General features: G+C 58.3%; 53 protein-coding genes, 1 pseudogene and 1 riboswitch (1 of these 55 only partly in view). Of the genes and pseudogenes, 22 read left to right on the top strand and 32 right to left on the bottom strand.

Going from position 1 to position 56,829, the window contains the following annotated elements; all coding sequences use genetic code 11:
• From JUE30_RS02225 to JUE30_RS02240, 4 genes are all read left to right on the top strand, one after another.
• The coding region (locus tag JUE30_RS02225; protein WP_203623429.1) for a hypothetical protein at nucleotides 1-180 on the top strand (180 nt) is incomplete at its 5' end.
• Between the two features lie 125 nt (nucleotides 181-305).
• Nucleotides 306-1,142 carry a BglG family transcription antiterminator LicT gene (licT, locus tag JUE30_RS02230; RefSeq protein WP_203623430.1) on the top strand — a complete coding sequence of 279 codons (837 nt, stop codon included), beginning with the start codon at nucleotides 306-308 and terminating at the stop codon, nucleotides 1,140-1,142.
• Between the two features lie 87 nt (nucleotides 1,143-1,229).
• Nucleotides 1,230-3,119 (top strand): beta-glucoside-specific PTS transporter subunit IIABC, encoded by a 1,890-nt coding sequence (locus tag JUE30_RS02235; RefSeq protein WP_203623431.1) that lies wholly within the window; start codon nucleotides 1,230-1,232, stop codon nucleotides 3,117-3,119.
• Complete coding sequence (locus tag JUE30_RS02240; protein WP_203623432.1) at nucleotides 3,103-4,575, top strand: glycoside hydrolase family 1 protein; 1,473 nt, start codon at nucleotides 3,103-3,105, stop codon at nucleotides 4,573-4,575. The genes JUE30_RS02235 and JUE30_RS02240 overlap by 17 nt, the downstream gene beginning before the upstream one ends.
• A gap of 78 nt (nucleotides 4,576-4,653) precedes the next feature.
• On the opposite strand, the gene JUE30_RS02245 is transcribed toward JUE30_RS02240, so the two are convergent.
• A complete protein-coding gene (locus JUE30_RS02245; protein WP_239061344.1) occupies nucleotides 4,654-5,172 on the bottom strand; it encodes a nitroreductase family protein in 519 nt (172 codons plus the stop codon).
• Between the two features lie 72 nt (nucleotides 5,173-5,244).
• Nucleotides 5,245-5,787, bottom strand: coding sequence for a GNAT family N-acetyltransferase (locus JUE30_RS02250; RefSeq protein WP_203623434.1), 543 nt, complete (start codon nucleotides 5,785-5,787; stop codon nucleotides 5,245-5,247).
• Between the two features lie 134 nt (nucleotides 5,788-5,921).
• Between JUE30_RS02250 and JUE30_RS02255 the strand changes: the two genes are divergently transcribed.
• From JUE30_RS02255 to JUE30_RS02265, 3 genes are read left to right on the top strand one after another with little or no spacing between them, the layout of a single operon-like run.
• A complete protein-coding gene (locus tag JUE30_RS02255; RefSeq protein WP_203623435.1) occupies nucleotides 5,922-6,251 on the top strand; it encodes a PadR family transcriptional regulator in 330 nt (109 codons plus the stop codon).
• 3 nt (nucleotides 6,252-6,254) lie between these two features.
• Nucleotides 6,255-7,001, top strand: a complete 747-nt coding sequence (locus JUE30_RS02260) for a permease prefix domain 1-containing protein (RefSeq protein ID WP_203623436.1) — start codon at nucleotides 6,255-6,257, stop codon at nucleotides 6,999-7,001.
• A 50-nt stretch (nucleotides 7,002-7,051) separates the two neighbouring features.
• A complete protein-coding gene (locus JUE30_RS02265) occupies nucleotides 7,052-7,795 on the top strand; it encodes a hypothetical protein (RefSeq protein WP_203623437.1) in 744 nt (247 codons plus the stop codon).
• A 51-nt stretch (nucleotides 7,796-7,846) separates the two neighbouring features.
• Here JUE30_RS02265 and JUE30_RS02270 read toward each other — a convergent pair whose 3' ends face one another.
• On the bottom strand, nucleotides 7,847-8,731 hold the full coding sequence (locus JUE30_RS02270; RefSeq protein ID WP_203623438.1) for a nitronate monooxygenase family protein: 885 nt from the start codon (nucleotides 8,729-8,731) through the stop codon (nucleotides 7,847-7,849).
• A gap of 138 nt (nucleotides 8,732-8,869) precedes the next feature.
• Nucleotides 8,870-9,577 (bottom strand): TIGR00266 family protein, encoded by a 708-nt coding sequence (locus JUE30_RS02275; RefSeq protein WP_125758011.1) that lies wholly within the window; start codon nucleotides 9,575-9,577, stop codon nucleotides 8,870-8,872.
• Between the two features lie 106 nt (nucleotides 9,578-9,683).
• Between JUE30_RS02275 and JUE30_RS02280 the strand changes: the two genes are divergently transcribed.
• From JUE30_RS02280 to JUE30_RS02305, 6 genes are all read left to right on the top strand, one after another.
• Complete coding sequence (locus JUE30_RS02280; RefSeq protein ID WP_203623439.1) at nucleotides 9,684-10,526, top strand: aldo/keto reductase; 843 nt, start codon at nucleotides 9,684-9,686, stop codon at nucleotides 10,524-10,526.
• Between the two features lie 21 nt (nucleotides 10,527-10,547).
• Entirely contained in the window at nucleotides 10,548-11,171 is a 624-nt protein-coding gene (locus tag JUE30_RS02285; protein WP_203623440.1) for an SDR family oxidoreductase, read from the top strand.
• A gap of 265 nt (nucleotides 11,172-11,436) precedes the next feature.
• Nucleotides 11,437-12,936 (top strand): ribosomal protection-like ABC-F family protein, encoded by a 1,500-nt coding sequence (abc-f, locus tag JUE30_RS02290; RefSeq protein ID WP_125758005.1) that lies wholly within the window; start codon nucleotides 11,437-11,439, stop codon nucleotides 12,934-12,936.
• A 140-nt stretch (nucleotides 12,937-13,076) separates the two neighbouring features.
• A complete protein-coding gene (locus JUE30_RS02295; RefSeq protein ID WP_203623441.1) occupies nucleotides 13,077-13,553 on the top strand; it encodes a DUF2975 domain-containing protein in 477 nt (158 codons plus the stop codon).
• Between the two features lie 11 nt (nucleotides 13,554-13,564).
• Complete coding sequence (locus JUE30_RS02300) at nucleotides 13,565-13,771, top strand: helix-turn-helix transcriptional regulator (protein ID WP_203623442.1); 207 nt, start codon at nucleotides 13,565-13,567, stop codon at nucleotides 13,769-13,771.
• Between the two features lie 38 nt (nucleotides 13,772-13,809).
• The gene (locus tag JUE30_RS02305; protein ID WP_203623443.1) at nucleotides 13,810-14,295 is read left to right on the top strand and encodes an NUDIX domain-containing protein; all 486 of its coding nucleotides are present in this window, start codon (nucleotides 13,810-13,812) and stop codon (nucleotides 14,293-14,295) included.
• A 78-nt stretch (nucleotides 14,296-14,373) separates the two neighbouring features.
• Here JUE30_RS02305 and eis read toward each other — a convergent pair whose 3' ends face one another.
• The 4 genes from eis to JUE30_RS02325 form a co-directional block, all read right to left on the bottom strand.
• Nucleotides 14,374-15,549: an enhanced intracellular survival protein Eis gene (gene eis, locus JUE30_RS02310; RefSeq protein WP_203623444.1), complete on the bottom strand. Its 1,176-nt coding sequence runs from the start codon at nucleotides 15,547-15,549 to the stop codon at nucleotides 14,374-14,376.
• Between the two features lie 86 nt (nucleotides 15,550-15,635).
• Complete coding sequence (locus JUE30_RS02315) at nucleotides 15,636-16,892, bottom strand: PTS sugar transporter subunit IIC (protein WP_125757995.1); 1,257 nt, start codon at nucleotides 16,890-16,892, stop codon at nucleotides 15,636-15,638.
• 335 nt (nucleotides 16,893-17,227) lie between these two features.
• Nucleotides 17,228-19,840, bottom strand: a complete 2,613-nt coding sequence (locus JUE30_RS02320) for an FtsX-like permease family protein (protein ID WP_203623445.1) — start codon at nucleotides 19,838-19,840, stop codon at nucleotides 17,228-17,230.
• Nucleotides 19,841-19,851: 11 nt separating this feature from the next.
• Nucleotides 19,852-20,553, bottom strand: coding sequence for an ABC transporter ATP-binding protein (locus JUE30_RS02325; RefSeq protein WP_203623446.1), 702 nt, complete (start codon nucleotides 20,551-20,553; stop codon nucleotides 19,852-19,854).
• Nucleotides 20,554-20,693: 140 nt separating this feature from the next.
• Here JUE30_RS02325 and JUE30_RS02330 point away from each other — a divergent pair, with 140 nt between their 5' ends.
• Nucleotides 20,694-21,251: a TetR/AcrR family transcriptional regulator gene (locus tag JUE30_RS02330; protein WP_203623447.1), complete on the top strand. Its 558-nt coding sequence runs from the start codon at nucleotides 20,694-20,696 to the stop codon at nucleotides 21,249-21,251.
• 167 nt (nucleotides 21,252-21,418) lie between these two features.
• Here the strand turns inward: JUE30_RS02330 and JUE30_RS02335 are convergent, their stop codons facing one another.
• A complete protein-coding gene (locus tag JUE30_RS02335) occupies nucleotides 21,419-21,619 on the bottom strand; it encodes a cold-shock protein (RefSeq protein WP_054662248.1) in 201 nt (66 codons plus the stop codon).
• 218 nt (nucleotides 21,620-21,837) lie between these two features.
• Between JUE30_RS02335 and JUE30_RS02340 the strand changes: the two genes are divergently transcribed.
• The gene (locus JUE30_RS02340) at nucleotides 21,838-22,368 is read left to right on the top strand and encodes a hypothetical protein (RefSeq protein ID WP_125756595.1); all 531 of its coding nucleotides are present in this window, start codon (nucleotides 21,838-21,840) and stop codon (nucleotides 22,366-22,368) included.
• 100 nt (nucleotides 22,369-22,468) lie between these two features.
• On the opposite strand, the gene gdhA is transcribed toward JUE30_RS02340, so the two are convergent.
• Nucleotides 22,469-23,815 carry an NADP-specific glutamate dehydrogenase gene (gene gdhA, locus JUE30_RS02345; RefSeq protein WP_203623448.1) on the bottom strand — a complete coding sequence of 449 codons (1,347 nt, stop codon included), beginning with the start codon at nucleotides 23,813-23,815 and terminating at the stop codon, nucleotides 22,469-22,471.
• Nucleotides 23,816-23,960: 145 nt separating this feature from the next.
• The gene (sstT, locus tag JUE30_RS02350) at nucleotides 23,961-25,256 is read right to left on the bottom strand and encodes a serine/threonine transporter SstT (protein ID WP_203623449.1); all 1,296 of its coding nucleotides are present in this window, start codon (nucleotides 25,254-25,256) and stop codon (nucleotides 23,961-23,963) included.
• Nucleotides 25,257-25,459: 203 nt separating this feature from the next.
• On the opposite strand from sstT, the gene JUE30_RS02355 reads away from it, so the two are divergent.
• A complete protein-coding gene (locus tag JUE30_RS02355; RefSeq protein ID WP_203623450.1) occupies nucleotides 25,460-26,323 on the top strand; it encodes an ROK family protein in 864 nt (287 codons plus the stop codon).
• A 44-nt stretch (nucleotides 26,324-26,367) separates the two neighbouring features.
• Here the strand turns inward: JUE30_RS02355 and JUE30_RS02360 are convergent, their stop codons facing one another.
• The 12 genes from JUE30_RS02360 to dapD all read right to left on the bottom strand — a co-directional run bounded on the left by JUE30_RS02360 (nucleotide 26,368) and on the right by dapD (nucleotide 41,261).
• Complete coding sequence (locus JUE30_RS02360) at nucleotides 26,368-26,913, bottom strand: helix-turn-helix domain-containing protein (protein WP_304599155.1); 546 nt, start codon at nucleotides 26,911-26,913, stop codon at nucleotides 26,368-26,370.
• Nucleotides 26,914-27,151: 238 nt separating this feature from the next.
• Nucleotides 27,152-29,146, bottom strand: a complete 1,995-nt coding sequence (locus JUE30_RS02365; protein ID WP_203623452.1) for a PTS glucose transporter subunit IIABC — start codon at nucleotides 29,144-29,146, stop codon at nucleotides 27,152-27,154.
• Nucleotides 29,143-30,804 carry an alpha,alpha-phosphotrehalase gene (gene treC / locus JUE30_RS02370; protein WP_203623453.1) on the bottom strand — a complete coding sequence of 554 codons (1,662 nt, stop codon included), beginning with the start codon at nucleotides 30,802-30,804 and terminating at the stop codon, nucleotides 29,143-29,145. Before treC ends, JUE30_RS02365 begins: the two co-directional genes overlap by 4 nt.
• 35 nt (nucleotides 30,805-30,839) lie before the next feature.
• Entirely contained in the window at nucleotides 30,840-31,550 is a 711-nt protein-coding gene (treR, locus tag JUE30_RS02375) for a trehalose operon repressor (protein ID WP_203623454.1), read from the bottom strand.
• A 284-nt stretch (nucleotides 31,551-31,834) separates the two neighbouring features.
• On the bottom strand, nucleotides 31,835-33,616 hold the full coding sequence (locus JUE30_RS02380; protein WP_203623455.1) for an ABC transporter ATP-binding protein: 1,782 nt from the start codon (nucleotides 33,614-33,616) through the stop codon (nucleotides 31,835-31,837).
• Entirely contained in the window at nucleotides 33,616-35,340 is a 1,725-nt protein-coding gene (locus tag JUE30_RS02385; RefSeq protein ID WP_203623456.1) for an ABC transporter ATP-binding protein, read from the bottom strand. The genes JUE30_RS02380 and JUE30_RS02385 overlap by 1 nt, the downstream gene beginning before the upstream one ends.
• Before the next feature lie 106 nt (nucleotides 35,341-35,446).
• Nucleotides 35,447-36,535 (bottom strand): aspartate-semialdehyde dehydrogenase, encoded by a 1,089-nt coding sequence (locus tag JUE30_RS02390; protein WP_203623457.1) that lies wholly within the window; start codon nucleotides 36,533-36,535, stop codon nucleotides 35,447-35,449.
• Between the two features lie 4 nt (nucleotides 36,536-36,539).
• The gene (locus JUE30_RS02395) at nucleotides 36,540-37,721 is read right to left on the bottom strand and encodes an aminotransferase class I/II-fold pyridoxal phosphate-dependent enzyme (RefSeq protein ID WP_203623458.1); all 1,182 of its coding nucleotides are present in this window, start codon (nucleotides 37,719-37,721) and stop codon (nucleotides 36,540-36,542) included.
• Nucleotides 37,722-37,748: 27 nt separating this feature from the next.
• Entirely contained in the window at nucleotides 37,749-38,495 is a 747-nt protein-coding gene (dapB, locus tag JUE30_RS02400; RefSeq protein ID WP_203623459.1) for a 4-hydroxy-tetrahydrodipicolinate reductase, read from the bottom strand.
• Nucleotides 38,492-39,376 carry a 4-hydroxy-tetrahydrodipicolinate synthase gene (dapA, locus tag JUE30_RS02405; protein ID WP_203623460.1) on the bottom strand — a complete coding sequence of 295 codons (885 nt, stop codon included), beginning with the start codon at nucleotides 39,374-39,376 and terminating at the stop codon, nucleotides 38,492-38,494. Before dapA ends, dapB begins: the two co-directional genes overlap by 4 nt.
• 1 nt (nucleotide 39,377) lies before the next feature.
• The gene (locus JUE30_RS02410; protein ID WP_203623461.1) at nucleotides 39,378-40,535 is read right to left on the bottom strand and encodes an N-acetyldiaminopimelate deacetylase; all 1,158 of its coding nucleotides are present in this window, start codon (nucleotides 40,533-40,535) and stop codon (nucleotides 39,378-39,380) included.
• Nucleotides 40,536-40,547: 12 nt separating this feature from the next.
• A complete protein-coding gene (dapD, locus tag JUE30_RS02415) occupies nucleotides 40,548-41,261 on the bottom strand; it encodes a 2,3,4,5-tetrahydropyridine-2,6-dicarboxylate N-acetyltransferase (protein WP_203623462.1) in 714 nt (237 codons plus the stop codon).
• Between the two features lie 72 nt (nucleotides 41,262-41,333).
• Nucleotides 41,334-41,508, bottom strand: a riboswitch (Lysine riboswitch).
• A 111-nt stretch (nucleotides 41,509-41,619) separates the two neighbouring features.
• Between dapD and JUE30_RS02420 the strand changes: the two genes are divergently transcribed.
• Nucleotides 41,620-42,996 (top strand): aspartate kinase, encoded by a 1,377-nt coding sequence (locus JUE30_RS02420; protein WP_203623463.1) that lies wholly within the window; start codon nucleotides 41,620-41,622, stop codon nucleotides 42,994-42,996.
• Between the two features lie 58 nt (nucleotides 42,997-43,054).
• Here the strand turns inward: JUE30_RS02420 and JUE30_RS02425 are convergent, their stop codons facing one another.
• Entirely contained in the window at nucleotides 43,055-43,969 is a 915-nt protein-coding gene (locus JUE30_RS02425) for a PTS sugar transporter subunit IIB (protein WP_203623464.1), read from the bottom strand.
• Nucleotides 43,970-44,065: 96 nt separating this feature from the next.
• Nucleotides 44,066-44,893 carry a MetQ/NlpA family ABC transporter substrate-binding protein gene (locus JUE30_RS02430; protein WP_125756623.1) on the bottom strand — a complete coding sequence of 276 codons (828 nt, stop codon included), beginning with the start codon at nucleotides 44,891-44,893 and terminating at the stop codon, nucleotides 44,066-44,068.
• 503 nt (nucleotides 44,894-45,396) lie between these two features.
• Between JUE30_RS02430 and JUE30_RS02435 the strand changes: the two genes are divergently transcribed.
• Nucleotides 45,397-46,533: an ArgE/DapE family deacylase gene (locus JUE30_RS02435; protein WP_203623465.1), complete on the top strand. Its 1,137-nt coding sequence runs from the start codon at nucleotides 45,397-45,399 to the stop codon at nucleotides 46,531-46,533.
• A gap of 63 nt (nucleotides 46,534-46,596) precedes the next feature.
• Here JUE30_RS02435 and JUE30_RS02440 read toward each other — a convergent pair whose 3' ends face one another.
• Together JUE30_RS02440 and rpiA are read right to left on the bottom strand one after the other, a co-directional pair.
• Nucleotides 46,597-47,166, bottom strand: coding sequence for a dTDP-4-dehydrorhamnose 3,5-epimerase family protein (locus JUE30_RS02440; RefSeq protein WP_203623466.1), 570 nt, complete (start codon nucleotides 47,164-47,166; stop codon nucleotides 46,597-46,599).
• Nucleotides 47,167-47,205: 39 nt separating this feature from the next.
• Complete coding sequence (rpiA, locus tag JUE30_RS02445; RefSeq protein ID WP_203623467.1) at nucleotides 47,206-47,895, bottom strand: ribose-5-phosphate isomerase RpiA; 690 nt, start codon at nucleotides 47,893-47,895, stop codon at nucleotides 47,206-47,208.
• A 141-nt stretch (nucleotides 47,896-48,036) separates the two neighbouring features.
• On the opposite strand from rpiA, the pseudogene anmK reads away from it, so the two are divergent.
• A pseudogene (gene anmK, locus JUE30_RS02450) lies at nucleotides 48,037-49,167 on the top strand (anhydro-N-acetylmuramic acid kinase AnmK); the annotation flags it as partial.
• Between the two features lie 101 nt (nucleotides 49,168-49,268).
• On the opposite strand, the gene JUE30_RS02455 reads toward anmK, so the two are convergent.
• The 5 genes from JUE30_RS02455 to JUE30_RS02475 form a co-directional block, all read right to left on the bottom strand.
• A complete protein-coding gene (locus JUE30_RS02455; RefSeq protein WP_203623469.1) occupies nucleotides 49,269-49,535 on the bottom strand; it encodes a diacylglycerol kinase in 267 nt (88 codons plus the stop codon).
• Nucleotides 49,536-49,554: 19 nt separating this feature from the next.
• Nucleotides 49,555-50,886: a PTS sugar transporter subunit IIC gene (locus JUE30_RS02460; RefSeq protein ID WP_203623470.1), complete on the bottom strand. Its 1,332-nt coding sequence runs from the start codon at nucleotides 50,884-50,886 to the stop codon at nucleotides 49,555-49,557.
• 161 nt (nucleotides 50,887-51,047) lie between these two features.
• Complete coding sequence (locus JUE30_RS02465; RefSeq protein WP_203623471.1) at nucleotides 51,048-51,905, bottom strand: MurR/RpiR family transcriptional regulator; 858 nt, start codon at nucleotides 51,903-51,905, stop codon at nucleotides 51,048-51,050.
• A gap of 87 nt (nucleotides 51,906-51,992) precedes the next feature.
• The gene (gene murQ, locus JUE30_RS02470; protein WP_203623472.1) at nucleotides 51,993-52,889 is read right to left on the bottom strand and encodes an N-acetylmuramic acid 6-phosphate etherase; all 897 of its coding nucleotides are present in this window, start codon (nucleotides 52,887-52,889) and stop codon (nucleotides 51,993-51,995) included.
• The gene (locus tag JUE30_RS02475; protein ID WP_203623473.1) at nucleotides 52,873-53,628 is read right to left on the bottom strand and encodes an alpha/beta hydrolase family protein; all 756 of its coding nucleotides are present in this window, start codon (nucleotides 53,626-53,628) and stop codon (nucleotides 52,873-52,875) included. Before JUE30_RS02475 ends, murQ begins: the two co-directional genes overlap by 17 nt.
• 143 nt (nucleotides 53,629-53,771) lie before the next feature.
• Here JUE30_RS02475 and JUE30_RS02480 point away from each other — a divergent pair, with 143 nt between their 5' ends.
• The 3 genes from JUE30_RS02480 to brnQ all read left to right on the top strand — a co-directional run.
• A complete protein-coding gene (locus JUE30_RS02480; protein WP_203623474.1) occupies nucleotides 53,772-54,671 on the top strand; it encodes an N-acetylglucosamine kinase in 900 nt (299 codons plus the stop codon).
• A 53-nt stretch (nucleotides 54,672-54,724) separates the two neighbouring features.
• Complete coding sequence (locus JUE30_RS02485; RefSeq protein WP_203623475.1) at nucleotides 54,725-55,813, top strand: DUF871 domain-containing protein; 1,089 nt, start codon at nucleotides 54,725-54,727, stop codon at nucleotides 55,811-55,813.
• 374 nt (nucleotides 55,814-56,187) lie between these two features.
• A protein-coding gene (brnQ, locus tag JUE30_RS02490; protein ID WP_203623476.1) for a branched-chain amino acid transport system II carrier protein crosses the window boundary here: on the top strand, nucleotides 56,188-56,829 show its 5' end (the start). Its footprint extends 738 nt past the window's final position; 642 of the gene's 1,380 nt are visible here — the first part of the coding sequence; it begins with the start codon at nucleotides 56,188-56,190; its stop codon lies off the right edge, out of view.

A 56,829-nucleotide genomic window follows, 5' to 3' on the forward strand; every position in this document is an offset into this window, starting at 1 on the left:
GTACGGACACAAGGCACCAATAAAGCTACGATGAACAACAAAGCCGCCTTCACCGATATTATATCGGCGATGGCGGCTGTTTCATATCATGATTACGAGGGCAAAGCAGAGCGGCGCCCTCAGATAGTTTTTTGTGCCCCGAGCCGTCAATCATCAGACATCAGTTATCATTATAATTAAATTTCTCAACCATTTTTCTTGCCTGCGCCGCGGTCAGTCTGATACGCTTAAGTTATTCCATGGAACCGCTTTACCGGCCGGCCTTGGCGCGCAAGGCCGACCAACTCTCGAAGGAGGCGTCTGCCGTGAAGATTCACAAAGTGCTCAACAACAACGTGGCCATCGTCAAAAATGGCCAAGGCCGTGAACAAATTGTGACCGGGCGCGGACTGGCTTTCGGCAAACGCCCCGGCGATGAGATCGACGCTTCAGCAATCTCCCAAACCTTCACCCTCCAGACCAGAGCCACGGCTGAATTGACCCAATTGCTCGCGGAGATCCCTTACCCCTGTCTGCACGCCGCCGGGGGAATCCTGACGCTGGCCAAGCAAGCGGGGCTGACCCTCGACCCCGGCGTGCTGGTCACACTCGCCGATCACCTGGCCCTGGCCGTGCGCCGGACCCAAGCGGGCGAGTCCGTCACCAACGTGCTGCTTTGGGACACGCAGCGTTTTTACCCACGCGAGTTTGCGGTGGCCAACGCCGCCCTTGCGCTGATCGAGGCGCAGGTCGGCGTGGCGCTGCCCCAGGACGAGGCCGGATTCATCGCCTTTCACCTGGTGAACGCGGAAACCAGCAGTGCCGGCACGGACGCGGTCAAAATCACGCAGCTGATGCAGGAAATGCTCAGCATCGTGCGTTACTATTTTCACTTTGAACCCGACAGTTCCACCTCGGACTACAGCCGCTTCATCACCCACCTGAAGTTCTTCGCCCAGCGGCTGCTGCGGGATGAACCCATGGCGACCGTGGACGAGGAGTTGCTCCAGCTGATCCTGTCGCGCTACCAGGCGCCTTCGGCCTGCGCCAAGCGCATCAGCGACTTTTTGCTCACCCGCCACGGCTACGCGGTCACGCCGGCGGAGCAAGCCTACCTCACGCTGCACATCGAGCGCCTGGTCTACCGCGCCCAGGCGCAATAAAGACCCACCACATTTTGTCAGAGCGTTGGATGGTGACATTAAGTTGGCCAAACCTTCGGAAAGAAAAATCTTTCAGGAGGAACCCACATGACTAAATATGAACAACTCGCAACTGATATCATTGCCAAAGTCGGCGGCCGTGAGAACATTCTCGGCCTCACCCACTGCGTCACCCGGTTAAGATTCAAGCTCAAGGACGAAAGCATCGCCGACACCGCCGGCCTGAAAAGCATGGATGGCGTGGTCACGGTGATGCAGTCCGCCGGTCAGTATCAAGTCGTGATCGGCAACCACGTGCCCGACGTGTTCGCGGAAGTGATGCGCGTCGGTAAGCTGGAAAACAACGCGACCGATGGCCCCGCCAAAAAAATGAAATTTGGCGACCGCGTCATCGACCTGATTTCCGGCATCATGATGCCCGCCCTGTCGGTGATGTGCGCCGGCGGGATCATCAAGGGGCTGGCCGTGATCCTGATGGTCACTGGCGTCCTGACGGACAAATCAGGCGCCTACATCATGCTCGATGCCATCGGGGACGCCTGCTTCTACTTCTTCCCGATCGTCATCGGCTTCAATGCCGCCAAGAAGTTTAACATGACCCCGTTTCTTGGCCTCATCATCGGGGCCGCACTGGTTCACCCCAACATCAATGGCGTCGACTTGAACTTCTGGGGCATGAACTTCAATGCCTCTTACAGCTCGACCATTCTGCCAGTCATTTTGATGGTGGCCCTGGCGGCGCCGCTAGAACGCTGGCTCAAAAAAATCATTCCCGATGTGGTCAAGACCTTCCTGGTGCCGATGATGACGCTGGTCATCATCGTGCCGATTGGCTTCATGCTGATCGGTCCGGCGGCCAACGCGGTTTCCCTAGTCCTGACCCAGGGCATCGAAGCCTTGATGGGCTTCAGCCCGATCTTGGCTGGTCTGGTACTTGGCGCCACCTGGCAGCTGCTGGTGATGTTCGGCGTGCACATGATGATCGTCGTGATGGCGATGATTCCACTAGCCGCCGGCAACCCGACGGCGATTTTGACCTCCATTGCCTGGGTGTCCTTTGCCCAAACCGCCGTAGTGGTCGCAATTTGGCTCAAATCTAAGGATAAAAAGCTCAAGGCCATCGCCCTGCCGGCCTGGATCTCCGGAATCTTCGGGGTGACGGAACCGGCGATTTACGGCGTGACCCTGCCGCGCATGAAGATGTTTGTGATCTCCTGCATCGGCGGTGGCCTTGCCGGCGCCATGACTGGCGCACTGGGCATGCAGACCTACCGCATGGGCGGTATGGGCCTGTTTGCGATCCCTGGCATGCTCAGCACCGACAATGCCGGCCGCGACCTGATGTACGCCGGCATCTGCCTGGCCATCGCGATCATTCCAAGCTTCATCGCCGCTTACGTGATGTACCAAGATGATCCTATCGTCAATGGCATCGAAGACGCGGCGATTCCAAGCACGCCGCGGCTGGAACGCGACACGGTCCTCGTCAGTCCGATGACCGGTCAGCTCGTGCCGCTGCGCGATGTTGAAGACGGCGCCTTTGCCGCCGGGGCGCTCGGCCAAGGCATCGCCATCGACCCGTCAGACGGGCGCGTGGTGGCGCCCGCCGACGCGACGGTCATGACCGTGTTCCCGACCAAGCACGCCATCGGGCTCATCACCGATACCGGCGCCGAGATCCTGATCCACCTGGGCATGGACACTGTCCAGCTGAACGGCGATCATTTTGACATCAACGTCAAAGCCGAGCAGCACGTCAAAGCCGGCGATCTGCTGGCGACGGTCGACCTCGCCGCGATCCGGCAGGCCGGCTACTCCATGGTGACGCCAATTGTGGTCACCAACACCGCCGACTATCTGGACGTGATTGCCGAACTGACCGGCAACGCCCTGATCGAAGCCGGCGCGCCGCTGCTCACGCTGATCGCAGACACTCAAGAAGCCACGGAGGTCAATGCCCATGCCGTTTCCGAATAATTTTCTCTGGGGGGCCGCCCTGGCTGCCAATCAATGTGAAGGCGCCTGGAACGAAGGCGGCAAAGGCGAAAGCATCGCCGACCACCTGACGGCCGGCAGCCGCACCAAGCCGCGCCGCTTCGTCAAGGACCTCAACCTTGATGAGTATTTTCCTTCCCACACCGGCGTCGACTTTTACCACCGCTTCGAAGAAGACATTGCGCTGTTTGGCCAGATTGGTCTCAAAAGCCTGCGCCTGTCCATCGCGTGGAGCCGCATCTTCCCCAACGGCGACGACGCACAGCCAAACGAGGAAGGCCTGCGCTTTTACGAGCGGGTGTTTACCACCTGCCGGGAAAATAATATCACGCCGATTGTCACCCTCAGCCACTTTGAAATGCCTTACCACCTGATCACTGCCTACAACGGCTTTGCCAACCCCAAGGTGGTTGACATGTTCGTCCGTTACGCCGAGACCTGCTTCAAGCGCTACAAGGGGCTGGTCCAGTACTGGCTGACGTTTAACGAGATCAACTTCGGCACACTAGGCGCAGGCCGACTGTTCTGCCTCGGTCTGCGCGACGCCGCGCAGGAGAACTACTTCTTCACTTCCGGCGACGAAACCGAGCAGTACCAGGCGCTGCACAACGTCTTTCTGGCCTCGGCCAAGGCCGTGATCAGCGGCCACCAAATCGATCCGGCAAACCAAATCGGCTGCATGATCGCCAACGGGCTAGCCTATCCGCTGACGCCTAAGCCCGAAGATGTGCTGGCGACCCAGCAGCGCGCCGACTGGTTCAACAACTTCTGCGGCGACGTCCAAGTCCGCGGGAGCTACCCGAGCTTTGCCAAACGGCGGTTTGAAAAGCGCGGCATCAAGCTGGAAATCACCGCGGCAGATGAAGCAACGCTGCTGGCTGGCAAGGTCGACTTCTACTCTTTCTCCTACTACTCCAGCTCCTGCATCGCCGCAAGCAGCGGCAACGAAGGTCAGGGCAACCTGATCGCCGGCCAGAAGAATCCTTACCTGGAGACTTCCGATTGGGGCTGGCAGACTGATCCGAGCGGCCTGCGCCTGACGCTGAACCGCTTGTACCAGCGCTATCAAGTGCCGCTGATGGTCGTTGAAAACGGTCTCGGGGCGATCGATACGCTGGAAAACGGCGCGGTGAACGACCCGTATCGCATCGACTACCTGCGCGCGCACGTCAAAGCGATGCACCAGGCCATCGATGAAGACGGCGTCGATTTGATTGGCTACACCATGTGGACCGCGCTGGACGTGATCTCCGCCGGCACCGGTGAAATGGCCAAGCGCTACGGCCTGATCTACGTCGACCGTGATGATCTGGGGCAAGGCTCTCTGACCCGCATTCCGAAAGCCTCATCGGTCTGGTACCACGACGTCATCGCCAGCAATGGCGACTCCGCACTGAAAGAAAGTGCCGAGCAGACAACTGCCCCTGTGCCTGAATAACCGGGGGATAAGTAAATAAAATCAAAGCAGGCCTGCCAGGCATCAGTGAGATGTTGGCGGGTCTGCTTTTTGGTGTCATTAATCTAGGATTTCTGTGGCAATGCGTTTGTCTGGGATGTCTCGCTTTGTGTAGGCGTCAGTGCTATCGCCAACGACGAGGCCGCCCACCGGCGTGAAGCCTTCAGGAATCTTCAGCGCTTGCTTCAGCGCGTCATCCCCGGCCAGCGCCGCGATCGCACCCCAGATGTGGCAGGCGCCAAGGCCAAGTTCGACCGCCGCCAGGTTGAGGTTTTCGATCACTGTCGCGGCATTGGAATAGCCCGAATTATCGCTGGCGTCGCCCTTGAGCTTGGTCGATAAAATAATCAACATCGGCGCACCGTACAGCATCTTCTCCCGACCAAACTGCTTGGCCGCGGCCGCATCGATTTGCGCGATCAGGTCAGGATTTTCCACCACGGTCATCGCGACGGAATCGTACTGCCCCATTGCGACCGGAGACGCGTACGCCGCCTTCAGCAGCTGCTCCCTTTGGTCATCCGTCACCGGCACCCCAGTATACGTCCGCACCGACTTGCGCCGCAGCAATGCTTTCATCGTATTCAATCCTATCAGCTCCTTTTCGAGATTATTGTAGCACTGATTGGGAAAGCGTCTTCAAGGAGACCTTCAGTCGACCCACTCACTTTTGAGCTTTGACCAAACATTTTCATCGTGAAAGCCGTCAAGTAACTGTTCGTCCTGGCGCAGCGTGCCATCAAGGTGGAAGCCGGCACCCTTGGCCACGCCGTTACTTGGACCATTCTCAACAGCCGCGCGGATCACGATCTTGTTTAGCCCGTAGTCGTTGAACCCTAGCGCACACATCCCCATAACGGCACGGTGCATCACCCCATGGCCCCGGAAGGGCTGACCCAGCCAGTAGCCGATATCGGCACTGCGATTGGGGTAAAAACCGTTGAAGCTGATCATCCCGGCTGGCTGCCCCGCAACGACCAGCACCAAGTTGGCCGATTTTCCAGCCCCAAAATGCTGATTGAACAGCGTCAGCGCGGCCTGTTCATCGGCTGCCGTTTGAGTGTCTTTGACCCATGGCAAGTAGCGTTCAAAAGTCGACCGATCGGCCGCGAGCAAGGCGTACAGCGGCTCAGCATCCAGCGCCGGGCGCGGGATCGCCAGCTGAAGCTCGTCATTCACAACATAACTAAACATCCATTATTCCTCCGTATTAATCATTATTATCAGGCTCTCACCTTGGATTCACAATATCAGCCTCAGGGCCGAGACTGCCCCAAGGCAGCTGTGGTAAGATTACTGCATCAGATAAAGTAGTCGGAGGCGAGCGAATGATTTCAAGCGACAGCATGCGCGGCTACAACGACGCCTTAATCCTGGCGGTGCTGGCAGCCGGCGACTCGTACGGCTACCAGCTGGAAAAGGCGATTCGCGATCGCACCGGCGGCGCTTACGCCATTCGTGAAACCACGCTGTATTCGACCCTGACGCGCCTGGTCAAAGCCGGCAGCATTGAAGCTTACGCCGGCGAGATCTCTTACGGCCGCCCGCGCACCTACTACCGGCTGACGGCGGCAGGAAACAGTGTGCTGGCTGCCAAACGAAAGGAATGGGCGCAGACCCAAGCAGTCGTGTCAAAATTTTTATCCGCGGAGGAATAGCTAATGGAAACCTTGAACACCTATCTGGCCGGACTGTTTGCCGGCGTGCCAGACACAGCGGCGACGCGCAAGGCCAAGGCCGACCTGCTCGATCTCATGACCGATCACTATCATGAGGAGCTGGCGCTGGGCAAAAGTGAGGCCGAAGCGATCGGGGCGGCCATCACGGCAGTGGGGTCGATCGACGAGGTACTCGCCGCGCTTGACATTGATCCGGCTGAGCCGCAAAAATCACCCCAAAGCGACGCGAACGACGCCATTGACGAGGAAAGTGCCGAGCGCTACTGGCGCGCCAATATTCGCTACGCCCTTTCACTCGGCGCTGGCGTCGCCTTTTGCATCTTGAGTATTGCCCTGGCTGCCGCGTTTGGCCTCCAGGACTCAACCATTGCCGCGGTCATGTTCTTCCTCGCGCTTGGGATCGGGGTTGCGGCCATTATCACCAGCGCAATAGGGATCAAACCTGAACGCCAGCGCATCGCCCACCGGCCCCTAGCTAAAGCAACAAAGAAACTGGCAAATGAAAAGCTCGAAAACTATCATCAGGCGTACACCATTGGCATCCTGGTTGGCATTCTATGTTGTCTGTTCTCAGTGATTCCGCCCATTGTGATGAACGCAATCGCGAATGAAGAGTTAGGCGCGCCGTTAATGATCGGCATGATCGCCCTTGGGGTGTTTTATCTCGTCTATGTTCAGACCATCAGCAACGGCTACAAGCGCCTAGCCAATCAGCCCATCGCCGACTAACTGATTTGTGATAAGATGACACCGACATCGTGATACCGTTGGAGGCGCTCATGGACACACTCAAATCTTACCTGGCCGACCTGTACCAGGATCTGCCGGCCAACCAGAAAGCTCAGGCCGAACTGCTCGACGCCATGACCACGTTCTACACCGGCCAGCTTAAGCAAGGAAAAAACGAGGACGCGGCGCTGGGCGCCACGATCAAGGCCACTGCCGGCATGAAGACCCGACTTGCTGAAGTCCATGCTGAAGTCATCGCAAAGCCCTTCGCGCGAGCCGAAGCGGTCACCCGCCAGCACAAGTCAGAACCTGCCGTCACGATGAAGCAAGCCGAAAGTTTTTGGCAGGCCGCGGGGACGCATGCCCTGTACCTGGCTGGCGGCGTCTTTCTCCTCATCGTCGGCAGCGGCTTCACGCTTCTTGCCGATACCGATAGTGACCTTTCGATGGTGGCCTTTTACATCCCCGTCTTGCTTGGGATTGCGGCCCTCATTGTCGGCAGCAAAGCCTTCAAAGCCGTGCGCCGACCCTTGCGCCATCTCCCAGTGGTTTCACCGGTCCACGAGCAGGCCGTCGCCCGCCGCACCGCTTACCACCGCCGGTACGTGATTGGCCAATGGGTGGGGTATGTGAGCTTGGCCGCCTCGCTTTTCACCATTTCAATCGAAGAGGGCGGAAATGAAGGCTCATTCTTGATGGCCACGCTGATTGGCCTGGGCGTTTTCTGCCTGGTTTATGTGCACAGCATCGACCATCAGTACCGGCGGTTGGCCAAGCGCCGCGTGGTTGATTAAGCCAAAAAATAGCGGCACCCACTTTAGGCATGTGGGTGCCGCTTTTTGGTGCTACGGAAAAAGTCGGTCGACAATCGTTTGCGCCGGGGCGGTGCCGTTGACCATGCCGGCAATTTGCCCCGCCATCAGGGTGCCGTGAGCCACATCGCCGGCGATGGCCTTGGCCAGGCTGCCGTCTAGCAGCGCGTGCAGCTCGATGTTTGAAGCACCCAGCGACTCGGCCATGAAGTACTGATCCGTCAGCGGATTTTTCAGGCAGCGCACGGCATCCCCCAACGCGCGCCCGGTCACGACCGTGGCGGTGTCGGCGGCCGCCACCACTGCCGCCTTGTACGCCGCGCTGATCGGCGTTTCGTGCGCTACCAGAAACGCCGTGCCGACCTGCACGCCGACCGCGCCCAGCGCCTGGGCCGCCTTGACCCCCGCCGCGTCAATGATACCGCCAGCGGCAAAGACTGGCAGGTCGACGGCTGCCGTGACCTGGCGCACCAAACTCATGGTTGTTTGCGTGCCGATGTGGCCGCCGGACTCCATGCCTTCGGCGACCAACGCATCGACCCCCAGCGCGGCCATTTTTTTCGCCACCTTGACCGATGGGATGACTGCGACGACCTTGGTGCCGACCGCGCGCAGCTCCTTGACGAAACGCTTGGGCGTGCCGGCACTGGTGGTGACGACCGGCACTGGGTGATCGATCAGGTACGGCACCAGCTCGGCGATGTTGTCCTGCTGGAGCATCAAGTTGACGGCAAACGGCTCGTCGGTATAGGTGTGCACACCGTCGATGGCCTTGGCCAGGCTGCTCACGTTCTTGTCGCTGGTCGTAAGCACGCCCAGTCCGCCGGCGTTGGCGACCGCCCCGACCAAACAGGCCTGGGAGATCCCCGCCAGTGCCCCTTGAATCAGTGGGAGCCGCGTTCCTAAAATCGTCGTCATCAAACTGCCTCCTGCAAGCTGCAACTAGCCGGCCCTAGTGGTAGCGACCGGCCGTTGCTTCTACTTTAATCGATTTTAAATGAAAGCGCCACCATTTTTAGTAAAAAGAAAACCGGACGCACAGCCCGGTTTGATTCGTTAATTCGATGACTTGTCCGGCAGGTACGGCTTGACCAAATTGGCCAGGGCCTCAACGTTGCGGGTCTGCAGGTACACCCGACCACGCCCGGTAAAGTGGTTGACCAGCCCTTCACCAGTCGTGAAGCCAAAGGTGCCGCTGGCAATTTCGATGCTGTAATCGAGGCTGGACTCCCAGGCGACGACGTGATTGTTGTCGATCACGTAATCGCGGTCGCCATCCAGGTCCACTGGCAGCAGATCCCCGTATGCCGACACCAGCATGGTACCGGCGCCGGTAGTTTCCATGATGAAGAACCCGCCGGTGCCGCCCAGCAGCGCGCGACCGGCCTTTTGCCGGATCATCGAGTACCCGGCCGTCGCGTCCATCGCCAGAAACGCGCCGGTGTTCAGGCGCCACTGGTGTTCACCGTCCAGGGTCAGCGCCTGGATCACCCCTGGGTTGCCAGGCGCGATTGCCAGTTCTGCGCCGCTCGCCTGCGCGGTCGCCGTCGTGATGAAAAACGACTCGCCGGACGTCATGCTGCGACCCAGCGCGGACAGCATCCCGCCCAACCCTGTTTTGCCGTTGCTGTTCATGTGCCCTTCAAGTGTCACCCCGTCGTTGTGGTAAATCATCGAGCCCGCCTCGATTTGGGCACTGTCGCCGCGGTCCAGGTGCAGCAGCGCAATGGGAAAAGGGACATTCCCCTTCAGTTCATAATTCATTTTTTCTCACCTCCGTTGCTTTGTATTTTACGCCAATGGGCAAGCGCTTTCGACCCTGACGCAGTCGCGTGTTATGATAATCATGCAATCAGTCAGGAGGCGCTGCATGAAGACGACCAAAATCAATGGAATCACGATCCCGGCCTTGGGCATCGGCACCTGGGCGCTTGGGGAAGGCGACGCCGCGCAAAGCCAAAGCGAAATCGCGGCGATTCGTGCGGGTCTGGACGCCGGACTCACGCTGATCGATACGGCCGAAATGTACGGTGAAGGCGCGGCGGAGTCCTTGGTGGGGCAAGCCATCGTCCCTTACGACCGCAGCAAGCTGTACTTGGTGTCCAAGTTTTATCCCTGGCACGCGACCGCCGCGCAAATGCGCCAGGCGCTTGAGGCCAGTCTGCAGCGTCTGGGCACCGATTACCTGGACCTGTACCTGCTGCACTGGCCGGGCCAAACGCCGCTGGCCGAAACGCTCGCGGGCTTGGCTGACCTGAAAAAAGCTGGGCTGATCCGCGCATATGGCCTGTCCAATTTTGACCATCCGGCACTGAAGGAAGCTCGCACCCTGCCAGGCGGTCAGGCCATCGCCGCCAACGAGGTCTTGTACAACGTTCAAGCGCGCGGTATCGAGTTTGACCTTGTCCCATATCAAGAACAACTCGGCATGCCGCTACTGGGTTACTCGCCGTTTGGGTCCGGCAATGGGCAGCAGATTTCGATCCCCGACTCGCTCGAGCAGCTGGCACGCAGCATGCACATATCCGTGCACCAAGTGCTACTGGCCTGGGCCGGGCGCGGCAGCGTGATCCCGCTGGTAAAAACTGGGAGCGCTGCGCACATGCAGGCTAACTTGGCCGCGCTGAACGTGACCTTCTCTGAAGATCAGCTGGCAATCATCGACGCCGCTTTCCCGGCGCCGACACGCAAAGTCCCCTTACAATCCATTTAACTTTTCGAAGGAGTGATCAATATGACCAAAGTATTTGTTGCGGGTGCCAACGGCCAAGTGGGCCGCCTGGTAATTGAAACGCTGCTGACGAATGACTGCGAGGCCGTGGGCGGCTACCGCGACCCGGTTTCGCAGGCGCGCGGCGACACGACGCAGTTTCACGCCGTGCATTTTGACCTGACCGACCCGGTCAGCACGCTGGCGCAGGCGATGGCAGGCTGTGACGCGATCATTTTCGCGGCGGGCTCAGGCGGCAAGAACCTGCTGGAAGTCGACTTGGACGGCGCGGTCAAAACGATGGCCGCCGCCCAGCAGGCCGGGATTACCCGCTTCATTCACCTCAGCGCGCTGAACGTGCAGGATCGCAGTTTCTGGCCGAAGTCCGGCATCAACGATTACTACATCGCCAAGTATTACGCCGACGAGTGGCTCAAGACCCGCACCAGCTTGGACTGGGTGATCGTCGAGCCGACCGCGCTGACCAACGACGACGGCACCGGCAAAATCACCCTGAAACCGCAGGGCCAGTCGCAGATCCCGCGGCAGGATGTCGCCACCGTCCTGGTCGAGGCCGTCACGTCCGACCTGCACCGGCAGGAACTGGAAATTGCCAGCGGCGACGTGCCGATCGCCCAGGCTTTTTAAAAAATAGTTGCGTCCGGCTAATCGCCCGCGGTATAGTATAGCCAACAAATTAACGAAGAAGGTGTCGCCATTGAAGTAAGCCATTGATGAAACGTCGAAGCCCTGAAGCATGGGCGCAGTCTCGACTTTTCGCAATGGCTGACTCCTGGCGGCACCAAGCGGTAAAACTCGCTTGGCCAGCCCATTTGGACTGGCTTTTTGCTTGCCCAAAAGGCCATTTACTGCGCGAACTTCAGGCCCGTCCTTTAGAAAGGATGAGCGCCTCATGGCAACCATTACCCTGTCCCATCTCTCGTTTGGCTACGACGGCCAAACCGAATTATTTCACGATGTCTCCTTTGACCTGGATCTGTCCTGGCACCTCGGCCTGGTCGGGCGCAACGGCCGGGGCAAGACTACCCTGCTGGAGCTGCTGCAAGGCCAGCACGACTACGCCGGCAAAATCAGCGTCCCCACCCCGCTGCGGTATTTTCCTCAGGCCATTAAAGACGAGACGCAACTGACCCTCTACGCGATGCAGGAAGCAAGCGACGCCGAGCAGTGGCAGCTTGAGCGCGAGCTTAACCTGATGCACGCCGACCCCGCCATTCTCTGGCGGCCATTCAACCTGCTGTCCGGCGGCGAGCAAACCAAGGTGCGCCTAGCTCTGCTGTTTGCCGAGGACAGCGGCTTTGCCCTGATCGACGAACCCACCAATCATCTCGATGCCGCAAGTCGCGAGCGCATCGCGGACTACCTAAAAGCGAAACCCGGCTTCATCGTGATCAGCCATGACCGCACCTTTTTGGATGCGATCACCGACCACACCCTGGCCATCGACAAGCAGGCCATCACCTTGTACGCCGGCAACTACAGCGTGTATGCGCAAGAGCGCGAGCGGCAGAACGACTTTGAGCGCGCGGAAAACGCGAAGCTCAAGCGCGACATTGGCCGGCTCAAGCAGTCCTCACGCGATAAGCACGACTGGTCGCTCAGCCGCGAAGGCGACATTCACGGCGATCCGCACGTAAAAGGCAGCGGCGGTACCGGCCACGCCGGCTTCGTCACCGCCCGCGCCGCCCGCCTGATGAAAAAGTCCAAGGTGCTCGAACACCGCATGGACAAGGAGATCGAAGGCAAGTCCCAGCTGCTCAAAAACGTCGAGGAGGTGCCGGAGCTGACCATCAACACCATCCCCGACCATCATGAGGTTTATGTGCACGTCGACCACTTCACCTTAAGCTATGACGGTCAGCCGCTGTTTGCTCCGCTCACGTTCGATGTGCGCCGCGGTGAACGCGTGGCCCTGGCCGGCCCCAATGGAATCGGCAAATCTTCGCTGCTCCACGCGTTGCAAGGCAAATTTGCCGGCACGGCGACGGGGACGCTCAGCTACCCGCCCAGTTTGACCTTTAGCCTGAGCCGCCAACTGTACGCGGACAATACCGGCACCATCGCCGACTTTGCGGCAGCTCATCACCTGAACTACCAGGACCTGCTGAACAATCTGAAAAAATTGGGCCTGGAACGCTTGGCGTTCACGACCCCGATCGAACGCCTCAGCGCCGGTCAGCAAAAGAAAGTCGAGCTGGCCAAGTCGCTGGTCACCCCCGCCAACTTGCTGGTGTGGGACGAGCCGCTCAACTATCTGGACCTGTACAATCAGGACCAGCTGGCTGGGAGCATCCTCAAGTCCCAACCCACCATGCTGTTTGTCGAACACGACCGGGCGTTCATTGACCGCATCGCCACTAAAGTGATCACCCTGGCGCCGAGTCTCGCCTAGTCGCCTGCTCGGCGTGTTGGCCGGTAAAAAGTTAAGAATTTATCGATAATCAACAAATGTTTATCGATAATCAATAAGCCCATGTTATGCTGAAGCCATCAAATTGACGGGCAAGCCGTCGCTTTTTTGGAGGCATCAATATGAAAATTCGCATCTGTCTTCTCAAGCTCCTGCTGATCGCGAGTGTGATCGCGATTGGGGCATTCGGGATCGGGCTGATCCCGCGCTTTCCAATCGTGATGGTGCGCGACTACCAGTGGCCGGTCGCGGCCTGGGCCTTCACGCTGGGCGCGGCGGTCGCGGTGGTCAGTTACTGGCTCGCCTCCTTCATCGCCTGGCGCCTTTTGGACTGCATCACCGAAAGCGCCGCGTTCACGCAGCGCGCCGTGACGTTGATCATCCGTCTGAAGTGGGCCGTTGGCGCAATGGCGCTGGGCCTCTTGGTCTGCCTGCCGCAGTGGTACCGCATGGCCGACCACGACGACGCCCCGGGTGTGATGGTCATTGGGCTCGGCTTTTTCGCCATTCCGGCGATCGTCTGGCTGTTTCTGGCGATCTTGCAGCAGCTGTGGACCACGGCGCTGGCGTACAAAACCGAAAACGACATGACGGTGTGAGGAGGCCAGCGATGATCGAAATCAATTTGGACCTGATGCTCAAAAAACGCGATCTGACCCTAACTGAGCTGGCCGAGCAGGTCGGCATCACCCTGACCAACCTGTCGATTCTGAAAACCGGCAAGGCCAAGGCTGTACGCTTTTCGACCTTAGCCAAACTCTGTGAAGTATTAGACTGCCAGCCCGGTGACCTGCTGGCTTACCAACCGAAGGCTTAACTGTGATATGATTGGCTGAAAATTCTGGGAGGCATCTCATGCAAGAAGACCGGGACATTCGCTACTTGCTCAACCCACACGAGCGCTTCGACATCAGGGCAGTCCTGATTTTGACACACGCCGGCCAAGTTCTTGTGACCCCGAGAAAAAGCGGTGACAAAGAGATAACCATCGTTCCAGGCGGCGCTGTCAAATTCGGTGAAACCGGAGAGGACGCGGCCAAACGTGAAGCCAAGGAGGAACTGGGACTGAGCCTAAACAAGTTGACCAGTACTGGCATCGTTGAAGCCTTTTTCACCCTTAATGGCATTTGTTGCCACCAGCTATTGCTGGTATACCAGGCAGAAGTCAGCACAGACACCGCGGCCATTCTGACCAATTTAAACGTTGAACAGTTTGACCTGCCAACGAACACGCATTTCGCATGGCAAGCAAAGGCCGCGGTGTCGGCAAGTATCCGCCCTGCTGCGCTTGGACAATGCCTGACACCGGGCCACTTCAAGCACCTAGTAGACCGGCGGTGACATTCAAGCAAGATCAGTCAAATACCCACAAAAAATGTGCCGCAGATTTTTTCTCTGCGACACTTTTTTGCGTTTCATTCAGAAATAATCGTTGAACTCAGGCGTGGCGTGCTGAAGCGCCTGATCGAGCCGCGCGGCGGCAGCCAGGTCACCACTGCCCTGCCCGCTCATCAGGAGTGCATGCAGTGAAGTGGCGCCCATGAGCGCCTTGGTCAGCTGCTGAATGGTAAAGGTCAGCTCTGGTGCAGCGTCGGCGCTTTTTTCCACAGTGGTTTGGCCTGCCGTGCGACTCAGCTGCCAGACCCCGGCGTTGACCGGCAGCACCGGATCTTCGACCGCAATCGCCACCGGCGCAAAATCCAGGGTGAACGGATAACGGTTCAGAAAGTCTTGCAGGTCCACGATGCGGGCCATCATGTAAGGAGTGACGACCGCCGACACCGCGTATGGCTCCTGAATCCAGTCACCAGCGTACTGGCTGTGCGGGGATTCGTAGCGGAGTTTTTGAAACGTGTTACCATGCTTAAGCAAAAACGCCATCAGCTGCTCGAAGGCTGCCGGGGTGTTCGCCAGCAGTTTATGCACGGTCATCTCCGCGCCGCTGCGTTCGTATACTGCATAACCTTGCGCCTGACCTTTTTCGTCGAAGTACACGCCGGCATCCCAGCGATTTTTCAATGTCAGGTAATCCCACCACCAGTCCTCGCGCACCATGCCGCCGGGCAGGTTCTGGGCCTTTTTGGCGTAAAGCGGCTTGATGGTCGCAAGCGCCGCGGCAAACGACATGCGCTCAACGTGGCCCCCTTGATGTTGCGGGTGGTACGCCGGCACGTGGTCGTGCGCAATCGTGTACGTGATGTGGTTAAAGACTTGCTCGTAGCCGAAGCGCCGGTAGTACCGGTAGGAAAACGGCGCCAGATACGACAGGGTCACGTGGCGGTCGTGCATCTCCTGCAGCGCCGCCTTCAGCAGCGTCCCTGCGCCGCCGTGGCCGGAATTCTCCGGGGCGGACATCACGTCGCCGATGCCGTTCATTTTGTAAGCCACCCCGTGAAAATTAACGGTAAACGGCAGGCTGTAAAGCCCCGACGTCAGCTGCTGGTCGTGCTTCAACCCGTAAATCCAACCGTGGGCGTACCGCGCGTTGAAAAAGCGCCGCCGGGCCTCGCTGTCCTGGCCGTTGAACGCGTACAGGTAAAGCTGGTAAAACCGCTCGCGGTCCGCTGGGTCAGTCAATCGATATTCAGATACCATGATGGTCCCTCTTTCAGTTTATGTTTAACTCCATTGTAACCAAGAACGCCCGGTTCGCGAGTATACGCGAGCCGGACGTGTCTGAGTTAAGCCTCAGCTTTCGCCTCATCAACAGGCTTGTTTTCGGCTGCGACCATCTGCTTTTCAGCAGTCTTGAAGAATGGGTAGTAGCAGGCGGTGGCAATGACCAGCTCGACGGCTGACCACACCGCGTCCCGCCAGTCCCAGTTGGTGGCCATCAGCGGGCCGATGATCGGCGGCATCGTCCATGGCACCATCGCGGATGGCGCGGAGATCCAGCCGATGCTCATGAGAACGAATGACCCGGTGGCGAGGATCAGCGGCACCCCGATAAACGGGATCATCGTGATTGGGTTCATGACCAGTGGGAAGCCGAAGATGACTGGTTCGTTGATTTCAAACAGCGCACTTGGAAACGCGACGCGCCCCAGTTCCTTGTAGGTCTTGGACTTGGAAAACAGCATCAGGATGACCAGCGTGATGGTGGCGCCGGTGCCGCCGACGTTGACGAACAGGCTGGAAAAGCCCATCGCGGTGTTGAACGGCAGCGGCTGGTGGTGCGCCAGCGCGGTGGCGTTAGCGGTCAGAAACTGCAGGAAAATCGGGTCGGAAATGCCTTGCAGCGTCATGTCGCCGTGAATCCCGCAGACCCACAACAGCGATACCAGCAGCGTGTAAACCAGAATCCCAGGCAGGGTGTTCATCGCGAACAGCAGCGGGTGGAAGATGGCCTGAACGACCTTGTTAATATCGATTCCGAGCGGCATGCGCACCGTCCAGAACAACACCAAGATCACAAACCCAGGCAGCAGTGCGACGAATGAATTAGAAACCGCAGCCGGCACGCCGGCTGGCAGCTTGATGACAATGTTGCGACTTTCGAAAAAGTGAAAAATCAAAACAGAGACAAACGCGGTAATAATGGCAGTAAACAAACCGGATGACGAAAAGTTGGCGGTATCAAGCGTGTACTTGTCGTTGAACGACAGGACGATGAACGCCATGGTGCCAAGCCCGGCCGCGGAAATCGCGTCAACGTCCAGCGCCTTGGCCAGCTGGAAGCTGATGCCGATCACGGCGAGCAGCGAAATGATCCCGAACGACGCGTTCGTGGCGACGCCCATCATGTTGACGTACGGCTTGATGAAATGGGTCCAGGCTGGAATCGGAATGTTGGCCAGGATCATGAAGACAGAACCGGAAATAATCGCCGGCAGGGTCAGCACCAGGCCGTTACGAATTGAGACCAAGTACTTGTTATTCCCCACCTTCGCCATTGGCGGCATGATGGTGTTTTGCAGCCAGTCCATGAACTTCTGCATAGAAATCTCCTCCTTTGTGCGTTCTTCGGAGTGATCCGGCGGCGGCAATGCCGCAGCCGGAAGATTTCGTGAAGCGCTTTCTTAATACGACATTCATGATAGCGGTCTAGTCCAAATTCGTCAATACTTGTTCCTATCAATTCGTCTCGTACCAATCCATCTGATTGTACCCCTTCCATTATGCTATGGGGCATCTGTTCGGTTAACCAATCGCCTGAAATTTTTTATTTCCGTTCTCCCCCAGCGATTATGCCACCCTGGCCTCGGCAATGTCACGGATTCGTCCCCGCAAACAGGGACAAAAAAGGCGAGACCGCAGCCTCGCCGTTTCAGGCTTATTCACTTGACTTAAGGGCGCCGACCATATCGATGCGCTGCAGCCGCTTGTGTGTCACCAGCATCACGATGCCGGTAAAGGCCGCCATCAGCAGCGTCGACCAGACATAGCTCAGCGGGTCGATCACCACGGGGAAGATGACCTGCGTTGTTTCCGCCTGATGCAGGATGTAGGCCAGCAGGCCATACCCGACGCCGTAGCCGAACAGAATGCCGACAATGGTCATGACGATGTTTTCCCGCACGATGTACATCGTGACTTCGCGGTCGTAGAAGCCCAGGACCTTGATGGTCGACAGCTCGCGAATCCGCTCGGACACGTTGATGTTCGTCAGATTATACAGCACGACGAACGACAGCACCCCTGATAGCAGGATGAAAATCAGGACCACGGGATTCAGGGTCGCGCCCATATTGCCGATCGACTTAGTCTCGTCGGCCTTGAAGCTGGTGCCCAGCGCCGCGCCGCGTTTAAGCAGCTGGTGTGCCAGGTCATTGCGCTGCCGGCCGGACATGGCCTTCAGCTTCAGCAGCAGCGCGTTTTTCGCCGGAGCCTGGCCAAAAGTCTTGGCGTAAGCACCTGGGCTCATGTAGGCAAACACGCCGATGTAGTTGGTCGTGATGCCGCTGACCTTGACCTTCTTGGCCGCTTTGCCGGTGCGGGTGAAGGTGATGGTGTCGCCTTTTTTCACGTTCAGCTGGTTGGCAATTTTCTGCGCGATGACAATCCCGTGCGTCGGCAGCTTGTAAGTGTCGCCATGTTGGCTCAGCGAGACGAACTGGCCGAACTTAGCCGGACGCGCCGGCGTGTACAAGTTAATGTCAGCAATCTGCTGGCCGTTGGCTTTCGCCTTGCCGGTGTCGGCCGTCACGACCTGGCGTGCCCGATACTTGCCGGAATCTTTGACGATGCGCAGCGCCTCGGCCTGTTTGCTGGGACTGGCCAGCGCCACGGTGGCCTCGTAGTGAAAGACCTCGTCGTACTGGTGAACGGCGGTGGTCCCGATCGAATCCCGCAAGCCAAACCCGGTCAACAGCAGCCCGGTCCCGCCGGCGATGCCGACAATCGTCATGATCATGCGGCTCTTATAGCGAAACAGGTTCCGGTAAGAGACCTTCTGATTGAACGAGAGGTGGCGCCACAGCGGCTTAATGCGCTCCAGCAGGATCCGCTTGGCGGACTTCGGCGCGGCCGGGCGCATGAGCTCAGCCGGCCGCTCGCGCAGTTCGCGCCGGGTGACCAACCAGGCCGCCCCGACCGTCGCCAGCAGCGAAGCCACCAGGGCGATGGCAAAACTGCCCCACATCAGCGGAATCGTCGGCGTCAGCGGAATCACCATGTCGTAAAGGGACACGACGAACCGCGGCAGGGTCAAGTTGCCGGCGAAGCTGCCGATCACGGCACCCAGCAGGCCGGCCATCAGCGCGTACATCAGGTAGTTGCGGGCGATGGCCCACTTGCCGTAGCCCAGCGCCTTGAATGTGCCGATTTGGCCGCGGGCCTCCTCGACCATCCGGGTGATGGTGGTGAACGTAATCAGCGCGGCAATCAGGAAAAAGAACACCGGGAACACATTGGCAATCGCCGCGATACGGTCGGCGCTGTCGCCAAACGAGGCAAAGCCCGGCAAGTCAGCCCGCGTTTGCCAGGTGTAGCTCGTCTCAATCGCTCCCTTGGCCTTGCGCTTGGCGGCGTCGAGCTTCTGCTGGGCCGCTTCCAGCTGTTGGGTCTGCGCCGTCAGCTCTGGTGTGGTGGTCAGCGCACCCTGCGAGGCCGCCTTGACCTGTTCAGTGGCCGCCGTCAGCTGCTGCTTGGCGGCATCCAGTTTGGCCTGCTCAGCGTTGATGGGCTTCATTGCGGTGTCAAGCAGTTCAGCATTGCGGTCTTCAGCCCGCGGTTTGAAGACCCGCTTCAGCGCCGCAACTTTATCGGCCACATCATCCTTGTAGGCGTTGCTGTAGCTATTTTCACTCTGCAGCTTCGCAAATCGCACGGACAGCAGCGTGGCTACGTCTAGGTTCAGCTCCTTGGGCTGCACATAGGCAAAAAAGCGCACCGTGCCGTCGCCGACATTGGTCGATCCGCGCTCATTGTTGTCGACGTACCGCGGTGAATCTGCGAACCCGACAATTTTAAAGGTGCGACGTTTCAAATCGGCGTCCTTGCTGAAGGTAAAGGTCTGCCCCAAGTGATAGTGGTACTCAGTTTTCGCGTGGGTGTCGAGCAGCACTTCGTCAGCGGCTCTGGGCAGGCGGCCGGCGGTCAGGGTCAGCTGATCCTGTTTGGCCGCTTTTTGATAGCCGTACAGCGCAATGGCCAGATCGTCCTTGCCCCCGGTGACGTACTTGAAGCGGGTCAGCTCGGCCTTGGCGCCGCTCACCTGCTCGGCCGTTTTCACGTCCTGCTTGGTGAACCCGGTGGTCGACAGGAGCTGCACATCGGCCAGCCGCTGGTCCTTGACGGTGCGATCCATGGAATCTTCCAGCCCCGGGCCAGCCGCACGCACGCCGACAAAGGTCAGCGTCCCGAGCAAAATAATCAGGACGATAGCGATGAAACGGCCCTTATTGGCGCCAATCTCACGCCACATGTTCTTCCGCATTGGCTTCATCACGCCGCCCCCTACCACTCGATGTCCGTGATAGGCAGCGGCTTGGCGTTATCGGTGACCGAGCGCACCTTGGCGTCGTTCAGCCGGATCACGCGGTCAGCCATTTGGGCCAGCGCCGAATTGTGCGTGATGATCAAAACGGTGGTGCCGTCCTTGCGCGAGGCGTCCTGCAAAAGCTGCAGGACCTGCTTGCCGGTTTCGTAATCCAGCGCCCCGGTCGGCTCATCGCACAGCAAGAGCTTAGGGTTCTTCGCCAGCGCGCGGGCGATGGCGACGCGCTGCTGTTCCCCGCCGGACAATTGGGAGGGAAAATTGTCGATTCGATCCGCCAGCCCCACGGCCTTCAAGGTCGCCTCGGCATCGCGCGCATCGTCAACAATGGAATTGGCCAGCTCCACGTTTTCTTTGGTGGTGAGGTTCGGGATCAGGTTGTAAAACTGGAAAACGAACCCGACGTTGTGCCGCCGAAATTCAGTCAGCTGCTTATCGTTGAAGCGGGCAATGTCCACGCCGTCGATGATGACCTGGCCGGACGTGGGCACGTCCATGCCGCCCAAAATGTTCAGCACGGTGGACTTGCCGGCGCCAGACGGGCCCAGGATCACCGTGAGCTGGCCCTTTTCGCAGTTGAATGAGACATCGTTGTTGGCGATGATCTCCGTTTCTCCCATTTGGTATTTTTTAAATTCGTTGCGGACTTCGATGTATGCCAAAATTGCCCTCCATTAACCCAACAGTGTGTTGATATAATGCTATTATGCTAGTATGCTCAAATCAGTTCAACCGACAACTCCGGTGATTGATGTCATTAAATCAACAGATACTCCCAAATTGTTTGAAAGAAGGCAACCCCATGGTCGGCACCAAGAACAACCGGCGCGCGCAAGCCACCGAGCGCCAGCTAAAAAATGCCATGCTGACGCTGCTGGCACAGATGCCGCTGGAAAAAATCAGTGTCACCGCGCTGTGCCGCGAGGCGGACATCAACCGCGGTACCTTTTATACCCATTACCAGGACCCGCAGGCCTTGTTCACCGCGATTGAGCTGGATCTGGTCGAACAGGTCAGCGCGTTGGTCGACCAGCCGCGCACCGACATGGCCGCCTGGCTGACCCCGATTCTTACCCTGGTCCGCGAAAACGCCGCGGCGACCGAGATCATCATCCGCAACCTCACGGCCAGCCCGCTGCTGCTCGCGGTGCTTAACCCGCTGCGCGAAGAATCTCTGGCCCGCTACCGCAGCTGGTACCACGAAACTGACCCTGCGATGTTGGACTATTACTTCACGTTCTACCTCAACGGAGCCGTGCAGGTAATCACCAGCTGGCTGAAAAGTGGCGCACAGGAAGCGCCGGCCGCCATTGCCAAGGTGATCGTGCGGGCGGCACTGACGGCGGAACCATGGGCGTAATCCGACTGGCAGATCCTAAACGACAAAATCCTAACGCTGCTCTCTAGCAACTCTGCTTTGCAGAGTTGCGTCGAGTGGCAGACTGTAAACGGCAAAGCCGTTAACAGTCTGCTCAAAAAAAACACCCACCCGACAAAAGTCGGATGGGTGTTTCCCAACGCTGTAGATTACAGCTTTGTAACGTTAGCAGCTTGTGGGCCGCGGTCGCTTTGTTCTACTTCGAAGCTAACAGCTTGGCCTTCGTCAAGCGTCTTGTAGCCGTCGCCTTGGATGGCGGAGAAGTGAACAAATACGTCCTTGCCGTCTTCACCAGTGATGAAGCCGTAACCCTTATCAGCGTTGAACCATTTAACAGTACCCTGTTGCATAATGTGTGAATCTCCTTCATTAATACTAAAGTGACAAAACAACTTGGTAATCGCTGAAAGAAATCCATTATGCTAGCACAACTGTTTCAGTTCATCAATTACTTGAACCTAGTATAACACGGACCACCAAGAAAAACTAATCAAATGTCCACGCAAACGAAAAGATTCGCGTTACAATCAAAAGCAGCGCTATTACATAGCAGAAAGCAGGTCTTTTTTTGAACGACATTAAACCTCTTACGATCAAGCCCAATCTCTTTCACCTGTTCTTCCAGCTGCTGGTCGGTTTCGCGCTGGTGTTCGCGGCCGGCGTCATTGTGACCCGCCAAGGCGCCGTCATCGGCGGCGGGGTCGGCCGCACGATCATGATCGCCGGCTGGGCGATTCTGGCCGTCGCCATTGCCTACTTCATCGTCCAGCTGCTTTCCGGCCTCAGTCACCCGAGCCTGATTTTTGACCACGCGGGCATCACCGACAACACGGCGGTGTTCGCCTGGCGCGGCAATTTCCTGCCCTGGGAAAAAGTGTCCGGCATGGCGGTGATTCACTCGACGTTGATCCTCAAAGTGAAAAATCCCCCGCGCCAGCGCCGCAACGCCTTGATGAAGCAGCTCAGCCGCGAGTTTGACGCCAATTACACAATTGACATCAACCTGATTGCCGAAGCGGACCTGGAAGCCATCAAGACCATCGCCAACCAACTCGATCAAAAAACTGGTGTCTGGCAGCACCTCGGTGAAAATGACTAAATGAACGCCTGACCGTCTGCAACTTCGCAGACGGTTTTCTTTTTCCGCCAGCAAAAAGGCGCTTGCTTCGCGGCAAGCGCCTAAAACTCATTCCATCAGCTTACCAGCCCTGGGCCATCATCGCGTCGGCGACCTTGGTGAAGCCGGCAATGTTCGCGCCGGCATCGTAATCCTCACCCAAGTCGTATTCCTTGGCCGCGGCCACGGACTTTTGGAAAATGTTGACCATAATGTCTTTCAGCTCGCCGTCGACGGTCGCAAAGCTGTCGGCCTGGCGCCGCGAATTCTGACTCATTTCCAGGTCGGACACCGCAACGCCGCCGGCATTGGCAGCCTTGGCCGGACCGAACAGCAAACCGGCCTTCTGGTACTCGGCGATGGCTTCAGGGGTGCTCGGCATGTTGGCGCCTTCGGCCACGGCGATTGCACCGGCCTTAGCAATGCGCGCCGCCTGCTCGCCGTTAATTTCATTTTGGGTCGCACACGGCAGCGCGATGTCGTACGTCAGGCCTTCCGCATCCCACAGCGACCCGGTATGGTACGTCGCGCCGGACACGGCGTTGGCATAGTCGCTCATGCGGCCGCGCTTGACCTCCTTGACCTTTTTCAGCGTCGGCAAATCGATGCCGGCTTCTTGGATCACATAGCCGGTGGAGTCGGACGCGGAAATTACCGTTGCGCCCAGCTCTTGGGCCTTTTGAATCGCATAAATGGCGACATTGCCAGCGCCAGAAACCACGACGCGCTTGCCCGCCAGCGTCTGGTCATTGTGCTTCAGCATCTCGTCGAGGTAATACAGCAGGCCAAACCCGGTTGCTTCAGTGCGGGCCAAGGACCCGCCGTAGCTGAGGCCCTTGCCGGTCAGCACGCCGCGGTCGGACTCGCGCAGCCGCTTGTACATGCCGTACAGGTAACCGATCTCGCGACCGCCAACGCCAATGTCACCGGCCGGCACATCGAGGTCAGGACCGATGTATTTTTGCAGCTCGATCATAAAGCTCTGGCAAAAGCGCATAATCTCGGCGTCGGACTTGCCCTTGGGGTCAAAATCCGAGCCGCCCTTGGCACCACCTATTGGCAGGCCAGTCAGCGAATTTTTGAAGATCTGCTCAAAGCCCAAAAACTTGACGATGGACAGGTTGACCGACGGGTGCAAGCGCAAACCGCCCTTGTACGGGCCGATGGCAGAGTTGAACTGCACGCGAAACCCGCGATTGACCTGCATGTGGCCCTGATCATCCTGCCAGGCGACTTGGAACTGAACCGCGCGCTCGGGCTCGGTCAGGCGTTCCAGAATGCTTGCCGCGATGTACTCGGGGTGCTTGTCGAACACCGGGGTCACCGCATCAAGAAAATTGAACACTGCCTCTTGAAACTCGGGCTGATTTGGGTCGCGCCGCTGAATCGTCTGCTTCACTGCCTCAATATATGCCGTTGCTTGACTCATCGTATCACCTATCTTTCGTTAGATTGCTCAAAGTTTACCATAATCAGGCTGGTAATGACGGCGCTTACCGAAAAAAATCAGGGCCGTTTCCTATTTGAGCCAAAAAAAGTCGCTGCACTCTGGGTGCAGCGGCCGGTTTGTGCAATTAGTTTTCTTGAGGGGCGGCGTCGCGCAGCGCGTCATCCGGTTCAGGCTGGTGTTCAGCTGCGCGCACGGCCGCCTTCATGTCGACCGGGTGGCCATTTTTACGGGCGTCGGCGTATTCGGCCGTTGCGGTGAACAGCAGGTCTGAAGCGGAGTTGACCGCTGTTTCCACGGAGTCCTGGATGACCCCAATGATGAAGCCGATGCCGACCACCTGCATCGCAATATCATTGTTGATGCCAAACAGCGAAGCCGCCATGGGAATGATCAACAGCGACCCGCCGGCAATGCCGGAGGCGCCGGTGGCGGCCAGCGCGGTCAGCAGGCACAGCAGAAACGCGAGTGGGAAGGACACGTGAATGCCCAACGTGGTGCAGGCGGCCAGGGTCATCACCGAAACCGTGATGGCTGCGCCGCCGCTGTTGGCGGAGCCGCCGAGCGGAATCGAGACCGAGTAAGACGACTTGTTTAGCCCGAGATCCTCGCAGGCCTGCAGGTTGATTGGAATGTTGACGGCCGAGCTTCGGGTGAAGAACGCGGGAATGCCCGAGCGCTTCAAGGTCCACAGCGTCAGCGGGTAAGGATTCTGATGCGTCAGGCCAAACACCATCAAGGGATACACGACCAGGTAGACAAACGTCATCGTTCCGACCAAAAGCAGCACCAGCTGGCCATAACGCGCGACGCCGGCAAACCCGGTTTCGCTGATAGTGTTGTAAATCAGGCCGGCGATCCCGAACGGCGCGAACTGGATGACCGTTTGCGCCACGCCGGTGATGGCGCCGGAAATCTCCTTGATCACCGAGCGCGTCTGCTTGGAGGTCAGCCGCAGCGCAAAGCCGATCATTAGCGCCCAAAACAAAATCGACAGGTAGTTGGCGTTGACGATCGCGGCCAAGGGGTTCCCCACCGCGTTTGTCAGCAGATCAGACAGGACTTTGCCCAAACTTTTGGGGGCAGCGGCCGCCGCGACGTGCGCTGCTTTAGGCAAAACCAGGTGAACTGGGAACAGGTAGGAGGCGCCGACTGCGGCAAATGCCGAGAGCAAGGTCGCGCTCAGGTACAAAATGATCACAGTGCCGAAGTGATTCGTGGCGCCGGACTTGTACCCCGAGACTGCCGACATGATCAGGAAGAAAACCATGACCGGCGCGATACCCTTCAACGCGCCGACAAAGAGTTGGCCTAAAATGCCGATTGCTGTCCATGAAGGAACCAGCCAGGCCAGTAGCGACCCCACGGCCAGCCCAATAATGATGCGAACAATCAACGACACAGATTTGTACTTGGCATACATACGCCTCGCCCCTATCAGAAGTAATAAACCGTATTGTACTCGTATCATAAACGACTGTCCAGCAATTAAACACATAAAGCGATTAATTCAAGGATTTATGCCAGGCTTCAGACGCCGTGAGCGCTGATTTTACAGCATAGGTAGCGGTTTCTCACCAGGAGCGCTATTCTAAAGGGGAAACATTTTTGAAAGGCGGGACAAGTATGATTTTAGGTTCGATCGAAGCAGGCGGCACCAAGTTCGTCTGCGCGACAGGCACGGCAGACGGCAAGGTGGAAAAGCAGGTCCGCATCCCCACGGGTACGCCCGAAGAAACTATTCCGGCAGTGATCAAGTTTTTCCAGGACAACCCGGTGGACGCCATTGGGATTGGGACATTCGGCCCAGCCGACATCGACCCGGGCAGCCCCACATACGGCTATATCACGTCGACCCCTAAGCCCGGCTGGCGCGACTACAATTTTCTCGGTGCGATGAAAGCCGCGATCGACGTGCCATACGCCTTCACCACCGACGTCAACGAGGCCGGCTACGCGGAGTGGCGCGCCGGCGCGGGTAAAGGTCACAAGAATATGTTGTACTGGACCGTCGGCACCGGCATCGGCGCCGGCTACATCCACGATGGCAAGCTGCTGCAGGGCTTCTCGAACCCAGAAATGGGCCACATCATGATGCCGCAGCTGCCTGGTGACACCTACAAGGGCCGCTGCCCATACCACGCGAACCACTGTTTGGAAGGCCTGGCGGCCGGTCCCGCCGTTGAGGAACGCGCCGGCAAAAAAGGCACAGAGCTGGCGCCAGACGACCCGGCCTGGGACCTGGAAGCCGACTACCTGGCAATTGCCTGCGTCAACGCGGCCATGATCCTGTCGCCTGACATCATCGTCTTTGGCGGCGGCATCATGCACCAAAAGCAGCTCCTGCCAAAGATTCGCGCCAAGTTTGCCGAGCACAACAACGGCTATGTCGCGACCCCTGACTTGGACGATTACATCGTTCGCATCGGCCTGAACGACGAAGCCGGCGTAATGGGTGGGTTCTTCCTGGCCGCCGACGCATTGAAATAAGTCAAAACGAGCGGCTCACTGAAATTTTCAGTGAGCCGCTCGTTTTATTTTACCTGACGGTCTTTCTCATCACGCCACAAAGCCCAAATCACAAACGGCGTGAACAGCCCAGACACGACCAACTCCATCCATAGATCACCATTAAGTCCATGCGCGAAGTACTGCCAACCCAGCAGCGCTGAGAGCACGATGATTATCAGTAAGCTCCGTTTGACCCACCCCGTTTGCTGGTGATGGCTCATGTCAAAATATCGTTTTTTGACTGCCGGCAATACCGTGATATTGGCTAACAGCATCACGGCAATCAGCAGACCGCCAAGAGGTGTCGTTTTGACTCCGTTCCAGCCAACCAAATTGGCCGCCAAAAAGAAGGTCAAAATCACATCGATCAGCAGCGATGCGCGATACACCTTCCGCGCGTTTTTAACAATTCGTTCTTGGTTCTTCAGATCCTCAACCATATCGGATCCCTCCTTCAATAAAGTATCGAGGGAGACGTGATACAGTCGGCTCAAGTTCAGCAGGCTTTGAATATCCGGAAACGAGCGACCCGTCTCCCAACTGGACACGGTTTGCCGCGCCATGTGCAGATCATCTGCGACCTATTGCTGGGTGAAGTGAAGCTGCTTTCTCGCCTGACTGAGTTGTGCACCGATTGTGATCATATTTGCCTCCGCGACTAAAATTAAAGGAACTTGTCCAAGCATACTAGCAACCAGCTGTGGCGACTAGTATTTCTCGGGAAATGATCGCGCCAAGTTTCTCAGCATCACGCAAAAAGCCGCCTGCGACGTGCGGTCGCAAGCGACTTGATCAAATCAAAAGTAGTTAGGCATTGTCGCCCAGGTGACGCTTCTTTGGGGCGACCTTTGCTTTATCGGCATCGGCGTCCTTGTAACCAAAGAAGTAAGTCAGCAGGAATGCGGCAACCAGTGTGACCGCCGAGGCAATCGCCCAGTTCCAGATGTTCATCGGGTGCGTCCGGCTAACGAAGGACGGGAACCCGATCAGCGAACCGGTGAAACCGTACATGTCAACACCCAAGATTCCGTTGACCAGACCACCGATGGCAGCCCCGATACTGGAAGTGATGAACACGCGGCCGTACTTCAAGTTGACACCATACATCGCCGGTTCCGTGATCCCGAAGAACGCGGAAATCGCGGCGGAAAGTGACAGACTCTTCAGGTTCGGGTTGTGGTGTGTCTTGACCCAAACGGCTAAGGCCCCAGCACCTTGCGCGATCATGGTGACGGACACAATCCCATTCAGGACACTGTGCGGGTCAGCGGAGGACAACTGCGCGGTGATAACAGGAATGACGGCCCAGTGCAACCCGAAGATGACGAGGACTTGGTACAGTCCGCCGATAATCATCCCCGACAGCGGCAGGCTCAAGTGCAGCAACCACTGAATGCCTGCATTTAGTCCAGCCGACAGCACGGTGATCAGTGGCCCGACAACGATCAGGACCGTCAGTCCAACCAAGAAGATCTCGACCAACGGGCTGAAGATCATCCGCAAAACGACCGGCATCCATTTCTTGATCCATGGTTCAACTTTCGATGCCATCCATGCGGCAAAAATCATTGGGAAAATTGAATAGGTGTAATTTGGAATGTGGATCGGAATGCCAAAGATATTGGAATTGATTGTCATCCCCAACACGGTCCCAAAGCTGGCCTTGCCGGTCGCGATCGACACAAGGGACGGATACATCAGAAACGCCCCAATGACCCCTACAATGACGGGATCGGCGCCGAGTTTCTGCGCAGCGGTGAAGCCGACGAGCACTGGCAGGAAGTAGAACGTCGCGTCGCCCATCGCCGAAATAATCGTGTAAGTGGAAGACTTGTCAGACATGCCGAGCATGACCAGGATCATCAAAAGACCCTTCAACATACCACTGGCAGCTAACAGCCCGATCACTGGCATCATGGAACCGGTGATGGTCCCAATCAGCGCACTTGCACCGTGCTTGATGTGGCCCCACGGGGTTATGTATTTCTTCGCGTCAGCCTCTTTTTGCGTTTCCGCCATCACTTGCGCGGTCGCTTCTGGGTTCGCCTTGTTGCTGCCCATTTGCTTAATGGCTTCATCATAAACGTCACCGACGGTTTGGCCGATCACGACTTGGTACTGACCACCGGCACGGGCGACCGAAAGTACCCCAGGAATGTTGGACACTTTGTCGTCATCCGGAATTTGATCGTCCTTCAGGTAAAAGCGCAACCGCGTGATGCAGTGGATCAGGCTGTTGACGTTTTCCTTGCCGCCGACATCCGCGATGACCTGGCGGGCGATGCGGGCGTACTCGTTGTCATCCTTAGCCCCAACTTCGACCTGTGCCTGCTTGACGTCCTTGAGCTCGAGCTCAGCCGCCTCGGCGCCGCCTCTGACTTCGCCTGGCGTCAAGGTCAGGTTCTTCAACACGTCGTTGGTGTTGGTGATTGCGACGATGATCGTGGTCTTCTTGCCGGCCGCGCGGATCGCGTCAAGATCCATCGACCCGATCGCATCGCCGGCCTTAACGACCATGTCAGCGCTGGTGTCGATTTCAAATGGGGCGCCTTTCAGCTCCACCGTGTCGATGCCGAGATGTACCAGCACCTCAACACCGTCATCGGTCCGAAAGCCGATGGCGTGTTTGGTGTCAGCCACCATAACGACCCGGCCACTGACTGGGGCGAAAATCTGACCATCAGTTGGTTCGATTCCAAAGCCATCACCCATAGTTTTGGCCGAAAAGACGGGATCTTGCACCTCGTTGATCGGCATGAGCGTCCCGGAAGTCGGGGCGTATAGTTTCACTACTCCGCTCATTGCTGTTCCTCCTTTGATTCTCTGTATAAGCCAACTGTCGTGTAGGCCGGCATCGTCATGGTGGACCCAAGCTGCAGGTCCGGCACATTGGTGATCAGCACCTGTGCATTTTGGTAAGCCGCCGGCAGCGGCACAATAATGTCATGATCCGCAAAATTATTCAGTGCCAGCAGCCGGGCATCCCCCAGCCGCCGCTCGTACCCGTACAGCCAATCGATATCGTCGCGGTACGGCCGGTAGTCGCCGTCTGCGATCACCGGATAATGCTTGCGCAGTGCGATCAGCTTTTGATAAAACGGAAAGATCTCGCCGTGGGCCAACTCGTTTTGCACGTTGATGGTTGCCTGATTGGTTGGCCGCAGCCACGGCGTGCCGGTCGTGAACCCGGCGTTTGGGCTCTCATCCCACTGCATCGGAGTGCGTGAATTGTCGCGGGCCTTGCTGTGGACGATGGCGAATGCCTCGTCCTTGGACTTACCCTGGGCGATCAAGGTACGATAGGCGTTTTGGGCTTCCACATCAATGTAATCAGCCATCGAGTGATAATCGGGATCCGTCATGCCGATCTCCTCGCCCATGTAAATGTATGGAGTGCCGCGAGAGAGGTGAATGCTGGCGGCCAGCAGCTGAGCAGAGCGGACCCGGTAATGCGCAGCGTCGCCGAAGCGGTTCAGTGCTCGCGGTTGGTCGTGGTTGTTCCAGAATAGCGCTTGCCAACCGCCGCCTTTGTCCAGGCCGGTGCCCCATTCATTGAACAAAGCCCGCAGCTTGGGAAAATCGTATCGCGCGTTCGTCCATTTCTGACCGTTCACGTAGTCCGTCTTCAGGTGGTGGAACTGGAACACCATGCTAAGCTCGTGGTTGGCAGGTTTGGTGTACGCCGTGGCACGTTCAAGGGTCGTGGAACTCATCTCACCGACCGTGATACTGGCTGGGTCCTGACCAAACGAGTTGGCCGCCAGCTCCTTGATGTCCTCTTCAACCACGGGGGTATCGGTGTACAAATATTTGCTCTGGGTCCCTGGCGCAGCATCGACTAGCTTGTCGGCCTTGCCAATGACGTTCAGAACGTCGAACCGGAAGCCGGTCACCCCCTTGTCCCGCCAGAAGTTAACGATATCCACGGCCTCTTGCCGCACCGCCGGGTTGTGCCAATCCAGGTCCGCCTGGGTGGGATCGTATAAGTGCAGATAATACTTGCCAGTATCCGCGAACGGTGCCCAGGCGGGGCCGCCGAACTTCGATTCCCAGTTCGTCGGCAGGCTGCCGTCCGGTTTCGCCGAACGAATATAGTAATACGCCTGGTACTTGGGATCACCGGCCAGCGCCTTTTGGAACCACGCGTGCTGGGTGCTGGTGTGGTTCAGCACCATGTCGAGCATCACCTCGATATGGGCGTTTTTGAGCGCCGCCATCAGGTCCTCGAAGTCCTGCATCGTGCCGAACCGAGGATCGATGCGGCGGTAATCCGCCACGTCGTAACCGTTGTCATTTTGCGGCGAAACAAAGAACGGGTTGAACCAGATCATGTCGACGTGCAGGGACTTCAAGTAGTTAAGCTTGGCAATAATGCCGCGCAGATCACCGATGCCGTCGCCGTCGCTGTCATAAAAAGACTTGGGATAAAGCTGATAAATCACCTTTTGTCCGAGGGTCATGTTGCGCCTCCTTAAAACTGAAAAATACCGTGAAACTAAATCCGCCGGGCAAACTCCTGGAACCGGAAACGGTCCGGCCGGTGCCGCGACTCGGTGTACTGAAAGGTCGTCGTGTCCGTTAGCGAGGTGGCACTGCGCACCACCACGACCACCGCGTTTTCGCCCAGGTGCAGTAGTGCCTGGTCTTGCGCAGTTGCAGGCTCAACGGTGATCTCCTTTTTTGCATAGGCAATCACCAGGTGCAGCTCCCCTTCAAAGTATTGATACAATGAATCCTCCGCGACCGCTTTGCTGATGCTCGGCACCACCGCGGAATCGATGTAGTCGGTATCGATGATCACCGGCTCGTCGTTTACGATCCGCAGGCGGGTAAGCTTATGGGTCATGATCGGCTTGCAGTGGGCATCGACGTCCTCGAACACGTCTGCCGGCAACTTGGCATCCACCTGCTCGATCAGGCGGGTCTTAGAGTTGATGTGTTGGCGCGTGATCAGCTCTTTATAACTGACCACGCCACCAACTGGGAAAACGTACTGCTGCCGGTTAATAACGGTCGAGCCCTTGCCTTTTTGCGATTGAATGTAGCCTTCGCTTTTCAGGCGGGCCAATGCCTTGCGAATCGTGTCCCGCGAGGCCCCGTAAAGCGTCATCAGCTGGCTTTCACTCGGCAGCAGAGCATCGGTCGCGTATACGCCTTGATTAATTTTCTCCATTAAATCCGAGTGGACTAAATCGATTTTGGTCATTTCACGCCTCCTGTAACCGTTTTCCATGGTTCTATCGTATACCTGTACGTACAAGCTGTCAAAGCTTTAAGCCTTATTATATCGGCACTTGTACCGTCCTGTACGTACAGATTCTTTCAAAAAAATGGGCCACTGCACCCAGCCGACGCCAGCGCCTTGACCTAGCGGTACGAAGGAAGCCGGCTACACCGGGCTTTTGCCCGAACCACAAAAAAATTGGCCTGTCCCTTGGTGCACACCAGGTCAGGCCAAGCAAAAAGGCGACCGCGGCCGCCTACGTATGACTATTCAAACACCATTTGGTTCCGGTACAACTCGGCGTAAAAACCGTGCTGAGCCAGCAGTTCCTGATGACTGCCCTGCTCGATGATACGGCCGTGTTGCAGCACCACAATGCGATCCGCGTTGAGAATCGTCTTCAGCCGGTGCGCGATGACAAAACTGGTGCGCCCCTGGATCACGTTATCCATCGCCGCTTGGATCTTGGCCTCGGTGACGGTGTCGACGTTCGACGTGGCCTCGTCGAGGATCAGCAGCCGCGGATCGGTCAAAATCGTGCGGGCGATGCTCATCAGCTGCTTTTGGCCGGCCGAGAAAATGTTCTGTTCATCGGACACCTTGGTCTCGTATCCTTCCGGCAGGCTTTCGATAAAGTCGTGAATGTTGGCCTGCTTGGCCGCGTCGATCACGCGGTCCATCCCCGCCTCCGGTTCGCCGAAGCGAATGTTATCGGCAATGGTGCCGGTGAAAAGCTGCGGGTCCTGGAGCACGATACCGACTGTGTGCCGCAGCTGCGCCAGGTCGAACTCGCGCAGGTCGGTGCCATCGATGGTGATGCTGCCGGAATCCACATCGTAGAAGCGATTAAGCAGGTTCATCACGGTTGTTTTGCCGGAACCAGTGGGACCGACTAACGCCACCATCTGCCCTTTTTGCACGTCGATGGTCACGCCGTGAAGAATCTCCTTGCCCGGCAGGTAGGAAAAGCGGACGTCATCGATTTTCAGGGCATGGTCGATGTGGTCGATCGGTTTCCCATTGGCCGGCCGAACCTCGTCAGGCTGGCTGCGAACCTCGTCGACCCGCCGCGCGCCAGTGATGGCCAGCTGGATCATGCCGTACAGGCTGGTCAGCGTGATGATCGGCTGATAGTACTGCTGGGCGTAGTTGACGAACACCACGACCAGCGCCAGCGCCGCACCGGTGCTCAAACTGCCGCCCAGTGCCAGCCACGAGCCGGCAAAAATCACGATGGCGGTGTTGAGCAGTGACATCCCGGACAACAGCGGGCTGAGAATCCCGGACCAGATTTGGCCCTGAGTCGCCGTCTTGCGCACGCGCTGGTTGTAGGTGTTGAAGCCTTCAACCGAGTCGTGCTGCAGGCCGTTGGTGATGATCACCTTCTGGCCGGTGACCTGCTCGTTGATGTAGCCGTTCAAGGCGCCAATGTCGGTTTGCTGCTGATCCACGGCGACGGCGGCTTTTTTCATCACCAGCGCCGCAATCAGCAGCGCCACTGGCGTCGTGCTCATCGTCACCCAGGCCATGGTGGTGCTTTGGTTGAACATCATAATGAGAATGCCGATCATCTGGGCGATCGCCAGCAGAAAGTCGATCAGGGCCTGGTTCAGCGCGTTGAAAATGTTATCCAAATCACTGGTGTAGCGCGCGAGAATGTCCCCGTCGGAGTGCTGATCGAAGTACTCGACCTTCATCCGCTGCATCTTGCGAAACAGCCCGATGCGCATGGTCCCGGTCGAATACGCAGTGACCTTGGCCAGCAGCCACGACGCAATCAAAAGCGACGACGCATCACCGAAGTAAAACAGCATGTAAAACAGCAGCGTGTGGTGGAACGTGGTCAGGCTGGCGCCGGCCCGCGTGGCCGGGTTCGTCCAGGCCTGCACATAGGTGGTCAGCTCGCTGATGGCACGGCCCAGGTAGGTCGGGGCGATCACGACGCAGGCCGTGCTGATGCCAATGAGCACCGCACTCCAGAAGAACGGCCAGCCGTAAGGTTTGAGGTAATGCCAGTAGTAACGCCCGGCAAGTTTGATGTCTTTCATTACGCCGGCAGCCTCCCTTCCTTAGCTTTTTGCGTTTGGTAAATTTCCTGATAAATCGCATTATCGCGCACCAGCTCCTGGTGCGTGCCCTCGCCGACCACGCGGCCGCCGTCCAGCACCAGGATCGAGTCCGCGCGAATGATTGACGAGATCTTTTCGGCGATGACCACCGTGGTCGTGTGCTTCAGGTCGCGGTCCAGCGCTTCCTGCACCAGCTTCTCCGACTTGGCGTCCAGCGCCGAGGTTGCGTCATCCAGGATCAAAATCTCGGGATTGGCAATCACGCCGCGCGTGATGGCCAGACGCTGCTTTTGCCCGCCGGAAAAATTGGCGGAGCGCTCTTCGACCGGTGCGTCGTACGTTTCCGGCAGGCGCTCGATAAACTCAGCGGCCTGGGCGATTTCCGCGGCGCGGTGCATGCTGGCGGCCGTTGCCTCTTTTTTGACCTGGCGCAAGTTCTGGGCGATGGTGCCGGAAAACAGCGTCGAACGCTGCAGCACAAAAGCTACGGCGTCGCGCAGGGTCGCTTCCGGCAGCTCGCGCACGTCGACGCCGCCAATCAACACGCGCCCGGAATCCGGATCAAACAGCCGCGCGATCAGCTGGGCCAGGGTCGTTTTACCCGACCCAGTCGCGCCGACAATGCCAAGCATTTGGCCGGCCGGCACAGTGAAGGACACGTCTTTCAGCGTTGGCGTTTCGTCGCCGGGATACGTGAAAGTGACGTGGTCGAACGTGATGTCACCGGCGACCTTTTTTCCCGGGCCGTCCACGAAGTGCATGCTCGGCTGGTGATCAAACACCTCTTTCACCCGCCCCATTGAAATGAACGCACGCGAGGCGAAGGTCATGATGAACGAACCGTTGATCACGGCAAAGAGAATCTGGCCGAGGTACGAGGTGAAGCTGGACACCGCGGCGATGTACGCCGGGTGCGCCAGGACCTGCGTGCCGACCAGGTAGACCGAACCGGCAATGGCCACGTTGGCGGTCAGGAAAAAGGCCGGCATCAGCACGGCGAACAGCTCACCGATGCGCGTGGTGACATCGCGCAGCTCATCAGACGGCTTGGCGAAAGTTTTGATCTGGTTGTCCTCCTGCACGAAGGACTTGACCACGCGAATGCCCATCAGATTTTCCCGGGCGACGGTGTTGACGTTTTCGATCAGCTGCTGGGTGCGGCCAAAGAGGCTGCTCATCTGCCGAAAGGCGACCACGGCGACCAGGACGATAATCACCAGCATGGCGAGGATCACCCACCACTGCTGCGGCATCGTGGTCAGCGCCAGGGCCAGCGCGCCAAAAAACAGCAGCGGAATGCGCGTCACCTGCTGAAAGGCGGCCATCACCGCCCCTTGGATCTGCTGCACGTCGTTGGTCATCCGCACCACCAAATTGGACGCCGAGAAAGTCTCGATGTCCGCGTACGCGAACGACTGGACGTGGCGGTAAATGTCGGCCCGCAGATCGGTGGCCACACCCAGCGCCAGGCGCGCCGAGTACACGGTGTTGACGATCCCGCCGGCAATGCCGACCACTGCCAGCACAATCAGCCAGATGCCGTTTTGCCACACCGCCGTGCGGTCATGCGCCATGATGGCGGTCATCACCGTTTGCAACAGCCGCGGCTGCCACAGGGTCGCAAAGACCAGCACCAGCACGGCCAGCGTCGAAATAAGGGCGTCCTTTCGGTATTTTTTCAGGTACGGTAAAAGCACTTTCATGTGGTTTCTCCTTAAAATCTCAGTTTGACCAGCTTACCCGAATTTTTAATAACTAGCAAGTCAAAAAGGGGCCGGTGCTGCTGCCAGCGCCGAACCCCCCAAACCTTCACATAAACTTTTCTGCACTTCCGGCCGGCACGCGCACCAAGTCGCGTGCGACCAGTTCCTCAGCGATTTGCACCGCGTTCCAGGCTGCACCTTTCAGCAGGTTGTCCGACACGACCCAGAGGTTGTACGCGCCTGGGGTCTCCTGGTCCGGCCGGATGCGGCCAACAAAGGTGTCGCGCGACCCCGCCGCGTTGATCGGCTGCGGGTAAACCTGGTTAGCCGGGTCATCCTGGACGACCAGGCCCGGAAAGCCGCTCATGGCCGCGCGCAGGTCGTCGGCACTCGGCGTATTGCCCTCGCCAACTTCAAACCACACGGACTCGCCGTGCGCGATCGGCACCGGCACGCGGACGCAGGTCGCGGTGACCTTGATGGCCGGCGAGTTCTTGTCACCCAGCATGATTTTCTTGGTTTCGTGGATCATTTTCCACTCTTCATGCGTGTAGCCGTCTTCCTCGAACACGTCGATCTGCGGCAACAGGTTGAACGCCAGTGGGTAGTGGTGCTCGGCGCCTTTCACAGGCAGCACGGCCGCGTTCATCGGCTTGCCTGCCAGGTAATCGCGGGCCTCGTCTTCGAGTTCATTGATGGCGCTTTGCCCGGCACCACTGGCCGCCTGGTAGGTCGAGACAATGATGCGGCGCAGGCCGAACGCGCGGCGCACGGGCTCCAGGGCCATCATCATCTGGATGGTCGAGCAGTTGGGGTCAGCGATGATGCCGTTGTGGTGGTTGAGCGCGTCGGGATTGACCTCGGGCACGACCAGCGGCACGTTGTCGTCCATGCGAAAATGTGACGTGTTGTCCACGCACACGGCGCCGCGTTTAACGGCCTCGGGCAAGAGCTTGGCGGAAACCGAACCACCAGCAGAGGCCAGCACCAAGTCGACGCCGTTAAAGGAATCGGGTGTCGCTTCCTCGACCGTCACCGGCTGGCCCTTGAAGGTCAGCGTTTTGCCGGCAGAGCGCGACGACGCCAACAGGTGGACTTCCTTGACGGGAATCGTCGACTGTTCGAGTTGTTCGATCATGCGCGTGCCGACCGCGCCGGTCGCGCCTAAAATTGCCACCACATATGCTTTTGCCATTGTGCTACTCCTTTTGGGCCACGAAGCGCTGGATGCGCCTTGCCGCCTCAGTCAAATTCTCGGTCGACGCCGCGTACGACAGGCGCACGTGCCCCTCCCCGCCTGGGCCAAACACCGAGCCGGGCACCAGCCCGACCTTTGCGTGTTCAGCCAGGTCGTACACGAACTGCACATCATCGGTGCCAAATTGGGCCGGCAGCTTGGCGAAAATGTAAAACGCCCCGGCCGGCTTTGGCGCTGAAAAGCCGACCTGCGTCAGGGCCGCCATCATGAGGTCGCGCCGCTGTTGGTAGACTTTTTTCATTGCCTCGGCATCGCCGTCTCCAGCCGGGCTCATCGCCTCTTCAGCCGCCTTCATCATCGGGCTGGCCGCCGTCGTCACCATAAACTGGTGCATTTTGCCGGCCAGCTTGATCAGCCGCGCCGGGCCGGCCAGATAGCCGATGCGGTAGCCGGTCATCGCGTGGGACTTGGAGAGACCGGAAATCAGCAGGGTCTGGGACGGCAACAGGTGCGCCAAGCTGAGGTGCTTTTCCTCGTAGCTGAGTTCGGCGTAAATCTCGTCGGACAGCACCAGCAGGTCGGTATCGGCGATCACCGCCGCCAGCGCGCGCAGCTGCGCGTGCGTGTAGGTCGCCCCGGTCGGGTTGCTCGGGTAATTCAGGACCAGCCCCTTGGCGTCTGGGTGCGCCGCCAGCGTGGTTTGCAGCAGCTGCGGCGTCAGCAAGTAATCCGGCGCGGTGTTGACCTGCACCACGTTCAGGCCAGCCACGGTCGCGACCGCCTCGTACAGTGGAAACGTCGGCGTGGGAATGATGATGGTGTCGCCGGGGTTGAACAGCCCCGCGATGGCCGCGTGAATGCCTTCGGTGGCGCCAACGCTCACGACGACTTCGCTTTGCGCGTCGTAATGCGCGTCAAACGTGGTCGCCAGGTAATCGGCGATCTCCTGGCGCAGCTTTGCGTAGCCAAACGACGGCGCGTAATGCGACCAGTCGGCATCGATGGCGGCGTCCGTCGCCTGTTTAATGTGCTCGGGTACCGCAAAGTCCGGCTCGCCCAGGGTCAGCTTGATGATCCCAGGAATCGGGGAAATTTTGTTGTCGACCTCGCGGATGGCGCTGGGCGGCACGGCCGCCACCTGGCGATTGCCGAGGCCGGCCAGACTTTTTTTCAATTCAGGCATAATCAGTTTTCCTTCTATCTAATGAATTTACAGCAGTGCATCCAGACCCACGGTCAAACCGACCGGCAGCGTCTTGACCTGGCGCGCGGCCAAGGCCACGCCCGCCATGAAGCTCGAGCGGTCAAAAGAGACCTGCTTGATCGACAGGCTTTCCCCTGCGGCCCCGAACACGACTTCCTCCTGGGCCACATAGCCCGGCAGGCGCAGCGCGTGCACTGGCACGTCGTCCAGCCACTCGCCGCGCGCCGGCGCATCTTGGTGCGGGGCAGCCGGCTTTTTGGTCCGAGCGTCGGCAATCAGCTTGGCGGTCGCCTTAGCGGTGCCGGACGGCGCGTCCAGCTTGTCGGAATGGTGCGCCTCAACGACCTCGGCGTCCGGGAAGTACTTGGCAGCCTTGGCGGCAAATTGCATCATCAACACCGCCGAAATGGCAAAGTTCGGCACGATCAACAGGCTTTGCTCGTTGCCCTGGGCAATCGCGCCCAGCGCCTCTTGGTCGCCTTGGCTCAGCCCACTGGTGCCAATCACGGCGTTCATGCCGTGGCTGAGCGCATACTCGGCGTTGGCGCGCGCGGCCTGTGGCAAGGTAAAGTCCACCCAGACGTCGGCTTGAACGGTGATGTCAGCCAGGCTGGTGAAAACCGGAAACGCGGCCTGCTCTTTGGCCTCCGGCGCCAAACCGCCAACGATCGTCAGGTCCTGTTCGCCGGCCATCATGGCTGCGACCTGCCTGCCCATTTTGCCGAAAACGCCGGCTAGAAAGACGGTTGTCATTGCGCGACCTCCAATTCTCCCAGTGAATCTAGGACGACCTGAGTTTCCGTTTCGTTCAGCGGCACCATCGGCAGGCGCAGGCGGTTTTGAATCTCGCCGCGCCGGCCCAGCGCCATTTTCACCGGTGCCGGGGACGGATAGGCAAACAGCGCGTGCATCCGCGGCGTCAGCCAGGCCATCTGCTGATCGGCGGCCGTGATCGCACCGGCGGCCAGTTCGTCGATCACTTGCTGCATCTGGTTGCCGTACAGGTGCGACGCGACGGAAATCACGCCGCGCGCCCCCACTTTCAGCGCGTCTTCGAACTGATCGTCGTCGCCAGTGTACACGGCAAAGTCCTTTGGCAGGTGCTGGACCAGCCAGGCGAGGTCTTCAACCGTCGTGCATTGCTTGACGCCTTGAATGTTCGGGTGCTTGGCCAGCTGCGCAAGCGAAACGTTCGACAGCTGGACCACCGAACGGCCCGGAATGTTGTAAATGATGACGGGTTTGGCACTGGCGTCGGCAATCGCCGTGAAGTGGGCGATCATCCCTGCCTGGCCAGGCTTGTTGTAGTACGGCACCACGGCGAGCACTGCGGTGATGGCGGAAATCGATGAAACCTCCTTGGCAAACGCGACAGACTCACGCGTGGAGTTGGTGCCAATGTTGGCGACCAGCGCCGCGCGGCCTTTGAGAACCTGACCGACGTGCTCGAACAGGCTGACTTTTTCCACGTGCGACAGCGTTGGCGATTCGCCGGTGGTCGCGCCGACCACCAGCCCCGTGGTGTGCTCGGCGAGCAGCCGCTCGATCAATTTGTCGAGCGCCGGGTAGTCAATTTCGTCGTGTTCATTAAACGGCGTAATCAGCGCTGTCAGGATCGGATGATTTTCTAACATATTATGCTTCCTCCATGCGATGCTTTAAAAAGCCAACAAACGCGTCCACGCCCGGTTTCAGGGCCGCCTCGTCGGGGGTGAGCTCAGCCGAATGCAAGCTGTGCGCCGGATCGTTCACGCCCAGCCACACCATGGTGCCGGGAAACTGCTGCAGTAAGAACCCAAAGTCCTCACCGGTCATGGCCGGGGCAATGTCGGCAAAATCAACGGCTGGCGCCTGCTTCATGTAACTGATCAAGTCGGCGGTTTGCGCCGGGGCGTTTTCCACTGGCATGTAGCCGCCTTGGATCAGCTTCAGGTCGGCCTTGACGCCGTATGTGGCAGCGACGCCTTCTGCAATCTGCCGCACGCGGGCTTGCATCATTTCGATGTCGGCTTGGCGAAAGGCGCGAATCGTACCGTCCAGCCGTGCCGATCCGGCGATCACGTTGCCGATGGTGCCGGCGTGGAAGGTGCCCAGGGTGACCACCCCGCCGCGGACCGGATCGACATTGCGCGACACAATGGTTTGCACCTGCATCACGAACGCGGCGGCCGCCACGATGGCGTCATTGGCCTTTTGGGGAAAAGCGGCGTGACCACTTTTGCCAGTGAACGTCAGGTGAATCTCCGTCGTGCCGGCAAACAAGGTGCCCATGCGGGTCGCGATTTGGCCGGCCGGCAGCGCGGGATTGTCGTGCAGCCCGTAAAATTCGTCGGGCCGCCACTGGCCCTTGAAGGCGCCGGCGTCAAACACGCGCTTGCCGCCGTACTCCGCCTCTTCCGCTGGCTGGAAAAAGAACACCAGGTTGTCCTTGGGCTGATGGGTGGCAAAATACGCCAGAATGCCCAGCGCGACCGTCATGTGCACATCGTGGCCGCAGGCGTGCATCACGCCTGGGTGGTTCGAGGCGAACGGCAGGCCCGTTTTTTCCTCGACCGGCAGCGCGTCGATGTCGGTGCGGTAGCCCAGCGTACGGCGCGGCGCCGTGCCAGCCAGGTGCACCAGCAGCGCGGTTGGCACCTCCTCGACGTGCTTGACCGTCAGCCACGAGCAGTCCAGGTGCTGCACAAATTCTTCGATGTACGCCTGAGTTTGGACCTCGTGCAGCGCCAGTTCCGGAATGCGATGCAACGCGCGCCGCACCGCGATCAGTTCGGCTTCAGTTAAAGTGGCCATGAATTTGCCTTCCTATAGTTTGCGCAGCGCATCGATCAGGCCGGTTTCGCCTGCGGTCTTCGCGTCCTTCATCTTGATCACCTTGGCCGGGACGCCGGCGACGACCGCACCCTCCGGCACGTCGTCGATGACAATGGCCCCGGCTGCCACGACCGCCCCTTTGCCGACGTGCACGCCTTCAATCACCACGGCATTGGCACCAACCAGCACGTCATCTTCAATGATCACCGGGGTGGCGCTGGCTGGCTCAACGACGCCGGCCAGGACCGCACCGGCCCCGATGTGGCAGTGTTTGCCAACCGTGGCGCGGCCGCCCAGCACGGCGCCCATGTCGATCATCGACCCGGCCCCAATCTTGGCGCCGATGTTGATAATGGCACCCATCATGATCACGGCGTTGTCGTCGATGGTGACATGCTCGCGGATGATGGCGCCAGGCTCGATCCGTGCGTTGATTTTGCTGATGTCCAGCATTGGCACGCCGGTGTTGCGGCCTGTGGTTTCAACCCGCAGCTGCGAGATAGCGTCGCGGTTTTCAGCCAGCCACGGTGAGAGCTTGGCGGCATCCCCGTATAGCTGGCCGGTTTTAACGTCGAGAAAAGCCTGGACGCCGGCCGGCACCGCCGTGAGCTTTTCAATGTCCCCTGCCAACGTCACGTGCATCGGTGTGGTTTTCGGGGCGCTGGCGATGTAGTCAATAATTTGTTCCGCGTTGAATTCAGCCATGTTTTTTCCTCCTAGAAAATGAAAAAGTCCATCCGGCAACGCTCGCCAGATGGACAGCAAATAGTCCAATTAATTGACGATAGCGCCCCGCATTGCTGCGACAGTCCGCCGGATCTTCTCCAGCGGCCCAACCGCTCACCGTTAACACGCCGGTGAGGATTTCGGCGGTGTTCCCTTTTGCCTGCCTTCAACGCATGTGCTTTGCTCGGGCAGGTTACTGATGGCGACCGCAACCTCTATCTTTTTCGTATGTGATTGACATTAGCTTACGATTAAAATACCTAGCCGTCAACCCTTGACATGGACCGACCCCTTTGGTTATGTTGGAGCCAATTGATTAGAGAACGGGGAGACAAAAATGAAGGTCATCAAATTTGGGGGCTCATCGCTGGCAACTGGGGCGCAGCTGGCTAAGGTCATTAAAATTGTGCAGGCCGACCCAACGCGCCAGGTCGTGGTCGTTTCGGCGCCGGGCAAGCGCGACAAAACCGACGTGAAGGTCACCGACCTGCTGGGCCAGCTGGCCGACCAAGTCCTCGCGGGCAAGGACCCGGCGGCACTGATTGAAACCATTCTGGCACGCTACACTGAGATTCAGCAGCATTTTGGCCTGACCGATGACGTGGTGGCGCGCCTGCGTCAGCACCTGCAGCAGCTCGCTAAGGCGACCTACCCCGGCGTGGACTACCTGCGCTCCGCCTTCATGGCGCAAGGCGAGCACATGAACGCGCAGCTGGTTGCCGCCGTGATGGCGAACCTGGGCATGAGCGCCCGGTTCGTCAGCCCCAAAACGCTTGGCATCACCCTCACCGGCAAGCCCGGCGCCGCCCTGGTGGCAGACGACAGCTATGCCCGCCTCGCGCAGTTCACGCTGCAGCCAGGCGAGGTCATTGTCGTACCCGGCTTTTACGCTTACGACGCGGCCGGCAACGTACTGACCTTCGCGCGCGGCGGCTCGGACATCACTGGCTCGATCCTGGCCAAGGGGCTTTCCGCTGACCTGTACGAAAACTTCACCGACGTCTCCTGGGTGTACGCCGCTGACCCCGGCATCGTTGACCACCCGCGGGCCATCAGCACCCTGACTTACCGGGAAATGCGGGAGCTCGCCTACGCCGGCTTTTCCGTGTTCAATGACGAGGCACTGATTCCCGTGATCGAAGCGGGCATTCGCGTCAACATTAAGAACACCAACGCGCCGAACGACCCGGGCACCATCATCGCGCCGACCAAAAACGTGCAGCACCACCATCACATCACCGGCGTCGCGGCCAAAAAAGGCTTCACCGCCTTGTACCTGCACCACTACCTGATCAACCAGGAAGTCGGCTTCACCCTGAAGCTCCTGCAGATTCTCGCCAAGTACGGTGTCTCGTACGAGCACATGCCATCCGGGATCGACGATTTGACCCTGATCATCGACGAAAATCAGCTGACGCCGCAAATCAAGGACCAGATCGCTGCCGAAGTCCGCGCCCAGATCCACCCCGACGAGCTGGAATGGCTGCCGGACTTTGCCATCGTCATGGTCGTCGGCGAGGGCCTGTACGCGCGGCCGGACCTAGTCGCTCGCATCATGGTCGCGCTGGCCGACGCCGGCATCGAGCCGTCTGTCATCAACCAAGGCGCCTCAAAAATCGGGTTGATGCTGACGGTGCCAACGGCCAAGGCCGCAGCCGCCGTCTCCGCGATTTACGCGCTCAGCTGCAATAAGCAAACCGCCGCGGCCAAGTAACCGGCCGCACGCAAAAACCGGCCAGACTGACGAGAAACGGTGTCAGTCTGGCCGGTTTTTAGTTCGACCAGGTAAAAATGCCCCAGCGCTTAGTCGTCTTCGGCGGCTTGAGCGTCTCAAACCGCTTGACCGCAATGCCGGACGTGGCCTCGGCCCGGGCGTCGACTGCCAGCAGAAAGTCCACCAGCTGCGCCGTGAGTTCGTCCGTGTAACCTGGCGACTGCACCAGTCGGGCATCCAGCCACGCGCTGGGGATCCGGTAATCATCGTACCAGCGCCGCACCCCGTCGGCCGGCTCTTCGTCAAAGCGCAGCACCCCGTCGATCTGGCGCGCGACCTTGGCAATGTCCATCTTCCTGACCTGCGGGCCGAACAGCCAGCGCACCTCAAAGTCTTTTTCCGGCTCAAAATCGTAGAGCCCGGCCAGGGAGTACTTGTCCTGCAGGCTGCGAATGCCCATTTTTTCCAGGCTGGCGGCCGCGGCCTGCCAGCCCTTATCTGTCCGCGAGGCGCCGTACACCAAAATCTCCAGGTCCTTGTCGGCCGCCTTGGTCGCAAACGCCCCGGCGGTCGACCCGCGCATCAGGTCCAGCGTGATCAAGATCCCAGTGAGCATTTCGCCGCCCTTCACCGGATCCATCATGCCAAAAAGCCGACTGGGAATATCCTGCACAATGGTCGGGTAATTGGCCAGGTAACGCTTCAGGTAAGGCGTGCGGAAGCGGACCTGCGGCGCCACCAGCACCGCATCGATGTGGGTGCCGATGTCGTACGCGGTGTCCGGCCGGACCGCGTCCACGCTGCCGTAAGTGAACACTAAGTCCGTGGTCGAAACCCGCTCATCCTGAAGAAAACTGCGAATGTCGTCCATGCGGGCGGTCAGGCTGGGCTCAATCGTGTTGATGCCCTTGACCATCCGGGCGCAAAACAGGCTGGAGGAGCCGCCGCCTGCACAGCAGAATAATAGATTCAAATGGCCGCCTCCCCGTATTCGTTGCCTTCTATTTTATCACATAAAAACAGCGGACCGGCGCAACCAATCCGCTGCTTCAGGCTTTTGGGAACGGTCTTAGAACTTGTAGTTCCAGGCCGGCACTTCGGTACTCTTGTACGTCTTCTTGATCACGTTGGCCACGGCCTTCGTCTGGTAGGCCTTCACGATCTTCTTGTACGTCTTGTTGTTCTTGTCCTGCTTGCGGGCCACGATGATGTTGATCCATGGCTGCGACTTCTTGGTGATCTTCTCGCGGTAAATCGCTTTTTCCGGGTTCAGCTTGGCATCGACGGCAATACCGGAATTGATGACCGATGCGTCAACGTCAGAAAGAGTGCGCGGCAGCTGAGCGGCGTCCAGTGGCTTGACGTTCAGGTCCAGCTTGTTGGTCTTGATGTCGGCCGGGGTTGGCAGCTCGGTGTTCTTGAGCGTGATGAACCCAGCGGTTTCGAGCAGTTCAAGCGCGCGGCCTTCGTTGGTCGGGTCGTTCGGGATCGAGACCGTATCGCCTTTTTTCAGATCCTTCAGGCTGGAGATTTTCTTGGAGTAAACGGCCAGCGGCGCCAGAATGGTCTTGCCGATGCTGACCAAACTGCCCTTGTTGGACTTGTTCCAGTTATCCAGGAAAAACTGGTGCTGGAAGGCGTTCAGGTCGATGTCGCCAGCCTGCAGGGACGAATTTGGCTGGTTGTAATCGCCGAATTCCTTAATCTTCAGGTTGATGTGCGCATTTTCCTTATCCAGCTGCTTTTGCACGGCCGCCCACACGGTCTTATCCGCGCCGACAATGCCGACCGAGACGTTTTGCGTCTTCGGCGCCGCAGAAGCGCTCTTGCCGCATCCGGCCAACAACGTGCCCAACGCAACGGCTGCAACAGCCAAAACCTTAAAACGTAATTTCATGATGATTCCTCCTCGTATTTTCCCTTGTGGGTGAAACGATATTGAATGGGTGATGGTCCCCGTGCTTCTCTAGTCGCTCGTGCAAGCACGAGCGCCGTCGAGTGGCAGGCTGTAAACGGCAAAGCCGTTAACAGCCTGCTCAAAAAAGTCCGCCCACTTCTAACATGGTTAGTTAGAAGTGAGCGGACCCACGGTACCATTCTAATTCGGCTGGCGAACCAGCCCTCAGCAACAGACAAACATCTGTGTGCGAGATAATGGTCGCCGTCCATCACAGCCTTGCTTGCGCTCGGTGTGCCTATTATGTCGAGCCATCTTCGCGCTGCCTCACTACCCCGCTCTCATCAACTCGGGTTTTCTGGTCAGTCCCAGCTGCGCTACTCACTCAACGTCGTTTCAGTAATTTTTAACTTAAGGCCAGAATAGCACAGCAAATTTTAATGTCAACCATTGCATTTTAAAAAGTTTACGCCTATGTTTTGATGCGAAGGAGTGATCACAACATGGACGAAGCAACAGCATTTTTGCAGCAATTAGTACAAATTGATACCAGTACGGCAACAACCAACGAATCACAAGTCGCGCACGTGATTCAACAAAAACTGGCAGCGGCCGGGATCGACAGCAAGCTGATCCCTTACGCCAAAAACCGTGACAACCTGGTCGCCGAATTTGGGACCGGCAAGCCGATTTTTGCCTTCACCGGACACCAGGACGTCGTCAACGTCGGCGACCTCAGCAAGTGGACTTACCCGCCGTTTGAGGCCCACATCGAAGACGGCAAACTGTACGGGCGCGGCGCCTCAGACATGAAGTCCGGGCTGGCCGCCGAGGTGCTGGCGTTCATCGCGCTCAAGCAAAGCGGCTTCGACCACCACGTCCGCCTGATTCTCACCATCGGCGAAGAGTACGGCGCGATGGGTGCCCAGCAGCTGACAGACGCCGGTTACGCCGACGACATTGACGCGTTGCTGGTCGGCGAGCCGACTGCCGGAAAGATTGAGTACGGCCACGCGGGCTCATACAACTACAAGGTCAAGAGCTACGGCAAGTCCGCCCACTCGTCCCTCCCGGCGCTGGGCACCAACGCCATCGTCAAGCTGACCGATTTCATCGTGGCCGAGCGTCACCTGTTTGACGACGTCCCGGTCGATCCGGTCATCGGGCCGCTGGTTCACAGCGTCACTGTGCTGAAGGCCGGCGACCAAGTCAACACCATCCCCGACTACGCGGAACTGGCAGGCAATATCCGGCCGACCCCGAGCTTCATCAACGAGAAAGTCACCGCGCGGCTCAAGGACGCCGTGGCCAAAATCGATGCCAAGGGCGATGGTTCGCTGAAGTTTGAACTGACCCACACCTTCTACCCGGTGCTCACGCCCACCGACAGCAAACTGGTCACCCGCGCCAACGAGGCCATCGAGTCCGTTTCCGGCAGCAAACTGCCGCTAACGGTTTCCCATGGCGCCACCGACGCCTCTGACTTCACCAAGTCCAAGAACAAGTTCGAGACCATCATTTATGGTCCCGGCAACGAGGACAAGATGCTCAGCCACCAGGTCAACGAGTACGTCTCCCTGGACCGCTTCCACACGGTGATCAAGGAGTACGAGGCCATCGCGCGGCACTACTTCGACTAACGCTCGGGCAATCAAAAAGGCGAGGAATCCGCTGATCCCTCGCCTTTTGTGTGGCCGTAAGAATTAATTTTGGCCCAGCAATTCTTTCAGTGTTGGCGCCTTTGAATCCTTTTCCGACAGCTGCTCGCGGTCGGTAGGGTCAATTGCGATTGGCCAGTCCACGCCCAGCGCCGGGTCCAGCGGGGTCAGCGCGGTGCCGGCCATCCCCTTGACCCATTCGTTGTCGAAGAAGTACAGGTACTCGGTGCCATCTTCCAGCGCCTGGAATCCGTTGCAGACCCCTTGAGGCACGAAGACCTGAACGCCCGGCTTAAGCGGCACGGTGGCCACTGCACCCAGCGTCTTGCTGTTTGGCCGCGTGTCCACGTAAACGCCCAGCGCTGACCCGTAAGCCACCGTGACCAGCTTGTCCATCGCCTCACCGTGCAGGCCGCGTACGGCGCCGCGCTTGGAGCGGGTCAAGTTGATCTGCCGCCAGGCGCCAATCGTTTCCGGCAGGATATCGGCATAACTGCTGCCGCGGTATAATTCGCGCACCGTGCCGCGGTCATCTGTCACCATTTTGGCGCTGATGACCTTCAGGCCGTCAATCTTTGAGTCCTTTTGTGCTAAAGGTTCGATCTTGGTTTCCATTTTGCTGCTCCTCATCATTCAATTGGCCCGGCCGCTGACTTACCGGCGGGTCCAGTGTTCTATTTTATCATTCGTGGCAATCAGCACCTCGTCGGTCATGCCCAAAAACAAGCCGTGCTCGACGACGCCGACTGTGCTGTCCAGCATCGCGGCCAGCCCCGCCGGAATTGGCAACGGATCGACGTGCAAATCGATGATGTAGTTGCCGTAGTGCGTCACGTAGCGGCTGCCATCGGCCTTTTGGCGAAACGCGGGCTTTAAGCCTTGCGCGTCAAAGCGGCGAAAGTTCTGCTCACAGGACACCGGCAGGACCTCGACCGGCAGCGGAAAACCGCCAAGCCGGTCGACCACCTTGCTTTGGTCAACGATCCACACGTTGTGCTTGGCGTTGATCGCCACGTTTTTCTCTAGCGTCAGCGCCCCGCCGCCGCCTTTGATGCCGTCGAGGTGATGATCCACCCGATCGGCGCCATCGACGCACAGGTCCACCTGGTCAATATCGGCCAGCTCGCTGACCGTGAAGCCGTTTTGCTCGAGCTGCTGCTTGGAGCGGTTCGACGTCGTGACGATTGCCTTCAGATTCAGCGGTGTCTGCTTGTTGCGCGCGCCCAGCAGATCAATGAAAAACGCCACCGTTGAGCCGGTGCCGACCCCGAGCACGGTGTGCGGCTGCACCATCGCGACCGCCTGGGCGGCCGCTTGCTTCTTCAGTTCATCCTGAGTTGCCATGATTGCCTCCTATCGTGATTAAATGTCCTTACTCAGTGTATCGAGCGGCGCAGGCCTGCGCAAATTTTTTTGACCGCGGATATGAAATAAAATTTCAACGGTGGGCCGAGTGCGCTATCATTAAGGGAAAAGGAGGCAGCTTCTATGTTAGCAGTCGGATTGATGTCAGGGACGTCCCTAGATGGCGTGGACGCCGCGCTAGTCGAGCTCACCGGCACCAGTGAACAAACCAAGGTCAGCTTGAAAGAATTTATCACGGTACCTTTTAGTGCGACAGAAAAAGCACAGATTCAGGCACAGCTGGCCAACGCGACGTCCAGCGTCGAGGGCTTGTGTAGCCTCGACTTTGCGCTGGGCCGCAGCTTTGGCCAGGCGGTGCTGGCAGTTTGCCAAAAGGCTGGGATTTCCAGCGATAATCTTGTCTTTGTCGCCAGCCACGGCCAAACGCTTTACCACCTGCCGGATCCCCCGGAGGGCGAAACGCGTAGCACCATGCAGCTGGGCAACGCAGCGATTATCGCCGAGCTCACCCACACTACTGTGGTGTCGGATTTTCGCGCCCGCGACATGGCCGTGGGTGGCCAAGGTGCACCCATCGTGCCGTACTCCGAGTACGTGCTATATCGCAGCCCTGATCACACCCGCATCTTGCAAAATATCGGCGGCATCGGCAACGCCACCATCATCAAGCAAAACGCCAAGCTCGAAGACCTGTTTGCCTTCGACACCGGTCCGGGCAATATGGTGATCGACGAACTGTGCCGCCACTTTTTCCATGAGGAGTACGATGACGGCGGCAAACACGGCGCGGCGGGCACGGTTAATCAGACCGTGCTGCAGGCACTGCTGAAGCATCCCTACTTCGCCGAACAACCGCCCAAAACGACGGGCCGTGAGGTGTTCGGCAAGCAATACACCGAAGCGCTGCTGGCCAACTATGACTTGAAAGCAGACGACTGGATCGCGACAGCCACCGCGCTGACGGCTCAAACCATTGCCGATGCGATCAAGCCGTTCGCGCCAGCCGGCACGCAGCTCATCGTGGGCGGCGGTGGCAGCTACAACCCGACCCTGCTCGCCATGATAGCCAAAGCCGCCCAGGGCGTTGAGGTCCTGACTCAAGAGCAGCTGGGCTTGCGCTCCGACGCCAAGGAGGCCATTGCCATGACCATTCTTGGCAACCAAACCTTGCACCATCTGCCAAGCAACGTGCCCAGCGCCACCGGAGCCAGCCGGCCCGTGATCTTGGGCAGCATGACTTACTACGATTAAGCTTCCGGCCTGCCGCAGCACTGCGGTAGGCATTTTTTTGACCGCGCCGCCATGCAAAAAGGCCGCCGACAAGTCGGCGACCTTCGCGTGCTGCTGTATCTTTACATGTGACCCTTCTTCAGGAAGTAACTGTGCTCTTCGGTCATGAAAATCACCGCGAACAAAGCGCAAAAACCGTAAAGGATCGTCGAAGCCACACTGTTCATGTGCGGCCAAATCAGATACGGGATGATCATCACCAGAAACGATGACAATGCCCAAATCCAGCGGTTAATGTTGATATTCCGCGCTTTCAGCCCGGCGATGGCCCACTGACTCAAGGCAAACACAATCAGAAAGCCAGCGAAGACGAGTATCCAGTAAAACATATCAACACCTCAAATTCTTTTAGTCAGTGGCAGCTGCGGCGTCACGCTTAGCCTGGGATTCAGAATCCTGACCGTTGCCATTGATTTCGTCAGAGTACATCTTGTTATCGTAAGCCTTCACGAACGGGAAGTAAATCACGGTCGCAACCACCAGGTTGAACAAGATCAGCACAACCATGCGCCAGTCGTTCCCAGCAGACAGGTAACCACCAATTGGTGCTGGCAGTGTCCAGGCTGGAATCGTGGTGAAGCCGTTGACCAGGCCGAACTTAACGGCGAAGTAGGAAATCGTGGTCAGAACCAGCGGTACTAAGTTGAACGGAATAAACATGTACGGGTTCAGCATCATTGGCGCACCGAAGATCATCGGCTCGTTGATGTTAAAGATCGCAGGCACGATGGAGAACCGACCAACTTCCTTCAAGAACTTCGACTTGCAGATCGTCAGGAACATCATCGCGACGACCAAAGTTGCGCCGGCACCACCGATGGTAACCGTCCACTGATAGAACTGTTCAGGGGCAATGTATGGCAGCTTGGTTGCAGCTGTGCCCTTCGCAAGGGCATCGGCGTTGGCGTTCAGCATGATCAGCCACATTGGCCGAACCACGGAACCGACGATCGACATCCCGTGAATCCCGAAGCTCCACAGCAGGTGGATCAGGAACATTGGCAGCAGCGCGCCCAGCAGGTTGTTGCCCAAAATGTTGGTCAGCGGCTGGAACAGCATCAGCAGTGCGGCGTTTACGTCGAAGCCCAGGACATCCCGGATCAACCACACAAACGTGAGAATCACAGCGCCAGGAATCAGCGCTTCAAACGAACGGGCAACGGCCGGTGGCACTTGCTCCGGCATTTTGATCGTGACGTTGTGCGTCTTGAAGAACCGGTAAGTCTCAACCGCAAAGATCATGGCCAAGATGCCACCGAACATCCCGGATGCACCCAGGTTGGCCATTGGAATCACGAAGCCAAGCGGCTTTGCCTTCGGGGTCAAGACGTTGATCGGCTGCTGCAACATGAAGAATGCACCCAGCGACAAGATCCCGCCGGTCACGCCATCCAAGTTGTAGGACTTCGCCAAGTCCTGCCCCATGACAAACGTTGCGTAAATCGCCATCAGACCCATGGTCATCCGGTAAGGAATCACGATGGTCGCCGAGTACGGTGCCAACGCATCAGCCCACGCCTTAATTGGCAGGTTGATGAAGACCATGAAGAAGGTCCCAATTAAAACCAGAGACAGCGAGGAAACAACCCCGTTACGAATGGCAAGCAGATGGCGCTGAGTCCCGATCTTCGCCATTGGTGGGACGAGTTTTTGCTCGACCCACTTCATCATCTTATCCAAACTACTCACTCCTAACCTAATTTGAGAATAATTGCTGCTAGGTGATTTTTGAAATCGCCTTCACCATGAAGTGTACCAGCCTGAAATTATATTTCAACCAGTTTGGCTAAAAAATCTGAAATTCTGTCATTTCATTTTATAGCCGGAATTGGTATATTCCATTAAAGCAGACGCTTCTTGTAATCGCGAATGACCTGGTGCGAATCCGCCAGAGCCTTCGAGGTTTGCTTGAAGTTGCAACTGACAAAGTCATAAAAAATGATGTCAACAATCATAAATTGCGCCAGCAGTGAGTTGGTCGCCGCAATGCGGTTTGCCGCCTCCTTAGGCTGCGAGGTGTGAACCGCGATGTCCGACTGTTTGGCCAGACTATTATTGCCAAAGCGCGTCAGCGAGATCAGCTTGACGCCGATTTTCTTGGCAAACTGTGCAGCCACTAGCACCTCAGGCGTCTCGCCCGAGTTGGAGATCAGCCACAGCACATCCCCCGGCCGGGCGTTGACCAGTTTGGGCAGCAGCGAGTTGAGGTCATTGTCGGCAACCGCCGGCGTACCGATGCGATTCCACTTCTGGCAAATGTTTTCTGCCGTCAAATTCGACGCGCCGATGCCGAACACAAACAGCTGCTTGGCCTTGCTCACCGCCTTGACCAGCGCCGTCACCTCATCTTGGTTGACCTGGTCCGTGGTTTCCCGGATCGATTGCAAGGCGCTGGACAGCAGCTTGCTTTTGATCGAAGGCAGGGGCTCATTGGGCGTGATGTCCGCAAAATTCTGCGGGTCATCCGGCGTCTTGGTGAGATCTGACGACAGCAGGATCTTCAGCGTGGTGAAGCCGTCAATGTCCAGACTCTTAGTCAGTCTGATCACCGAGGCGGGACTGGAGCCCGCCGCCTTGGCCAAGCTAGCCGCAGTCATGCCAATCACCTGCTCTGGGTGGGCTAGGATGAATTTCGCCACCTTATCCTCCGCCTCGGATAATTCTGCCCGGGCATTCAGGATCCGTCCCCGTACTGACATTGGTATACCTCCTTTGTAAACAAGAATAAGTGCCCACCAATAACGTGACAAGCGATTTTGTTAGTTTTCCTGACAATTCATGAAAAACTATTTCAGAATTTTCAGCGCCTTGGCGATGAAGCCGTCGCTTTGCTGCAGTGCGGCCTTAGCCTGGGCCAGATCCGTGTCGCCGTCAATCATGACGATGGCGACCTTAGGCTCGTGCTCCGCGGCTTCGTAGTACTTCTCAGCCGTTGCATAATCCACCCCGGTGGCCGCCATGATGATGCGCTTGGCCCGGTCGACCAACTTGATGTTCGTCGGCTTCACATCGACCATTAAGTTGCCGTACACCTTGCCCAGCTTGATCATGGCGGTGGTGGAAATCATGTTCAGCAGCAGCTTTTCCACGGTTCCCGCCTTCATGCGCGTCGAGCCAGTCACGACCTCCGGCCCAACCACGGCTTCGATCACCAAATCGGCGTGCGCCGAAATGGCTGCGCCTCGATTGCAGGAGAGAGCGCCAGTACCGGCGCCGACGCTTTTGGCGTAGTCGAGCCCACCAATCACATACGGCGTACGTCCGGAAGCCGCCAGGCCAAGCACAAAATCTTTGGCGCTTAAAGCATGCGCCTTGAGGTCAGCCGCGCCGCCTTCCTGGCTGTCTTCGGCGCCCTCGACGGCCTCGGTCATCGCGCTTTGGCCGCCGGCAATCAGGCCCTGCACCATTTCCGGGGAGACGCCAAAAGTCGGCACACACTCGGCCGCGTCCAGTACGCCCAGACGGCCACTGGTGCCGGCGCCAATGTAGAAAAGCCACCCGCCTTCGCGAAAGCTGGCGACGACTTGGTCCACGATGTGCGTCAGCGGCGTCATGACTTCAGGGGCCGCAATGACTGCTGGCACTTGCTGGTCCTGCTGGTTGATCGTTTTCAAAATCTCTGCCGTGCTCATCACGTCAATGTGAGTCGTCGCGGGATTACGTGCCTCAGTTGTGTTTTCCATTGTTATGCTCCTTACTTGAATCAAATAACCATGTCCAGGCTTGCGCTAACGCCTGATTCCAGAAGAACCAGTCATGCTCGCCCGGACCGGTTTGATACGTGACCCCAAGTCCAAGGTCGTGGGTCAAAAAATCGTTGAAGGCATCGTTGGCCTGCTTCATAAAATCGCTGTCGCCGATGGTGTGATACCACCGCATCCGCTGAAGTGCGGCCTGGTCTGCTTGCTTCAATGCGCGCCGCAGCTGGTCAGCCGGCACCTTTTCGCCAAACACGCGGCGGTAGTCGGGCATGATGCTTGGCACGACGCCCAGGTCGACCACCGGTGAGATAGCCACCACCGCACTGAACCAGTCCGGGTGAGCCGCCGCCAGCATCATCGCCCCAAAACCGCCCATGGAATTGCCGGCGACAATGTTGTTGTCAGGGCTGGCATCCAGCGGCAAAAGCTTTCGCATGGTTGGTATCAGCTCCTGGGTGAGATAATCATAGTATGGCGCACCGGTCACCTCATTTTGATAGAAGCTGCGATCCATTTCCGGCATCACCACCGCCACGTTATCGCGCACCGCCAGCGGTTCAATGGCCGTTTTGCGCTGCCATCCGGAGCCGTCGTCGCCCAAGCCATGGAATAGCCACACCGTGCGCAGCGGTCGGTCCGGCAGCTGGTCTGGCAGTACCACGGTTGTCCGCATCTGGTTTTGCAGCCGCTGCGACGCCCGGGTTAATGTAATCAAGGCCATTTTGACCAAGTCCTTTCTTCTTTACTCGTTCTCTTTATAAAACAAAAAACCATATAATTCAATAAAACCTTGAAAAAATATTTCACGTTGCTAATATGTAAGGGTAATCAAGCCAGGACAACTCAACACAGGGAGGCAGCACCATGACGTATCAAATCGGCATCGATAGCGGCGGCACCCATATTGTCGCCACTGCCTGGGATAACAGCGGCAAGCAGCTGGCGCAAACCACCGCCGGCCCGGGCAACATCCTGATCGACGGGCCAGGGACAATGCGCAACCTGCATCGCGTGATTGAGAAGCTGACCGCAGAGCTGGATGGTCAGGCTTGCACCCAGATCCTAGCTGGCATCGCCGGAAGTGCGACAACAGGCAACGGTGACAGCGTGGCCGCTCAGCTTCAAAAGGACTTCAGCATCCCCACCGCGGTGGTCAACGACGCGGAGCTGGCGCTGCTGAACGGACTGGAAGGGGCGGACGGCACACTGGTCATCGCCGGCACCGGCTCCATCACGTACGGCCGGCAAAACGGTCAGTTTTTGCGCGTCGGCGGCTGGGGTCAGCTGCTCGGCGATACCGGGTCTGCTTACCAGATTTTCGCGTTGGCCATGAAAAAGGCGCTCGCCGCTCATGACCGCGGCGAGGCCAGCCCGCTCATCACCTTGTGTCAGTCGCTCCTTGAAGCAAACTCGATGCCAGCCGCCGTGCGCCGCTTCTACCAGTTGGACCGCGCCCACCTCGCCGCGTTTGCCGCTAAGATTGCTGTTGCGGCCGATGACGGAGACGAAGCGGCTCAGGCCGTGATCACCGAATCGGCGCAGGCACTGGCCCAGGAAGTCTTGGTTTTGCTAGACCGCTACGATCAGCCGACGCCGCTTAAACTGGCGCTTTCCGGATCGGTACTGGTCCATAACCAAAGTTTCCGCGGCACCCTGGTCGCGGCCATCCGCGAGCGCTACCCAGTCGAGGCCCAGGTGGTCTCCACCAACAACTCGCGCGGTGTGCTGTTCTGGCACCGGTGGCAGGAACCAAAAGAATCGTAGGCGCGCTTTTTCGTTCAACGCAGCGCAGCCGTGTAATTAGGAGGAATGAATCAATGACAATGCGTCAACTTGGCCTTTCGATTTACCCGGATCACAGTGATTTCGAGAAGAATAAGGCCTATCTGGAACTTGGTAAGAAGTACGGGTTCACCCGCCTGTTCATGAGCATGCTCGAAGCTGGTAATTCGGTTGAGGAAACCCAGGCGAAGTATCAAACAATCGTCGGCGTGGCCAAGCAGCTCGGCTACCAAACCATCATCGATGTGTCTCCGCGCATTTTCGACCAGCTGGGGATCTCGTACTCGGACCTCAAGTTCTTCGCGGACCTGCACGTCGACGGCATTCGGCTCGACCAGGGCTTTGACGGGGCCACGGAAGCCCTGCTTTCGTACAACCCGTATGGCCTGATCATCGAGCTGAACATGTCCAACAACGTGGATTACCTCAACAACATCATTAGCTACCAGGCGAACACGCCTTACCTGTACGGCTGCCACAACTTCTACCCACAAGTTGGCACCGCGCTGCCTTACGATTTCTTTGAGGCCTGTTCCCAGCGGTTCCGGAAGTTCAACATTCACAGCGCCGCGTTCGTCGCCAGTCAAGTCGGCAACATGGGCCCGTGGAACGTCAACGACGGCCTGCCGACTCTTGAAGCCGACCGGCGCCTGCCGATTGAAGTTCAGGCCAAGCACCTGTGGGCCTCGGGGCTGATCGATGACGTGCTGATCGGCAACGCGTACGCCAGCGAGGACGAGCTGAAGCGGCTCAGCGAGATCAACCGCTACCAGGTGCAGTTCCACATCGATTTCGTCAAGGACGTCAATGACATTGAAAAAACGGTCGCTCTGACGCCGCAACATTTCCGCCGTGGCGACATCAACCCCAACGTGATCCGCTCGACTCAGCCGCGTGTCACCTACAAGGCCGTGCCGAACGCCCCACACGATAATGAGCAGGAATTCCAGCGCGGCGACGTGCTGGTCGGCAACGACGGCTTCGGCATCTACAAGAACGAGCTGCAGATTGTCCTCCAGCCGCACAAGGAGCCGCGCAAAAATAAAATCGGCAGCATTGCCCCGGAAGAGCTGATGCTGCTGGACTTCATCAAACCATGGAGTAAGTTCAAGTTCATCGGCTGATCACTTTTTGAAGAAAAACGCTTGACGGGTCATCAATCTAACCGTATACTCATTTTCAACAAATCAAATTGCCATGAGAAAGACCAGTAATCGATCATCCCCATTCAGCGAGCTTCGTTAGGTGCAAGGAAGCATGGGCCCGGTCGGTGAATATCCCTTTCGAGCAGGGCCCCGAACCAAGAGTAACGGGTCATGGCTGCCACCCATTACAGTGGCCGTGTATCGCCTGCGGGCCGTACATGTCGAGGCGAAGCTGGCGACAGTTTCGCGTACTCAAGGTGGTAACGTGCACAAGCACCCTTGATCTCCAGGTGGAGATCGGGGTGCTTTTTCTTTTTCTCATGGCAAGCGCATTAGCGCAGGAGGAATGTTTGATGGACTCATTGACGGAACCAAAACTGAAAACGCGCGACTATGTGGTGGTCGCTTCAATGCTGTTCGGCCTGTTCTTCGGCGCCGGCAACCTGATCTTCCCGCTGCACCTTGGCCAGCTCGCCGGGGCCAACTGGCTGCCGGCCGCACTGGGCTTTCTGGTGACCGCGGTAGTCCTGCCGCTGCTGTCGGTGCTCGCCATTTCCGCCACGCACGCCAAGGGGGTCTATGACGTCGGCCGACCGCTGGGCAAGTGGTTCGCCCTAGCCTTCATGATCCTGATCCACGCCACCATCGGCCCGCTGTTCGGCACGCCACGCACGGCAACGGTCGCCTTCACCACCGGGGTCGCGCCGATGCTGCCAAAAGCCGCGGCGCAAGGCGGCCTGCTGGTCTTCTCCGCGCTGTTTTTCCTGGCGGCGTTCCTGCTGTCGTACAAGGAAAATAAAATCACTAGCGCGGTTGGCAAGGTGCTGAACCCGACCTTCCTGGTGCTACTGTTCGTGCTGTTTTTCGCCGGTTACCTGAACCGCATGGGCAGCGTCGGGGCCGCCGCCGTGACGGCTGATTACAAGTCTGCCGGCTTTCTGAACGGCTTCTTGCAGGGCTATAACACGATGGACGCGCTGGCCGGCCTGGCCTTC

It is taken from the genome of Lacticaseibacillus sp. 866-1, from assembly GCF_016861825.1.
GTDB lineage: Bacteria > Bacillota > Bacilli > Lactobacillales > Lactobacillaceae > Lacticaseibacillus.

What these genes read in the sequence shown, in the direction of transcription:
- JUE30_RS02410 (WP_203623461.1), bottom strand. Translation starts at nt 40,535, where the DNA reads ATGGCCACTTTAACTGAAGCCGAACTGATCGCGGTGCGGCGCGCGTTG.
- JUE30_RS02380 (WP_203623455.1), bottom strand. Translation starts at nt 33,616, where the DNA reads ATGAAAGACATCAAACTTGCCGGGCGTTACTACTGGCATTACCTCAAA.
- sstT (WP_203623449.1), bottom strand. Translation starts at nt 25,256, where the DNA reads ATGTATGCCAAGTACAAATCTGTGTCGTTGATTGTTCGCATCATTATT.
- JUE30_RS02365 (WP_203623452.1), bottom strand. Translation starts at nt 29,146, where the DNA reads ATGAGCGGAGTAGTGAAACTATACGCCCCGACTTCCGGGACGCTCATG.
- JUE30_RS02295 (WP_203623441.1), top strand. Translation starts at nt 13,077, where the DNA reads ATGAAAATTCGCATCTGTCTTCTCAAGCTCCTGCTGATCGCGAGTGTG.
- JUE30_RS02320 (WP_203623445.1), bottom strand. Translation starts at nt 19,840, where the DNA reads ATGAAGCCAATGCGGAAGAACATGTGGCGTGAGATTGGCGCCAATAAG.
- JUE30_RS02420 (WP_203623463.1), top strand. Translation starts at nt 41,620, where the DNA reads ATGAAGGTCATCAAATTTGGGGGCTCATCGCTGGCAACTGGGGCGCAG.
- gdhA (WP_203623448.1), bottom strand. Translation starts at nt 23,815, where the DNA reads ATGAGTCAAGCAACGGCATATATTGAGGCAGTGAAGCAGACGATTCAG.
- dapA (WP_203623460.1), bottom strand. Translation starts at nt 39,376, where the DNA reads ATGTTAGAAAATCATCCGATCCTGACAGCGCTGATTACGCCGTTTAAT.
- treC (WP_203623453.1), bottom strand. Translation starts at nt 30,804, where the DNA reads ATGACCCTCGGACAAAAGGTGATTTATCAGCTTTATCCCAAGTCTTTT.
- JUE30_RS02465 (WP_203623471.1), bottom strand. Translation starts at nt 51,905, where the DNA reads ATGTCAGTACGGGGACGGATCCTGAATGCCCGGGCAGAATTATCCGAG.
- JUE30_RS02475 (WP_203623473.1), bottom strand. Translation starts at nt 53,628, where the DNA reads ATGGCCTTGATTACATTAACCCGGGCGTCGCAGCGGCTGCAAAACCAG.
- JUE30_RS02305 (WP_203623443.1), top strand. Translation starts at nt 13,810, where the DNA reads ATGCAAGAAGACCGGGACATTCGCTACTTGCTCAACCCACACGAGCGC.
- rpiA (WP_203623467.1), bottom strand. Translation starts at nt 47,895, where the DNA reads ATGGCAACTCAGGATGAACTGAAGAAGCAAGCGGCCGCCCAGGCGGTC.
- JUE30_RS02285 (WP_203623440.1), top strand. Translation starts at nt 10,548, where the DNA reads ATGACCAAAGTATTTGTTGCGGGTGCCAACGGCCAAGTGGGCCGCCTG.
- JUE30_RS02330 (WP_203623447.1), top strand. Translation starts at nt 20,694, where the DNA reads ATGGTCGGCACCAAGAACAACCGGCGCGCGCAAGCCACCGAGCGCCAG.
- JUE30_RS02455 (WP_203623469.1), bottom strand. Translation starts at nt 49,535, where the DNA reads ATGTTTTACTGGATACTCGTCTTCGCTGGCTTTCTGATTGTGTTTGCC.
- JUE30_RS02485 (WP_203623475.1), top strand. Translation starts at nt 54,725, where the DNA reads ATGACAATGCGTCAACTTGGCCTTTCGATTTACCCGGATCACAGTGAT.
- JUE30_RS02355 (WP_203623450.1), top strand. Translation starts at nt 25,460, where the DNA reads ATGATTTTAGGTTCGATCGAAGCAGGCGGCACCAAGTTCGTCTGCGCG.
- JUE30_RS02245 (WP_239061344.1), bottom strand. Translation starts at nt 5,172, where the DNA reads ATGAAAGCATTGCTGCGGCGCAAGTCGGTGCGGACGTATACTGGGGTG.
- dapB (WP_203623459.1), bottom strand. Translation starts at nt 38,495, where the DNA reads ATGACAACCGTCTTTCTAGCCGGCGTTTTCGGCAAAATGGGCAGGCAG.
- treR (WP_203623454.1), bottom strand. Translation starts at nt 31,550, where the DNA reads ATGACCAAAATCGATTTAGTCCACTCGGATTTAATGGAGAAAATTAAT.
- JUE30_RS02265 (WP_203623437.1), top strand. Translation starts at nt 7,052, where the DNA reads ATGGACACACTCAAATCTTACCTGGCCGACCTGTACCAGGATCTGCCG.
- JUE30_RS02390 (WP_203623457.1), bottom strand. Translation starts at nt 36,535, where the DNA reads ATGGCAAAAGCATATGTGGTGGCAATTTTAGGCGCGACCGGCGCGGTC.
- JUE30_RS02240 (WP_203623432.1), top strand. Translation starts at nt 3,103, where the DNA reads ATGCCGTTTCCGAATAATTTTCTCTGGGGGGCCGCCCTGGCTGCCAAT.
- JUE30_RS02480 (WP_203623474.1), top strand. Translation starts at nt 53,772, where the DNA reads ATGACGTATCAAATCGGCATCGATAGCGGCGGCACCCATATTGTCGCC.
- JUE30_RS02315 (WP_125757995.1), bottom strand. Translation starts at nt 16,892, where the DNA reads ATGCAGAAGTTCATGGACTGGCTGCAAAACACCATCATGCCGCCAATG.
- JUE30_RS02235 (WP_203623431.1), top strand. Translation starts at nt 1,230, where the DNA reads ATGACTAAATATGAACAACTCGCAACTGATATCATTGCCAAAGTCGGC.
- JUE30_RS02275 (WP_125758011.1), bottom strand. Translation starts at nt 9,577, where the DNA reads ATGAATTATGAACTGAAGGGGAATGTCCCTTTTCCCATTGCGCTGCTG.
- murQ (WP_203623472.1), bottom strand. Translation starts at nt 52,889, where the DNA reads ATGGAAAACACAACTGAGGCACGTAATCCCGCGACGACTCACATTGAC.
- JUE30_RS02385 (WP_203623456.1), bottom strand. Translation starts at nt 35,340, where the DNA reads ATGAAAGTGCTTTTACCGTACCTGAAAAAATACCGAAAGGACGCCCTT.
- JUE30_RS02255 (WP_203623435.1), top strand. Translation starts at nt 5,922, where the DNA reads ATGATTTCAAGCGACAGCATGCGCGGCTACAACGACGCCTTAATCCTG.
- JUE30_RS02260 (WP_203623436.1), top strand. Translation starts at nt 6,255, where the DNA reads ATGGAAACCTTGAACACCTATCTGGCCGGACTGTTTGCCGGCGTGCCA.
- abc-f (WP_125758005.1), top strand. Translation starts at nt 11,437, where the DNA reads ATGGCAACCATTACCCTGTCCCATCTCTCGTTTGGCTACGACGGCCAA.
- JUE30_RS02300 (WP_203623442.1), top strand. Translation starts at nt 13,565, where the DNA reads ATGATCGAAATCAATTTGGACCTGATGCTCAAAAAACGCGATCTGACC.
- JUE30_RS02270 (WP_203623438.1), bottom strand. Translation starts at nt 8,731, where the DNA reads ATGACGACGATTTTAGGAACGCGGCTCCCACTGATTCAAGGGGCACTG.
- JUE30_RS02395 (WP_203623458.1), bottom strand. Translation starts at nt 37,721, where the DNA reads ATGCCTGAATTGAAAAAAAGTCTGGCCGGCCTCGGCAATCGCCAGGTG.
- JUE30_RS02435 (WP_203623465.1), top strand. Translation starts at nt 45,397, where the DNA reads ATGGACGAAGCAACAGCATTTTTGCAGCAATTAGTACAAATTGATACC.
- JUE30_RS02430 (WP_125756623.1), bottom strand. Translation starts at nt 44,893, where the DNA reads ATGAAATTACGTTTTAAGGTTTTGGCTGTTGCAGCCGTTGCGTTGGGC.
- JUE30_RS02250 (WP_203623434.1), bottom strand. Translation starts at nt 5,787, where the DNA reads ATGTTTAGTTATGTTGTGAATGACGAGCTTCAGCTGGCGATCCCGCGC.
- JUE30_RS02440 (WP_203623466.1), bottom strand. Translation starts at nt 47,166, where the DNA reads ATGGAAACCAAGATCGAACCTTTAGCACAAAAGGACTCAAAGATTGAC.
- dapD (WP_203623462.1), bottom strand. Translation starts at nt 41,261, where the DNA reads ATGGCTGAATTCAACGCGGAACAAATTATTGACTACATCGCCAGCGCC.
- JUE30_RS02335 (WP_054662248.1), bottom strand. Translation starts at nt 21,619, where the DNA reads ATGCAACAGGGTACTGTTAAATGGTTCAACGCTGATAAGGGTTACGGC.
- JUE30_RS02280 (WP_203623439.1), top strand. Translation starts at nt 9,684, where the DNA reads ATGAAGACGACCAAAATCAATGGAATCACGATCCCGGCCTTGGGCATC.
- eis (WP_203623444.1), bottom strand. Translation starts at nt 15,549, where the DNA reads ATGGTATCTGAATATCGATTGACTGACCCAGCGGACCGCGAGCGGTTT.